Annotated in this window: 44 protein-coding genes and 1 rRNA gene; 32 read left to right on the forward strand and 13 right to left on the reverse strand. The window is 37.7% G+C overall.

Going from position 1 to position 57,671, the window contains the following annotated elements; all coding sequences use genetic code 11:
* From rrf to NDQ75_RS15315, 16 genes are all read left to right on the forward strand, one after another.
* A 5S ribosomal RNA gene (rrf, locus tag NDQ75_RS15240) occupies positions 1-81 on the forward strand; the annotation flags it as partial.
* A 646-nt stretch (positions 82-727) separates the two neighbouring features.
* On the forward strand, positions 728-2,086 hold the full coding sequence (locus NDQ75_RS15245) for a sulfatase family protein (protein ID WP_202029663.1): 1,359 nt from the start codon (positions 728-730) through the stop codon (positions 2,084-2,086).
* Positions 2,083-4,458 (forward strand): hypothetical protein, encoded by a 2,376-nt coding sequence (locus tag NDQ75_RS15250; RefSeq protein ID WP_202029664.1) that lies wholly within the window; start codon positions 2,083-2,085, stop codon positions 4,456-4,458. The genes NDQ75_RS15245 and NDQ75_RS15250 overlap by 4 nt, the downstream gene beginning before the upstream one ends.
* A gap of 79 nt (positions 4,459-4,537) precedes the next feature.
* On the forward strand, positions 4,538-5,791 hold the full coding sequence (locus tag NDQ75_RS15255) for an alpha-L-fucosidase (protein ID WP_202029665.1): 1,254 nt from the start codon (positions 4,538-4,540) through the stop codon (positions 5,789-5,791).
* An 87-nt stretch (positions 5,792-5,878) separates the two neighbouring features.
* Positions 5,879-8,509: an outer membrane protein assembly factor BamB family protein gene (locus tag NDQ75_RS15260; protein ID WP_202029666.1), complete on the forward strand. Its 2,631-nt coding sequence runs from the start codon at positions 5,879-5,881 to the stop codon at positions 8,507-8,509.
* Positions 8,510-8,533: 24 nt separating this feature from the next.
* A complete protein-coding gene (locus NDQ75_RS15265) occupies positions 8,534-9,985 on the forward strand; it encodes a sulfatase family protein (protein ID WP_202029667.1) in 1,452 nt (483 codons plus the stop codon).
* 109 nt (positions 9,986-10,094) lie between these two features.
* Positions 10,095-11,639 carry an acyl CoA:acetate/3-ketoacid CoA transferase gene (locus tag NDQ75_RS15270; RefSeq protein WP_202029668.1) on the forward strand — a complete coding sequence of 515 codons (1,545 nt, stop codon included), beginning with the start codon at positions 10,095-10,097 and terminating at the stop codon, positions 11,637-11,639.
* 11 nt (positions 11,640-11,650) lie between these two features.
* Positions 11,651-12,358 (forward strand): enoyl-CoA hydratase/isomerase family protein, encoded by a 708-nt coding sequence (locus tag NDQ75_RS15275; RefSeq protein ID WP_202029669.1) that lies wholly within the window; start codon positions 11,651-11,653, stop codon positions 12,356-12,358.
* A gap of 15 nt (positions 12,359-12,373) precedes the next feature.
* Positions 12,374-13,723, forward strand: a complete 1,350-nt coding sequence (locus NDQ75_RS15280; RefSeq protein WP_202029670.1) for a glycoside hydrolase family 88 protein — start codon at positions 12,374-12,376, stop codon at positions 13,721-13,723.
* 30 nt (positions 13,724-13,753) lie between these two features.
* A complete protein-coding gene (locus NDQ75_RS15285; protein WP_202029671.1) occupies positions 13,754-14,746 on the forward strand; it encodes a LacI family DNA-binding transcriptional regulator in 993 nt (330 codons plus the stop codon).
* Between the two features lie 30 nt (positions 14,747-14,776).
* A complete protein-coding gene (locus tag NDQ75_RS15290; RefSeq protein WP_202029672.1) occupies positions 14,777-15,673 on the forward strand; it encodes a GRP family sugar transporter in 897 nt (298 codons plus the stop codon).
* A 17-nt stretch (positions 15,674-15,690) separates the two neighbouring features.
* Positions 15,691-17,184 (forward strand): aldehyde dehydrogenase family protein, encoded by a 1,494-nt coding sequence (locus NDQ75_RS15295; RefSeq protein ID WP_202029673.1) that lies wholly within the window; start codon positions 15,691-15,693, stop codon positions 17,182-17,184.
* 16 nt (positions 17,185-17,200) lie between these two features.
* Positions 17,201-18,445 (forward strand): NRAMP family divalent metal transporter, encoded by a 1,245-nt coding sequence (locus NDQ75_RS15300; RefSeq protein ID WP_202029674.1) that lies wholly within the window; start codon positions 17,201-17,203, stop codon positions 18,443-18,445.
* Positions 18,446-18,632: 187 nt separating this feature from the next.
* The gene (locus NDQ75_RS15305) at positions 18,633-21,287 is read left to right on the forward strand and encodes an MGH1-like glycoside hydrolase domain-containing protein (RefSeq protein WP_202029675.1); all 2,655 of its coding nucleotides are present in this window, start codon (positions 18,633-18,635) and stop codon (positions 21,285-21,287) included.
* Positions 21,288-21,449: 162 nt separating this feature from the next.
* On the forward strand, positions 21,450-22,178 hold the full coding sequence (locus NDQ75_RS15310; protein ID WP_202029676.1) for a ferritin-like domain-containing protein: 729 nt from the start codon (positions 21,450-21,452) through the stop codon (positions 22,176-22,178).
* 70 nt (positions 22,179-22,248) lie between these two features.
* Positions 22,249-23,079, forward strand: a complete 831-nt coding sequence (locus NDQ75_RS15315) for a ferritin-like domain-containing protein (RefSeq protein ID WP_202029677.1) — start codon at positions 22,249-22,251, stop codon at positions 23,077-23,079.
* Between the two features lie 379 nt (positions 23,080-23,458).
* Here NDQ75_RS15315 and NDQ75_RS15320 read toward each other — a convergent pair whose 3' ends face one another.
* On the reverse strand, positions 23,459-24,736 hold the full coding sequence (locus NDQ75_RS15320) for a UDP-N-acetylmuramoyl-tripeptide--D-alanyl-D-alanine ligase (protein ID WP_202029678.1): 1,278 nt from the start codon (positions 24,734-24,736) through the stop codon (positions 23,459-23,461).
* A 63-nt stretch (positions 24,737-24,799) separates the two neighbouring features.
* On the reverse strand, positions 24,800-26,443 hold the full coding sequence (gene gldJ, locus NDQ75_RS15325) for a gliding motility lipoprotein GldJ (protein ID WP_202029679.1): 1,644 nt from the start codon (positions 26,441-26,443) through the stop codon (positions 24,800-24,802).
* Between the two features lie 626 nt (positions 26,444-27,069).
* On the opposite strand from gldJ, the gene porV reads away from it, so the two are divergent.
* From porV to NDQ75_RS15395, 14 genes are all read left to right on the forward strand, one after another.
* A complete protein-coding gene (porV, locus tag NDQ75_RS15330; RefSeq protein ID WP_202029680.1) occupies positions 27,070-28,224 on the forward strand; it encodes a type IX secretion system outer membrane channel protein PorV in 1,155 nt (384 codons plus the stop codon).
* Positions 28,225-28,326: 102 nt separating this feature from the next.
* Positions 28,327-28,818 (forward strand): cytidine deaminase, encoded by a 492-nt coding sequence (cdd, locus tag NDQ75_RS15335; protein WP_202029681.1) that lies wholly within the window; start codon positions 28,327-28,329, stop codon positions 28,816-28,818.
* Between the two features lie 162 nt (positions 28,819-28,980).
* A complete protein-coding gene (gene pdhA, locus NDQ75_RS15340) occupies positions 28,981-29,979 on the forward strand; it encodes a pyruvate dehydrogenase (acetyl-transferring) E1 component subunit alpha (protein ID WP_202029682.1) in 999 nt (332 codons plus the stop codon).
* Positions 29,980-29,984: 5 nt separating this feature from the next.
* On the forward strand, positions 29,985-31,649 hold the full coding sequence (locus NDQ75_RS15345; protein WP_202029683.1) for a pyruvate dehydrogenase complex dihydrolipoamide acetyltransferase: 1,665 nt from the start codon (positions 29,985-29,987) through the stop codon (positions 31,647-31,649).
* A gap of 92 nt (positions 31,650-31,741) precedes the next feature.
* Positions 31,742-32,716, forward strand: a complete 975-nt coding sequence (locus tag NDQ75_RS15350; protein WP_202029684.1) for a M28 family metallopeptidase — start codon at positions 31,742-31,744, stop codon at positions 32,714-32,716.
* A gap of 9 nt (positions 32,717-32,725) precedes the next feature.
* Entirely contained in the window at positions 32,726-33,409 is a 684-nt protein-coding gene (locus tag NDQ75_RS15355) for an SDR family NAD(P)-dependent oxidoreductase (protein WP_202029685.1), read from the forward strand.
* A 10-nt stretch (positions 33,410-33,419) separates the two neighbouring features.
* On the forward strand, positions 33,420-34,016 hold the full coding sequence (locus NDQ75_RS15360) for a SprT-like domain-containing protein (protein WP_202029686.1): 597 nt from the start codon (positions 33,420-33,422) through the stop codon (positions 34,014-34,016).
* Between the two features lie 57 nt (positions 34,017-34,073).
* Positions 34,074-35,144 (forward strand): mannose-1-phosphate guanylyltransferase, encoded by a 1,071-nt coding sequence (locus tag NDQ75_RS15365; protein WP_202029687.1) that lies wholly within the window; start codon positions 34,074-34,076, stop codon positions 35,142-35,144.
* A 93-nt stretch (positions 35,145-35,237) separates the two neighbouring features.
* Positions 35,238-36,695 (forward strand): DUF389 domain-containing protein, encoded by a 1,458-nt coding sequence (locus tag NDQ75_RS15370; protein ID WP_202029778.1) that lies wholly within the window; start codon positions 35,238-35,240, stop codon positions 36,693-36,695.
* Between the two features lie 136 nt (positions 36,696-36,831).
* Complete coding sequence (locus NDQ75_RS15375; protein WP_202029688.1) at positions 36,832-37,026, forward strand: MbcA/ParS/Xre antitoxin family protein; 195 nt, start codon at positions 36,832-36,834, stop codon at positions 37,024-37,026.
* Positions 37,027-37,171: 145 nt separating this feature from the next.
* Positions 37,172-37,942 carry a membrane metalloprotease gene (locus tag NDQ75_RS15380; RefSeq protein WP_242513726.1) on the forward strand — a complete coding sequence of 257 codons (771 nt, stop codon included), beginning with the start codon at positions 37,172-37,174 and terminating at the stop codon, positions 37,940-37,942.
* Between the two features lie 62 nt (positions 37,943-38,004).
* A complete protein-coding gene (locus NDQ75_RS15385; protein ID WP_202029689.1) occupies positions 38,005-39,363 on the forward strand; it encodes an MATE family efflux transporter in 1,359 nt (452 codons plus the stop codon).
* 147 nt (positions 39,364-39,510) lie between these two features.
* A complete protein-coding gene (ffh, locus tag NDQ75_RS15390; protein ID WP_202029690.1) occupies positions 39,511-40,839 on the forward strand; it encodes a signal recognition particle protein in 1,329 nt (442 codons plus the stop codon).
* A 102-nt stretch (positions 40,840-40,941) separates the two neighbouring features.
* A complete protein-coding gene (locus NDQ75_RS15395; RefSeq protein ID WP_202029691.1) occupies positions 40,942-41,832 on the forward strand; it encodes a bifunctional 5,10-methylenetetrahydrofolate dehydrogenase/5,10-methenyltetrahydrofolate cyclohydrolase in 891 nt (296 codons plus the stop codon).
* 137 nt (positions 41,833-41,969) lie between these two features.
* Here NDQ75_RS15395 and NDQ75_RS15400 read toward each other — a convergent pair whose 3' ends face one another.
* The 10 genes from NDQ75_RS15400 to NDQ75_RS15445 all read right to left on the reverse strand — a co-directional run bounded on the left by NDQ75_RS15400 (position 41,970) and on the right by NDQ75_RS15445 (position 52,610).
* On the reverse strand, positions 41,970-43,019 hold the full coding sequence (locus tag NDQ75_RS15400) for an AI-2E family transporter (protein ID WP_202029692.1): 1,050 nt from the start codon (positions 43,017-43,019) through the stop codon (positions 41,970-41,972).
* Positions 43,020-43,131: 112 nt separating this feature from the next.
* The gene (locus NDQ75_RS15405; RefSeq protein WP_202029693.1) at positions 43,132-43,596 is read right to left on the reverse strand and encodes an RNA methyltransferase; all 465 of its coding nucleotides are present in this window, start codon (positions 43,594-43,596) and stop codon (positions 43,132-43,134) included.
* A 10-nt stretch (positions 43,597-43,606) separates the two neighbouring features.
* Positions 43,607-45,019 (reverse strand): TolC family protein, encoded by a 1,413-nt coding sequence (locus tag NDQ75_RS15410; protein ID WP_202029694.1) that lies wholly within the window; start codon positions 45,017-45,019, stop codon positions 43,607-43,609.
* 5 nt (positions 45,020-45,024) lie between these two features.
* Positions 45,025-46,368, reverse strand: coding sequence for an HlyD family secretion protein (locus NDQ75_RS15415; protein WP_202029695.1), 1,344 nt, complete (start codon positions 46,366-46,368; stop codon positions 45,025-45,027).
* Between the two features lie 2 nt (positions 46,369-46,370).
* The gene (locus NDQ75_RS15420; RefSeq protein ID WP_202029696.1) at positions 46,371-48,038 is read right to left on the reverse strand and encodes a peptidase domain-containing ABC transporter; all 1,668 of its coding nucleotides are present in this window, start codon (positions 48,036-48,038) and stop codon (positions 46,371-46,373) included.
* A gap of 3 nt (positions 48,039-48,041) precedes the next feature.
* Positions 48,042-48,716 carry a TetR/AcrR family transcriptional regulator gene (locus tag NDQ75_RS15425; protein ID WP_202029697.1) on the reverse strand — a complete coding sequence of 225 codons (675 nt, stop codon included), beginning with the start codon at positions 48,714-48,716 and terminating at the stop codon, positions 48,042-48,044.
* A 193-nt stretch (positions 48,717-48,909) separates the two neighbouring features.
* On the reverse strand, positions 48,910-49,722 hold the full coding sequence (locus tag NDQ75_RS15430) for an anti-sigma factor (RefSeq protein ID WP_202029698.1): 813 nt from the start codon (positions 49,720-49,722) through the stop codon (positions 48,910-48,912).
* A 4-nt stretch (positions 49,723-49,726) separates the two neighbouring features.
* Positions 49,727-50,293: an RNA polymerase sigma factor gene (locus NDQ75_RS15435; RefSeq protein ID WP_202029699.1), complete on the reverse strand. Its 567-nt coding sequence runs from the start codon at positions 50,291-50,293 to the stop codon at positions 49,727-49,729.
* Between the two features lie 111 nt (positions 50,294-50,404).
* Positions 50,405-51,427 (reverse strand): UDP-N-acetylmuramate dehydrogenase, encoded by a 1,023-nt coding sequence (murB, locus tag NDQ75_RS15440; protein WP_202029700.1) that lies wholly within the window; start codon positions 51,425-51,427, stop codon positions 50,405-50,407.
* Positions 51,420-52,610, reverse strand: coding sequence for a pyridoxal phosphate-dependent aminotransferase (locus tag NDQ75_RS15445; RefSeq protein WP_202029701.1), 1,191 nt, complete (start codon positions 52,608-52,610; stop codon positions 51,420-51,422). Before NDQ75_RS15445 ends, murB begins: the two co-directional genes overlap by 8 nt.
* Before the next feature lie 154 nt (positions 52,611-52,764).
* Between NDQ75_RS15445 and NDQ75_RS15450 the strand changes: the two genes are divergently transcribed.
* A complete protein-coding gene (locus NDQ75_RS15450; RefSeq protein WP_202029702.1) occupies positions 52,765-54,102 on the forward strand; it encodes a PDZ domain-containing protein in 1,338 nt (445 codons plus the stop codon).
* A gap of 78 nt (positions 54,103-54,180) precedes the next feature.
* On the opposite strand, the gene NDQ75_RS15455 is transcribed toward NDQ75_RS15450, so the two are convergent.
* Positions 54,181-54,570, reverse strand: coding sequence for a DUF1573 domain-containing protein (locus NDQ75_RS15455; protein WP_202029703.1), 390 nt, complete (start codon positions 54,568-54,570; stop codon positions 54,181-54,183).
* 363 nt (positions 54,571-54,933) lie between these two features.
* On the opposite strand from NDQ75_RS15455, the gene NDQ75_RS15460 reads away from it, so the two are divergent.
* Entirely contained in the window at positions 54,934-57,582 is a 2,649-nt protein-coding gene (locus NDQ75_RS15460) for a valine--tRNA ligase (protein ID WP_202029704.1), read from the forward strand.
* Positions 57,583-57,671: the final 89 nt, after the last annotated feature.

The raw sequence follows: 57,671 nt of genomic DNA on the forward strand, positions 1-57,671 counted from the left end.
CTTCCCATTCCGAACAGAGCAGTTAAGCCCGCCAGCGCCGATGGTACTACATCCTTGTGGGAGAGTAGGTCGCCGCCTTCTTTTAGGATCCCGACTTCCATTTGGAACGTCGGGATTTTTTTTTGCTTTTTTTTTACCGTATGCGTTAGGGACAGAGCGGCATGTTTGAGCTCTCCGGGCAACCGCACGGAAGCGAGTAGCGAAGGCCCGGCCCCGAAGGGGAACGCCCTAGTGAAAATGATGATCTTCAGATAAATTATTTATTTTTAGAAAAGTCTCTGTAGGGATGCATATCTATGCCCGATGTACAGAAATCAGCTTCTACCTTGAATTGAATGGACCACGGATACACAAATATTTTTTGTTACACTTTTCACTAGTTCCATATCTGAAGGATTAAATGCATTCTTTCTAGGCTTCCTTATTTAGATTATCAATTGGAGGCTTCAATTTTAATCCGTTTCTATGTTTAAAAGAAATTTTCCAAAGCGATATGTAAGCAATTAGGTTGTTTGAATTTTTTTCCATCCATTCTTGTTAATTCAGTAATAAATTACATAAGGATTTGTTATAGAAATAAATTATTAATAAAATTATTTAATTATTTCAGTTAAGTGTATAATTTTATACGTTTATTTGCGTTTTAAATATTACACGTGTAATAAATGAGCTGATTTATTTTTGGGTGAATTCAGCTCAAAAGTTTTTTCAGTTTAATCTAAGTGATATGATGCGTACAAGTTGTACTCAATTTTGTTTATTTTTTTTATTGATTATTTTTTCTTTTCAGCTTAACGGACAGCAAAAGAAAAAGCCGAATATACTGTTAATAACGGCTGACGATCTTGGTTTACAAGTGGGCGCTTATGGTGATACTATCGCTAGAACCCCAAATATCGATAAACTTGCTAGAGAAGGGGTTCGGTTTACCAATGGTTATGTCACCCAAGCTTCTTGTAGTTCTTCAAGAAGTAGTATCCTAACTGGACTATACCCTCATCAAAATGGGCAATTAGGTCTTTCTCATATGGGCTTTTCTATGTATGATAGCATTTTAACACTGCCACAGATTCTTCATCAGCAAGGTTATAAAACCGGTATTATCGGAAAGCTGCATGTAGAGCCTGTTGATAAGTTTCCTTTTGATTTTGAATATGCTAAAAACAATTCTTCATTAACGAGAAATGTTAGAGCAGTGGCAAATAAGGCCGCGAATTTCATTAAGGAAACTGAGGAATCTCCATTTTTCTTAATGGTAAATTACCTAGATCCCCACTTTAAATTTATACCGCAAGTAGAAGGATTGCCTAAAAATCCCTACAATGCTAATGAAATAGAGCCCTTTCCTTTTCAATTAATAGATACTGAAGCGCAAAAAAGACGTATAGCAAATTTTTACTCATGTATTGCCAGATTGGATGATGGTATCGGAATGTTGATGGAAGAGCTTGTTGCTACGGGAAAGGCAGAAAATACGCTTATTATATTTGTGGGAGATCATGGAGCTCCATTCAACAGAGGTAAAACATCATGTTATGAAGCGGGAGTTAAAATCCCTTATATTATCCAATTATTAAAAGAGATGTCGACTAGTAAAGAGGTTGATGCCTTGGTTTCTACGGTAGATATTATGCCTACTATTTTGGAAGTTGCAAACATTGAAGTTGAGCATACAATAGAAGGAAAGTCTTTGTTGCCAATTATAGATGGGGATGAGGATGAATGGCGAACCCATTTATATTCAGAATTTTTTTATCACGGTCCAAAAACGTATTATCCACGTTACGCTGTGAGGAACAACCGATACAAACTTATTTATAACGTAAAAGATACCATTAACCCTATACTCTCTATAGATTCCGACAATTCTTATAAATTTTCACAGGAAGGTCGCTTTGATGGTACCTTGGCTCGGCAAATCTTCAATAGGTTTGCAAATCCTCCAAAATTTGAGTTGTACGACCTGTATGAAGACCCAAACGAGCTATACAATTTGTCTGATGATGAGGAGAAAGTAAAAATTCTTTCTGAATTAAAATCGAATCTTCAGCAGTGGATGATAAAAACGAATGCCTCTCAATCATGAATCGAAGAAATTTTTTAGGATATACTGCGGCAGCTACAGGATTTTCTTTTATGGAAAACCCTTTTTTGAATTTTGGTGAATTAGAGGAGATTCAACTTGGCACACAACATACCATACTGCAAAAGCATAGGCAATATAATGAAGTTTGCTACGGTCCTGTTTTAAATAAAAAACAGAATCGTTCTGATGTTGTCTTTATAAGATACGAAAATGGAAGAGAATGGTTAATGCATCAAGTTTCTGAAGAGGCACTTCCTACCAAAATCACCGAAGCCAAATATTTATACACACCTACTTTCTACGGTGACCATATTTTATGGATTGAGGGAGACGGAAAAAACTGGAATATTAAAAAAACATCATTAGCTGAGAATAATACTGAAAACCTCCTTGAAGACTACTGGGGGCGTCCTCATTCGCTTTATTTGGCTGAAGGACGTACTAATGAAATCAATTATTTAGTTTGGGAAGAAAGACAAGGAATGTCTACCAAGATTTTCGCTGGATTAATGCAAAATGGATTTTTGAAGGATAAAGTTCAAGTGGGTGATGCAGCTTACAATTCTTATGATCCTGTTATAACTATTGATGAAGAAAACATATTGCATATTGTTTATTGCGCGTTTATAAACGGAAATTATAGGATAATGCATCAGGTAGGCGATGCCGACTTACAAAATCTAAAAAGTCCAAAATGTGTTAGTGACAGTTCCAGTCCTTGTTTAAGACCTTCCGTGTGGCCACGCAAAAAAGGCGGGGTATGGATTTCCTATACAGATATGGTGCTAACACCCGACTTTGCCCATTTCGATTTTCCTTACGTGCAACACCACAGAAGGAGAAAACAGCACGAATTTTTTAGAAGCAAAGGACTTTTAATGGTTAGGGCATGGATGAATGGGGAAGTTTACGCTCCCTATGCATCCCCAAACGGCAGTAGGAATGGGTTTACCGCTAGCGGAATTGTGTTCGGTTCTGATTTTAGTAAACTAGGTCAAGTTTTTGAAAGTGAAAATGGAGAATTAGGGATAGTTTATAGAAGGCATCAACAATACAGCAATGCTGGTGCAATAGAAAAAGATTTTATTTCTAATGCAGATAAGCATATTCGTACAGCCCTAAACACACGATCGGATTTAGTTGTGAGTTTTTTAGGGGAAAAGGGTTGGACAGCCCCTAAAACTTTGGTGCTTAGAGCACATTATGAGTTGCCTATTTCTATAAAGGTTGAAAAAGAGGCGCTGGAATTGGCATTTGTTGCTGATGGTCGTTCTACTGGATGGAGCGAAAAAGGAGAGTGTTTCGACAAGGAAAGCGAAATTGCTTTAGGAAAACTCAATATTCTGAAAGAAAAATTGCAAGCCCCAAAGTATGAAATGTCTCAATTGTACTTAAAACCCAATATGGAAGGAAATATGGAAGAGCCAATAAGCAAACAATCTGGAAAAACCCAGACTGTTTACGGGCAGACTCACCTCCATACCACCGATTCTATATGTACTCGTGCCTACGATCAAGGACACCATTCTAATTACCGGTTTATGCAGGATGTCCAAAAATGCAGATTTGCGGGTATTACAGATCATTCTTATAATATGGGTCCGCTGGAGCAGCATAAAATGAGAGAAATAGCAAATTACTATTATTTCCCTGGTGAATTTGTTGCCTTACAAGCTTATGAATGGACTTCAAAAGAAGGTCACGTAAACCCTTTATCATTTGAGGAAGAAGAAGATTTGCAAGTCTACAACCCAAATGATGAGGGTGCAGTTGGGAGTACGTTTAAAAGCTTGTGGGAGGTATATGAAAACAAAAAAGTAGTGGCGCCACCACACCACGTAGCAGATTATAACCTTCCGTTTGAATGGAAACATTACAAGGAAAATCTCATGCCCGTGGTAGAAATTTTTCAAGACCGAAGGGGATCGGGAGAGCAGCCTCATTGCACAGGAATTACCAACTACGCTAAACAACCAAATGGGTACTGGATTGTAGATGAAGTTAAGAAGGGAAAAAAAATAGGCTTTATAGCGGGAGGAGATCATTCAGGTTTGGCATTGGCGGCACTAAATGTTTTAGAACTCACTAGGACCGAATTGTACAAAGCGTTTCAGTCAAGATCTTGTTTTGCGACTACGGGGCATCAATTAAAACTATCATTTATCAAAGGGGCAGATCTTCAACTCAGCGTGGAAGCCAATGAAAATATAGATTTTGTTGAGATTGTTCATCAAGGGAGTACTGTGGAAAATATATCCGTTAAGGTAAAGAATTTTAAGCATAAATGGGGGAAGAAACCTGGCTTTTGGTATTGTAGGATTGTACAGGAAAACGGAGATGTCTGTTGGGCGTCACCAATTTGGATTTCTTAAAATGAATTGAATAGAGTTTTCAAGAATAAAAATGGATAATAAAAAATATACATATCGCTTTCAATGTATTTGTTGCTTGATGACGATACTATTTTCGGTTTCCGTTGCTTGGGCACAAAATTACAGTCCTTCCAAGGAAAATTTAGAAAAACGGGAGTGGTTTAATGATGCCCGATTTGGAATTATGATTCATTGGGGGCTATATTCAATGTTGGCTGGAGGAGGAGAAAATGCTCCTTCTGAATGGATTTTACGCAATAAAAACATCCCACCTAAAGCATACAGAAAATTGATGGATTTCTTTAATCCTTCCCAATTTTCTGCTAGTGAATGGGTAGATGTAGTAAAAAATTCTGGCGCTGGTTATCTTAATTTTGTTGTAAAACATGGGGATGGATTTTTACTTTACAACAGCAATACATCCAACTTTAAGGTTACTAATACTCCTTATGGAAAGGATGTTCTTGAGGAAATAAAAAAAGCATGCAATGCCAAAGGAGTTAAGTTAATCTTACATTATTATCAAATGGACTTAGCCGATGAAAACTACCTTGCAGCTAAGGTAGATGTAAAATTCAAAGATGAGCAATGGCAAAACTATTTAGAGACCCAAAATAAACAAGTAAATGAGCTTATGTCGAACTACGGACCAATAGATGGTTTATGGTTTAACGGTTGGTGGGATATTGGTAATAAGAGGGATTGGCAACTTGAAAAAACATATGATATTGTTCACAACAATCAAAGCAGTACTTTAATAACTAATAATCATCATATATCCCTTCAAGACGGGGAGGATTATGAATTGTATTATAAGAAATTTCCAATTGATAAAGTTTCTAAAAGACCGAGGGAAACCTTTTTTTCCATTAGCAGTTCGTGGGGCTATAATTTAGTCGCCGACGACTACCTTACTTCCGAAGAAATTATTACTTCCATAATCAAAGCGGCAGCCCACAATAGTAATTTCACCCTCAATATCGGACCTATGCCAAATGGTCGTATTGCACCTGAAATTGTTAAAACTCTAAAAGAGGTGGGTGCTTGGATGGAGAAGTATGGAAGTATTATTAAAGGTTCAAGAGCTGTAGATTGGCCCTCCAATGAGTTTCTATCTTTTGTAATGAACCATGGAAAGGTGTATATGTTTGTTTCAAAAGATTTTCAACAAGAGATTACTTTACCAACAGGAGTTCCTGTTCAGAAAATTAAAAGTGCGATGCGATTCGGTGAAGATATAAAATTAGCTATACAAAAGCGCGGTAAATCGTGGGTTTTTAAAGATACTGAACCGATTAGAAAAGGAACTATTTATGAAATTAACATCCAATAAATGAAATATCCAAGATTAATTCTTGAACACCCAAAGGATTATTGTATGGATGTTCCATGCGATATTTAAAACGATAAATATAAATATATGAAACTAAGATTTCTCATTTTGCTAACTTCATTTGGTTTGTATCAAGCTATGCTTTTTGGGCAGGAAAGTAATAGGGTAGCCGAGTTTCTTCCAACTGCTCATTTTGAAATAGATTCTACTAGAAAAGAGGTTAAGAGAACACCTACAACATTAGAAAATTTCAGTTACCGACTAAATATTTTAGATAGTTGGGCAAGATTAATGGCTTTTGCAGGAGCAGACCTTGGAGCATTGGAAGGCTATTTTTACTTAAACAAACAAGCTAAAAAGATATCGGAAAAAGAATATTATCAAGCAATTGATAAGACTTTCTTCGGAATGGAACGTATGTATGCCAATTTTATGACGACTCCAGAGGGAAAAGAATTTAATCCTAGAGCACAATTTGAAAGGAATACAAAAGAATGGCCGCTTTTTCATGGTTCGGAAAAACAAACTCGCACGACTGAAGATCCTGGCCCAGTAAAAGGAGATTTGGCATGGAAGTTTCCTACAGGACGACCTTGGTACTCTAGACCTGCTGTGGAAGATGGAAAAGTATATGTTAGCTCACCCGGAATGACCACAATCTTGTACCGTTTAAATGAAAAAGATGGAAAAGTAGAATGGAAAGCACGTCAACGTGGTAGCGGACACCAATACGGAACGGCTAGAATGAATTCATCGGTGTTGCTCTTGAAAGACGCAGCCATTGTACGGGAAGTAGGAAGCGGAGGAGAAAAAGGACACCAGAAGCACTTTGTATATGTAAATAAAAAAACTGGGAAAGTAATAAAAGAAGAATATGCAGGGCATATAGATTATCGCGTAGGGAATGCTCCCTTAGCTGGGAATGATGACTTCTTGTTCTATCCACATGGGGTACAATCCATTCATTGGGCGAAGGAACGTACAATTACTACTTTTGATAGTTTAATGTGTAAAAATCCGAAGACAGGTGAACTACTTTGGAAACAATATATTGGAGAATATTGGACAGAACCTCTTTTACAAAATAACAAGGTTTATGTTGGATCGGTTAGTGGTACGGTATCAGCTTTTGATGCTAGAAAAGGTGGGCAAGGTGCATTATGGAAGTTTCAAGTAGACGCTTCGGTAAATGCAAAATTAGCTGCTAATGAAAAAATAGTAATAGCTGCAGCCGAAAATGGAAAGGTATATGGATTAGATCCCAATTCTGGTGCAAAATTATGGGAGTATAATGTGGATTATATTGAAACCAAAGCTTTCCAACAATTTTCACAAGCTGAAATTTCCGGAGACAAGGTTTTTATTGGAGGGGCAAACAAAAATTTGTACTGCTTAGATATAACTTCAGGTAATTTGCTTTGGAAAAGAAACCTCGACGATTGGGTACGCGCTAAACCTCTTTTCAACAAAGGAAAAATATATGTTGCTACCCTAAGTGGAAAACTTTATAAACTTACTGAAAAAGGTGATGTAGTTTGGATTCGGCAGCCCACGGGCCATCAAGTATTTGCTGATTTAGTGATGGGAGAATATTCACTTTTGCTCAATTCTTCAGACCTTTATCTTCATAGTATTGATATTGAAACCGGTAAGGAAAATTGGCGACATAGCTTAATGGAGGCCGTTTATTCTCATAATGATAGGATTTGGGCAGATTTCGATGGAGGTGGCGGCGATTTTCAAGCCTCACCAATGGTTGCTGAGGGTATGGTAATAGCTGCTGGTCCAGATCGTTTTGTACATGCTTTAGACCATCATACGGGAAAAGAAATTTGGCGCTTTGAAGTACGTGGACAAATTCCGGCAGCACCAATCTTTTACGGAGGAAAAATTTATTTTGGGCAACAAGGTGGGACAGGATACTATTACTGTATAAATGCTTTTACGGGAGAATTGGAATGGAAGAAGGAACTTGGTTGGGGTTGGGCATCCGCAAATGCTTCCGAAGGAAAAATTTATGTTCCAACTGTTAGTGGATGGATTTACTGTCTCAATGCTGAAACAGGGGATGTTATTTGGGAATACAATACTGAAAATGGTACCTATCCCGCTCCCGCAATAGAGGAAAATGTAGTGGTTTTTGGATCGTGGAATGATAAATACTATGGTTTTGACAAGGAAACAGGGAAAAAACTTTGGGAAAAGAGTATTGGCGGTAATCCAGATTCTGGCGCTGCACTGACTTACGACGGGAAGGCATATTTGCAAGGACTTGCTTCGGATTATTTCTTCTGTGTAGATGTAAAAACAGGAAAAGAGCTATGGAAATTTCCATTACCCGATGGTTATGAATGTAATATGTCCCCATCTATAAATAACGATAAACTTTTCTTTAGCATTTTTAAAAACGGACAAGTTTGTCAACAGGCCATACCCAGTATTACGTATGCCCTAAATGCTCAAACAGGAGAGAAGATTTGGGAGCTAAGCGGTGGCGGTGGACTTACGGGAACGGCAAATGCCAATGGAAACGTCTTTTTTGGTTCTTCCGTAGACCCGTATATCTGGTCGGTTTCTGAAGATGGAAATGGGGATGGAAGCACTAAAGTGAATTGGAAATTTAAAATGAATGGTAGGGCAGAAGAATCTTGTATTACCATTGCCTACGGTAAAGCATATATTTTGGCTACAGATGGCTATATATATGCTATTGAATAAACTATGTAAAAACCAAATAGAACAATGGTAGCTTTAGTTAATGGTAAAACAGTATCATGTTTAATAGTTTTTATTCTTTTGAATATTTACGGTACATACGGTTTGCAAAAAGATGAATCAATTCCAAATGTGGTTCTTATTTTATGTGATGATTTGGGGTATGGTGACCTTGGTGTGTATGGGAATAAATTGAATAAAACCCCTGCGATAGATAAGTTGGCTAAGGAAGGTATAATGTTTACAGACTTTTATTCGGCTAGTTCGCTTTGTACTCCCGCACGTGCTGCTTTATTAACAGGTACTTATCCATTGAGAAACGGCATGGCCAAAAATTTTAGAGGGGAGTGTGTGATTTTTCCAGTAGATGAAATGGGTTTGCATCCAAATGAAATAACCATACCCGAAATGCTAAAACAAAAAGATTATAAAACAGCACTAATAGGAAAGTGGCATTTGGGTGATCAAAAGGAGTTTTTGCCTACGCGTCATGGATTTGATTATTTTTACGGATTACCGTATAGTAACGATACGCCGCCTGGTTATAAATATAGAAAGGAAAAAAAATTATACGAACATCCTGAAATTCCACTTCTTAAAAATGAAGAGGTTATAGAAAGTCCTGTAGTTCAAGAAACATTAACAAAACGATATACTGAGGAATCGGTAAAATTCATAAAAGACAATAGGGATAAAGCTTTCTTTTTAATGTTATCTCATACCATGCCACATGGACCATTGCACGCAAGCAAAAGATTTCAGGGGAAATCTAAAAATGGACTATTTGGGGATGTAGTTGAAGAAATTGATTGGTCTACGGGAGAAATAATCCAGACTTTGGAAGATTTAGGATTAAGGGAAAATACCATTGTAATTTTTACTTCAGATAATGGAGCGCCCAATAAACCCGCGAATCGCTCCAATTTTCCACTTTCAGGTTATAAAGGAACAGTAGCCGAGGGAGGTATGCGTGTCCCAATGATATTTTCTTGGCCAGGACACTTCCCTAAGGGAAAGAAATGCAATGAGTTGACCACAATGATTGACATATACCCAACCTTGGCTAGTATAACAGGCTGCGATATGCCTAGTTCAATGGTAATTGACGGTAAGGATATACAATATTTGCTTCATAATCCGGAGAAAGAATTGACTTCATCTCCCTACTTTGCCTATTATCTATTGGATCAACTTCAGGCAATTAGGGCTGGAAAATGGAAACTGTACCTTCCGTTAAAACAAAAGAAGGATATGTGGAACCGTAATTTTAAAGAAGCACATTTAGAGCTTTATAATTTAGAAGAAGATATATCCGAAACAAAAAATGTGGCCTCAGAATACAAGGAAGTCGTAAGTAAACTTTCTGTTTATGCCACTATAGCTAGAAATTGGATTGGTGATGAAGGTTATGTAACACCCAATTCTAGACCTGCTGGTTATGTTCCAAACCCACAACCATTAAAAATAATTAGGGATTAGAAAAAGAAGGCATTATCAAACAAACATGACTTGAACAATGAGAAAAAATTTTATTACACGTGTAATAGTATGTATTTTAGCAGAAGATTAAAAAATAAGAAGAGAAACTATGTTTAAGATAGTCGATGCAAAAACTGCAGCGGAAAAGATAAATGACGGTGATACGCTTGCTATAGGTGGTGCTGGAGCAGGTCATGCCGTTCCAGACACATTATTAAGAGCTTTAGGCGAACGGTTTAAAACAACAGGTCATCCTAAAAAAATCACGAGTGTGCACCCTTGCGGTGTTGGCGATAACGATCAAAGAGGACTTAACCATATTGCTTTAGAAGGACTTATTGATACTGATTTTGGGGGTTTTTGGGGAAACGCGCCTAAGATGGTTCAACTTGCCAGAGAAAATAAAATTAAAGGCTATAATTTCCCACAAGGGATTTTGAGCCATTTAATGAGGGCTTCAGCATCTAAAAAACCTGGGGTAATTAGTAAAGTTGGGTTGAATACATTCGTAGATCCGCGTATTGAAGGAGGAAAAATAAATCAGGTTACAAAAAAAGATCACGTCCAAGTGATGGCGATTGATGACGAGGAATATTTGTTTTATAAATCCTTTAAAATAGATGTTGCTTTTATTCGTGGAACTTCCATAGATAGCGAAGGAAATATTACCATGGAAGAAGAAGTAGGTTCTTTTGCCATGTTTTCCATTGCACAGGCAGCCAAAACCAACGGAGGGATTGTGATTGCACAAGTTAAAAATGTTGTTGATGGCAATTGTGATCCCGGACGCGTTAAAATTCCCGGTTTTCTTGTGGATTATGTGGTAGTTGAACCAAACCAAGAAATGACCTTTCTCTCTAAATTTGATCCTGCATTGGTGAAACGGGATGCGCCGTACACTCCCGAAGAATTACCGTTGGAAGGTCCTAAAAGAATTATTATGAGACGGGCCGCCTTAGAACTAAAAAAGGGAGCTTTCGTAAATTTAGGCTACGGAATGTCGGACGGGGTTCCTATTATTGCACAACAAGAGAATATCTTGGATGAATTAACTTTTATGATTGAACAAGGTGCCAGTGCCGGGATTCCTACTACCGGATTGAATTTTGGTGCGATGTACAATCCTTCTTCTATTGTTGATGATGGTTACCAATTTGATTTCTTTCAAGGTGGCGGACTCGATATTGCTTATCTGGGTTTTGCACAGATTGATAAGAATGGAAATGTAAACTCCAGTCGCTTTGGAAATGTTTTAACTGGTTGCGGCGGATTTATAGATATTTCGCAGAATGCTAAAAAAGTTGTTTTTACAGGAACTTTTGCTGTAAAATCTACCCAAAATATATCTGAAAAGGGTGTAGAGATCACTCATCCAGGGAAATTTAAAAAGTTTGTTGATGCTGTGGAGCAGATTACTTTTTCTGGGAGATTTGCCATGGAAAAAGGGCAAGAGGTCTTTTACGTTACCGAAAGAGCTGTTTTTAAATTAACAAAAGGAGGGCTGGAACTTATCGAATTGGCTCCATTGGTAGATTTACAAAAGGATGTGCTGGATATGATGGATTTTGAACCCTTGATATCAAAAGAGCTGAAATCAATTGATTCCCGAATTTACAAGAATGAATATTTAAATCTTAAAGAAACCTTTTCCTAATTATGGCTGAGATGATTCAAACAGATCTTAACGATGGTGTGTTTACCATAGTTTTAAATAATCCTTCAAAAATGAACTGTATCGGGTTCGAGATGCTGTACGCTTTACAAGCGGCTCTCAACACTGCGGAAGAGGATGAAAATATTCAAGTAGTTGTATTACGGGGAGCAGGCGAAAAAGCTTTTTCGTCAGGAGCGAACACTAAGGAGTTTGGCGCATTAACTGGTAAGGATGTTGAAAAATGGATACGACTCGGAAATGATATCTTTAATCAGCTTGAAAACTTATCAAAGCCCACCGTAGCCTTTCTTAATGGATACGTTATGGGTGGCGGCTTTGAAATGGCCTTGGCATGCGATTTTAGATTGGCAAATACTTCTGTGGTTATTTCCAATCCAGAGGTTGGCAATGGTTGGCTTCCAGGTTGGGGCGGGATGGCTCGGTTACTGCGTTTGGTTGGAGAAGCGCACGCAAAACAAATTGTATTGTTAAGCGAGAAACTCGACTCAACAGAGGCTTTTCGGATGGGATTAATAACTGAAGTTTTTGAAACAGAAAATGCTGAAAAAGAACTTTTAAATTTTACGGCAAAACTGAAAAACATTCAGCCTAAAATATATTCCGTAGCCAAAAGGACCCTAATGGATTCCGGGCGTACTACCTACGGTTCAGACGTCGATTTTGATGTGTTGGCTGTTCAACTGGCTCAAAATAAATAAAACAAAAAGTACACAATGAAGATCAATACAACGATAAAATTTACAGACTTTTCAAACGACCTTAATGATTTTTGGAAGCTAGTAACCAAAAAGGTGTGGGCGTTGCATAAAAATTATGATGAAAGCCAAGGCAGTCCGGTTTTCACTGTTGAAGGAAAATACACTACCCGTGGTTGGACGGAATGGACACAGGGGTTTCAGTTCGGAATTCCTTTGCTGGCTTTTGATGCCACAGGTGATAAAGAATTGCTTGCACTAGGAAAACAAGGTACGATGAATAAAATGACGCATCATTTAAGTCATTTTGGCGTTCACGATCATGGTTTTAATAATGTAAGTACCTACGGAAACCTTCTGCGACTTGCCAATGAAGAGCGATACAAAGGGAGTGATTTTGAGAAAGACTATTATAAATTAGCATTAAAAATGTCTGGTTCTGTACAGGCCAAACGTTGGACAGAAATACCGGATGGGGGGTATTTATATTCTTTTAACGGTCCGCATTCCCTCTTTATAGATACAGTTCGTACTTGCAGGATATTGTTGGCAGCACATAAATTGGAACACCGAATGTTGGAAGAGCACGATGAAGAGATTGATTTACTTCAAAGAGCCATTACCCACGGACTAACTACCGCAAAATATGCGGTTTTCTATGGCGAAGGGAGAGATAGTTATGACGAGTGGGGGCGTGTAGCTCATGAATCTATTTTCAATCTAAACGATGGTGCATATCGTTGTCCGAATTCCCAACAAGGATTTTCTGGTTTCACTACATGGACCCGCGGACTTGCATGGGCAATGGTTGGATTTCCCGAATTTATTGAATACTTGGATTTCGTGGGAGGGTATGAAAAGGAACGAGAAATATTCTTGAAGGCGGCCCGAGCAAGTTGTGACTTTTTTATAGACAATACTTCTTCAGATGGAATTCCTTATTGGGATGCAGGCGCGCCCAATCTTCATAAATTAGGAAATTATCAAGAAAAAGAAGCCGATCCCTATAACGATTACGAGCCGGTGGATAGTTCTGCAGCGGCTATTGGTGCACAAGGGCTTTTGCGTTTAGGGCAAATTTTAAAAGAAGAAGACCCGTCAGCAGCAAAAAAATATCAGCAGGCAGGTTTAACAACTTTACAAACTTTGTTAAAAGATGTATATTTAGCAAAGAATGAAGGGCATCAAGGGATATTAAAACATTCAGTTTATCACCATCCAAATGGATGGGATCATATACCTGAAGGGCGAAAAGTGCCCGCTGACGAATCGAGTATGTGGGGCGATTATCACATGGTAGAACTTTGCTTGTATGCCCAGCGATTGTCGGAAGGCAAAAATTATCGCTTTTTCGATGGAATAGTTTAAACAAGTTAAATTAAGGGAGTAGTTTATTAAATGGCCAAAATTAGTCAAAAAGATATAGCAGAGGCGTTACAAATTTCAAGAGTAACGGTAACCAAGGCTTTGCAAGAACATCCAGACATTGCTTTAAAAACGCGGGAAGCCGTGAAGAAGAAAGCGGCAGAGATGGGCTATTATCCTAATTTTATCGGGCGTAACCTTTCCCAAGGACAAACATTTACTATTGGCATAATTTTGCCTAAAATAGCGCATTCCTTTTTTGCCCAAGCAGTGGAAAATTTTTACGAACATGCACATTCTAAAGGGTATAACATTATCCCGATGATTTCTTTTGAAGATCCAAAAAAGGAGAAGAAGAATATTGAGACCTTGCTTTCCATGCGTGTGGATGGAATTGTAATAGACGTATCCGGAAAAAGCGTGGATGATGATAATTATGAGCTTATAAAAAGGTCTGGGGCGAAATTTATTTTTTTCGACAGGGCTCCCGTAAATTCCAAAGAAAGTGCCGTATTGCTCAACGATAGGGAGTTGAGTTTCGAAATCACCCAGTTACTTCTAGACAAAGGATACAAAAAAATATGCCATTTTACGGGTCCGGAAGGAATTAGTATTTCTACGGAAAGGAAAAAAGGATATGAAAATGCTATGGCTGAAGCCGGATTGAAGACCCATTTGAGAAGCACAAACATGGGAACCAATGATGGCTATAAAATACTTAAAGAGATGGCAACTGAAAATGAATTGCCAGAAGCTGTCTTTGCAATCAACGATTCTGTGGCGCATGGAATATACAAAGCGGCAGAAGAGTTACATTTAAAAATACCGGATGATATAGCTGTTGTTGGCTTTGGAGATATAGACACTTCAAAATTATTAAATCCACCGCTTACAACTGTAAAGGTTCCTTTAAATGATATGACAGCATTTGCCATTGACGAATTGATAGACATGATACAAAAAGATACTTCACCAAAACGCAAAACAATTTTTAGCGGAGCCATAATACGAAGAGGTTCCATATAATTTTTTTAACCAACTTAGAACACGTGTAATATGAATTCAACCGGAATAATTTATGCTTTAATAACGGTGTTAGCTTGGGGAACTTGGCTGGCGCCATCGCAAAAAGTACCTCTTAAAAGTCAGCATACCAGAACATTTTATGTCACCCTGGCCGCTATGGCGTTATCAATTATTGCGAGCTTTTTTGTGGGAGTGGAAGGTTTGAATGCCACAACATTTATATTTCCCTTTGTTGGAGGTTTAATTTGGGCAATTAGTGGTTGGAGTGCTTTTATAGGAGCAAGCCGATTGGGGATGGCAAAGGCTTTTGGTATCTGGGCTCCTATGAACATTGTGGTTTCCATCTTTTGGGGTGTAATACTCTTTGGAGAATTTTTAGATGCGAGCAGTAGAACGTTGGGAATAGCCGCATTAGGATTTCTAATAATCATTGTTGGTATTCTCTTGATTGTCTTTTCGGATGGAACCGGAGGAAAGAAAACCGATTTAAAAGGACTTTTGGGAGCTATGGGAGCTGGCGTTGGTTTTGCTACCTATTTTATACCCATTCAATTAGGTACAGCAAATCATCCCGAGTTTACGATGTGGATAGGAACGCTTCCATTGTCAATAGGAATGTTTACGGGAAGTCTTCTATTATTATTCTTTACCAAAGCGCCTGCTAAACTAGAAAAAAATAACCGTTATTTTTTGTTAATGACCTCTGGTTTGCTGTGGGCAATTGGAAATTATGGAGCGCTGGCAATGATGGAACAAATAGGTACGGGAAGGGGCTTCACGATTGCGCAACTTTGTGTAGTGGTCAATGCGCTGGTTGGCGTGTTTTTATTTAAAGAACCTTCCCCAAAATCAAAAGCAGGAAAGCTAGTGCTAGTTGGGGTTGTTTTGGCAACCATTGGAGGTATTATTTTAGGAAATGTAAATTAAAAAAATATAAAATAGACATGAATAAAGAACACTTTTCAGTACCAAACAAACCATTTTCATATAAATTATTTATCGATGGGGAATGGGTACACGCAAAAAAAGGAAAAACTTTTTCAAGGGAAAGTCCTGCGCACAATACCACAGTAGGGATTTATGAAATGGCCGATGCAGAAGATACGGAGTTGGCTATTGAAGCTGCCCATAAAGCATTGGAAGAAGGTCCTTGGTCTAAAATGTCTGGAGCCGAACGTTCCAAAATCCTCATTAAAGTTGCTGATTTAATCAGAGAAAATGCAAAAGAACTGGCTTTAATCGAAACACTGGAAAGCGGGAAGCCTATTACCCAAGCCAATGATGAAATGGAATGGGCTGCAGGTAATTGGGATTATGCCGCAACCTTGGGAAGGCATACCAAAGGGGAGTCCTACAATTCGCTGGGCGAAGATATGTTAGCAATGACCGTGCGGGAACCTATCGGAGTGGTAAGTATGATTACTCCATGGAATTTTCCATTGCTCATTGTGAGTCAGAAATTACCGTTAGCGCTAGCGGTTGGCTGTACAGCAGTTATCAAACCGAGTGAATTCACACCGGGAACCACCTTAAAATTGGGTGAATTGCTCACTAAAGCTGGTGTTCCTTCTGGGGTGGTGAATATTATTTCTGGATATGGAGACCCAGTAGGCGTTACCATGACCAATCACCCTAAAGTGAGCATGGTTTCTTTCACCGGTTCTACCAAAGTAGGAAAGCTTATAGCTGCAAGTGCTGGTGAAAAACTTAAAAAGGTTGGATTGGAACTTGGTGGAAAGAACCCGCAGATCATTTTTCCTGATGTGAATCTTGAAGAAGTAGTAGATGCCGTGGTATTTGGTGTTTATTTTAATATGGGGGAATGTTGCAATAGCGGAAGTAGAATTCTCGTACACGATGATATTGCCGATGAATTGATTCAAAAGGTAAAAGAAAAGTCACAACAAGTGCAAACGGGCGACCCACTAGACCCAGAAGTGAAAGTCGGACCTATTATTCATTCAGAACAGAAAGATAAAATCTGTAGTTATATGGATTTAGCTACTTCGGAAGGTGCCGAGCTGGTGCTAGGAGGGAATTCGGATGAAAATGAAGCGTATGTTTATCCAACCATTTATGACAAAGTAACACCGAATATGACCATTGCAAAGGAAGAGGTATTTGGTCCCGTACTTTCCATAATTCGTTTTAGCACTTTGGAAGAAGCCATTGCCATTGCAAACGATACGCTGTACGGTTTGTCTGCCAGTATTTGGACAAAAGATATCGACAGGGCGATGGTATTTTCGCGAAAGGTAAAAGCTGGAACGGTTTGGGTTAATACGTTTATGAGTGGCTATGCTGAACTTCCCTTCGGTGGATATAAAGAAAGCGGTCTAGGTCGGGAAATGGGTGCATATGCCATTGATGAATTTACTGAATTAAAAACTATTCAGGTGCATATAGGTGAAAAAACAAACTGGTGGCTAAATAAATAGTAATTAATAGCAATTTGTGAAATTGTTCGATAAAATAAAAAGTTTCTTAGCTTCCATAGCTCCCGGTTTCTTTATGATTGGGTACGTAATTGGCACGGGCAGTGTTACCACTATGGCCGTGTCTGGCGCGCGCTACGGGATGTCTTTGACTTGGGCGTTGCTGCTCTCATGTTTTTTCACAACTTTTCTATTAATAGCTATCAGTAGGGTAACTATTGTTTCGGGGCACACCTTAATTTATAATATAAAGAAACACCTTCATCCTGCGTTGGCCATTTTTATAATTTTCGGATTAATGGTTACGGTGATTTCTTCCATCGTTGGGGTGACGGGAATTGTTGCTGAAGTTTATCAAGAATGGTCCAAAACCATTTTCAAGAAAGAGGAGGGTGTGCCTCCACTGGTTACATCCAGCATTTTGTTGATGGTTTTATACGGACTCTTTTGGCAGGGGAAGCATAAAACTTTTATCAATACGCTTTCCGTTTTAGTTGCTTTTATGGCACTTTGTTTCGTTGGAACAATGTTTTTAGTCATGCCGCCTTCCGCAGAAATTTTAAACGGATTGTTACCCAGCGTACCAGAAACGGGAAGCCCCTATTTGGTGATAGGGGGTATGGTAGGCACCACGATGGCATCGGTATGTTTGGTTTCTAGAAGTACTTTGGTAAAGGAGCAAGGTTGGAAAATAGAGCACTTAGCGATTGATAAACGGGATGCCATTATTTCTATGACATTGACATTTTTTATCAGTGCTTCGATTATTGCGGCAGCTGCTGGGACATTGCATGTAAAGGAAATTCAAGTAGATAATGCAGTGGAGATGTTGTACACTTTAGAGCCACTAGTAGGGAAGTTTGCCGTATCGGTTTTTGCGATTGGTATTCTTTGTGCTGGATTTTCTTCTATTTTTCCCAATATGGTTCTTTTTCCTTGGTTGTTGAACGATTACCAAGGGAAAAACAAACCTATGAATAGTTTGTTTTTTAGAATTTTGGTTTTGCTGATAACCCTAAGCGGACTCATAATCCCTATTTTTGGAGGAAAACCAGTTTTATTAATGATTGCCTCCCAAGCTGTTAGTCCGTTGATGCTTCCCATGATTATAGGAATTCTAATCTACCTGCTCAACAAAAATGAAGTGATGGGAACCTACCGTTTAAATCGCCTGTTTCAGGTAATATTATATGTTACCTTGTTCTTCTCAATTTGTATGTCTGTAATTTCTTTCAAAGGTTTTTTGGAACTGTTTGCTTTTTAAGAGGATTAATTTGTTCAGAAAAAGGAAATCGCATATTCCACAGCGCTTTTATTGTTGTTTTCAAGATTATAGCGCTCAATTTTAAATTTTTATTAAAAATGCGGCTTTTATACAGTTAAATCACTTCTGTTGTGGTTTACTGTATTCAATAATCCATAAATTTAATCAGCTATTTAAATTCGTAGACATGAAGGTGACAACGCGAGAGCATACCCGATTAAAGGAAAATTATTCAGGAGAAAAAGATTGGTTAAAATTTGGGCCTTATTTAAGTGAAAGGCAATGGGGAACCGTGCGCGAGGATTATAGTGAGAATGGCGATGCTTGGGGGTATTTCACCCACGACCATGCTAGAAGTCGTGCTTATCGCTGGGGAGAAGACGGGATTGCAGGAATAAGCGACCGTTATAGTAATATTTGCTTTGCCGTTGCCATGTGGAATGGAAAAGACCCTATTATAAAAGAACGGTTGTTTGGTTTAACAGGGCCAGAAGGAAATCATGGGGAAGACGTAAAAGAGCTATACTATTACTTAGAAAATACGCCTTCGCATTCTTATATGAAACACCTCTATAAATATCCTCAAGAGGAATTTCCGTATAAAAAGATAGTGGATGAAAACAGGAAAAGAGGATTAGACGATTTAGAGTATAAATTATTGGATACGGGCTTGTTCGACAATGATAATTATTTCAATATTGAGACGGAATATGTTAAAGCCGATACGCAAGACCTTTTAATAAAAATTACTGTAACCAATGTTTCCGAAAACAAAGCTTCATTACATCTTTTACCAACATTGTGGATGCGAAATCAGTGGAATTTCAGCGGAATAAAAGAGAAGCCTTTTATAAAAAAGCAGCATAAAAATGGCAATACTTATGTCAATGCCAAACATATTTATGTTGGGGCATACAATTTGTATTTCGACGAGGCAGATCATCTTTTCTTTACGGAAAATGAAACAAATGAGGCTTTGCTTTACAATAGAAAAAATGATCATCCGTACAAAAAGGATTTATTTCATGATGCCCTCGTAAACGGTGACTTTTCTCTACCAACTTCGAGGGAAGAAGGAACAAAGTTTGCTCCGGTTTATCAGTTGAAATTGGCTTCAAAAGAATCAAAAGTGATTAAGTTGCGCTTTTCTTCGGAAGAAATTGATGCTCCTTTCAATGAAGATTTCGAGCATGTTTTTCAGCAGCGAATAACCGAGAACAATGAATTCTATAATGCGATTTGTAAAGGGAATACCGAGGAACGAAAATCTATTCAGAAACAAGCCTACGCCGGATTATTATGGACAAAACAATATTATAATTATGATGTAGAAACATGGCTCAAAGGCGATTCGGAGGTGTCTATTCCCCCAGCAAAACGGCTTTCGGGGCGAAATAGCAACTGGAAAACGTTGAGAAACCACGATATTATGTCCATGCCAGATAAATGGGAATATCCTTGGTATGCATCTTGGGACTCTGCCTTTCATTGTATATCATTTGCAAAAGTGGACCCTGAATTTGCTAAAAATCAATTGCTTCTCTTTACGAAAGAGTGGTATATGGCACCAAACGGACAAATACCAGCTTACGAATGGTCTTTTAGTGATGTGAATCCACCCGTACAAGCTTGGGCTGCCAGTAAAGTATACGAAATAGAGAAAGAACAAACCGGCAAAGGAGATATTGCTTTTTTAAAAAGGATATTGAACAAATTGGCCTTGAATTTTACATGGTGGGTGAATCGACTCGATGTAAACAACAACAATATTTTTGAAGGTGGCTTTCTTGGGCTGGATAATATTGGAGTATTTGATAGAAGCTATGGTGTGCCTGGGAATGGTACATTGGAACAAGTAGATGGCACTTCTTGGATGGCTCTGTACTGTTTAAGTATGCTGAAAATTAGTTTGGAAGTTTCCATAGAAGATGATGCTTACGAAGACATGGCAGTAAAATATTTTGGGCATTTTGTTTTTATAGCAGAAGCGCTTAACAAAATTAGCATCGACCAAAAAGGAACGTGGGACGAAAACGAAGGTTTCTTTTATGATAAATTGACATTGCCTAGCGGTGAATCTACTCTCATAAAAGTAAGATCTATTGCGGGTTTACTTTCTTTGGCGGCCGTATTGAATATTAAAAAAGAGGTGTTGCAAAAACTGCCTAGGTTCGAACAAAGTGTTCGCTGGTTTCAAAACCATAGAAGAAAATCTTTGAAATATCCCGTAATACAAGCGTTCGTAGAAGGAGAAGACCTTTTGCTGTCTTTAGTGCCCAGAAACCGAATATTGGTAATGATGAAGAGTTTCTTAGATGAAAATGAATTTTTAAGTCCATACGGCATTCGGTCACTTTCAAAAATACATTCAGAACCTTATCATATAAAAATTCAAAATATTTATTACAGTATTAGCTATGAGCCTGGAGAGTCTACCGTGCATTTGTTTGGGGGGAATTCCAATTGGCGCGGCCCCATTTGGATGCCTATTAATTATCTTTTTATTCAAGCCATGAAGGAATACGATAGTTACAACCACCGCACTATTTATTTGGAGTATCCTACAGGAAGCGGTAATAAGGTAAGTCTAAAAGAAATTATTGAGGACCTTTCCAAGCGATTGATTAATATGTTTGAAAAAGACGGGAATGGTAATCGTCCCATCAATGCGCAGCATACAAATCGCTATCAAGACCCAATGTTTGAAGATTTAATTCTTTTTTACGAGTATTTCAATGGAGATAATGGTCGTGGATTGGGTGCCGCTCATCAAACAGGGTGGACGAGTTTGGTGGCAAATCTCATTGACGATATTGGAAAATCAGAAGTTTCTTCAGAATAAATAAATTATCTAAATGCTTTAAAAAGTGAGGATTATAGGGGCGTTGAGCCCCTTTTTTTGTTGAAATAGCAAGAATTTTATTCAATTAACAAAACTTTATGAAAACCGCCTTTCCTTTTTCTTCGTTAATATGGGTGAAGATTAATCATAAAAATATCAATTATGAAAAAGGAAATAATAAAAGTTCATCAACCGAAACCGGCAAAGAACCGACGACAATTCTTAAAGTTAGGCGGACTAGCAATTGCTGGTACCGGATTATTGATGGCATGTAATAACGACGACGACCAAGGTTCTATGATGCCGCCAGAAGGTGGAGTATTCGATCTTGGTGAAGGTGATTTGGGAGTTCTCAACTACGCCTATGCGTTGGAACAGTTAGAAGCCGATTTCTACACCAAAGTTGTTAATTCTTTTTATGCTAACATTAGCGATGTAGAAAGACAAGTTTTAACCGATTTATACTATCACGAAGTAAACCATAGAGATTTCTTTAAAACAGCTATTACTGCAGCTGTAGAAGGAAATGTAGATTTAGTATTGCCAACATTGGAATTTGATTATGGTAACCTAGATTTTGGAAACCGTGACCAAGTTTTAGCAACTGCAAGAACGTTGGAAGATACTGGTGTTGCCGCTTACAATGGTGCTGGTAGACTTATCTCCAACCCAGATTATTTAGTACTTGCAGGTAAAATTGTTTCTGTAGAAGCAAGACATGCTTCCGCTATTAGAACATTAATTAATCCTGGATCAGCAGATTTTGCTGGAGATGATGTGGTAACAGTAGATACTGGATTGGATTTAGCTTTAGACCCATCAGATATTTTAGCAGCTGTTGCTGATACCGGATTTGTTAAAACTGAATTTACAGCGAACAGTTTACCATAACGCTGAAAGGAAATACTAATTAAATCATTTTCAGCTCGGTGAGCAGAAATAACATTAAAATTGAAACACTATGAATATTATAAATTTTTTAGATGATTTTACCACAAGCAATCTTTTGGAAGGTAAAACGTCACGTCGAGATATATTTGGAACTTTAGGGAATTTAGGTAAAAAAGCAGCCATAGCCGCTGTACCATTTGGATTAGCTACCATGCCTAAAAAGACCTTTGCTCAGTCGATGGATGCAGACCCTGTGGGCGCATTGCAGTTGGCCTTAACATTGGAGTATTTGGAGGATGAATTTTACGATTTGGCCCTTCAATCGGGAGTGCTCCCAACGGGACGTCCAGAGACAGTTTATATGCAGATTTCCCAGCACGAACAAGCGCACGTTGATTTCTTGATCGCTGGATTGGAAGGAGCTGGAGTAACGCCAGTTTCCAAACCAACATTCGATTTCACCGCTGGTGGAGCTTTTGATCCTTTTAACGAAAATGGAGTAGGGCAGGAGACGGCTTATGCTCAATTGTTAGCGCTTGCACAGGCTTTTGAAGATACAGGAGTAAGAGCCTATAAAGGGCAGGCAGGAAACTTATTAGGGTCTCCTTTCTTAACCGCTGCATTGCAAATACATTCCGTAGAGGCAAGACATGCTTCGGAAATTAGAAGATTGAGAGGCTTGAAAGGATGGATTACCAATAATGAAAGAGGTGCTGGAATGCCGGAAGCTACGCAAGCAGTGTATAACGGTGAAGAAAATGTTATGCAAGGAGGGCTTGATGTAACCACTTTAGGTTCTGGTGATGCTTTCGGAATGGCTGCTTCTACAGAGGCTTATGACGAGCCAATTTCTGGTGATGCCGCTGTTTCTATCGCTAGTTTATTTATAGTTGAAGAATAACACATAATATTTTTAATGGTTGGTTGTTGAGGCCATTTGGGATGAATTTTTGTCTCGAATGGCCTTTTTAGTGAGATCCAAATTTCAAAAACCGAAGGCGCATTGAAATTTGTCGAGCGAACTAATCCCGACCGGAAGCGTCTGGACCTAATGATACTTTTCAGATTTCTATTTCCAAATTTCAAAAGCCAAAGGCGAATTGAAATTTGTTGATCGAACTAATCCCGACGGCAAGTGTCGGGGTCACACTATTTTTTTCTACGATTTCTTGATTCAAATTTTAGGAGCGCAACAATATAGAAATTTATTTTTTCGGCTTGCTTGATTGGTTTCATTATAGAAGAATACAGATTGCTGAAAATTTATTGGTTAACGGATCTTACTTCAACAAATCCAAAGCCCGTTCCAAAGCCATTCCCCGGGAGCCTTTTATTAGGATGTTTTGTTCCTTGGGTTGTTCTTTTTTCAAATAAGTTTGAAGATCATTAAAATTCTTGAACTTAATTAACGTACTCTTGGTTTTAAAGAAGTTTTCCCCCACTAAGACTGCATTATCAAAATTCATTTCAGCAACCAAATCTGCAATGTATTGATGTTCGATTTCTGCATCAACGCCTAATTCAAACATATCACCTAAGATTACTAATTTCGAGTTACTCTGTAGGCGCTTAAAATTGTTTAAAGCGGCTTCCATACTGGAAGGGTTGGCATTATAAGCATCTAAAATAATGGTTCGATCTTCTTTTTTTATAATTTGAGATCTGTTATTGGATGGGGTGTAAGCTTCAATGGCCTCTTTAGTATCTTCATCTGGAACTTCAAAATGTTTGCCAATGAGGATAGCTGCGGCTATATTGGTAAAGTTATAATCGCCAATTAAATTTGAATTAATAGCTTTGTTTCCGTAGTAAATGCTAACATAAGAATTACTATCTTTTTGTTCGATCTTTAAATTACTTTCATTTTTCGTACTGAAGCCTATTTTGTTTTTATAACCATGCAGTTTTTCAGCTTGAATTTTATCATCTGCATTATAAAAAATGGTTTTTTGATGCTTGATTAAATGAGTATAAAGCTCACTTTTGCCTTTTATAACACCTTCCACGCCTCCAAAACCTTCTAGATGCGCTTTTCCAAAATTGGTAATAAAACCATAATCCGGTAGGGCTATGTTGCAAAGGCCTTCAATTTCTTTTTGATGATTCGCTCCCATTTCTACAATCCCTATTTCGGTGGTTTTATTCATGGAAAGTAATGTTAGCGGGACACCAATGTGGTTGTTCAGGTTGCCTTGAGTGGCTACCGTTCTGAATTTCTTGGAGAGTACAGCGTTTATCAATTCCTTGGTGGTCGTTTTTCCATTACTTCCCGTAAGCGAAACGATGGGGAGTTTTAAATATTCGCGATGGAATTTCGCCAATTTTTGAAGCGCTTTCAAGCAGTCATCCACCAAAATGATATTTTCTGAAGTATTGAATTTCGCTTCATCTACTACAGCATATTTTGCTCCCTTTTTCAATGCTTGTTCAGCAAACTCATTGCCATTAAAATTAGCTCCTTTCAATGAGAAGAAAATAGAATCTTTTTCAATTTTACGGGTGTCGGTTACGGCCCCTGTAGTTTCCAAAAAAATAGAGTGTATCGCTGCTGTTTTCATAAAATAAAAGTATAAAAAAAGCCCTGAATTTATCAGGGCTTTTCAATAATATTTATGGAGATTTTAATGTCTCGGTGTTTTCTTTTCTTTGGCTTTAGAACCTACTCTAGACATCGCACATCGGAAACCTATATAATCAGTTGCCATGTATTGTGGTAAATATCTTCTTTGCGCTGGATCCAACCAGTAAGCACGATCTTTCCAAGAACCTCCTTTGTATACTCGAACGTCGTCGTTGATTAAAGTTGTTCTAGTGTTGGAATCATCAATTTGTTTGATAAGGTTTCCTAAAGAGTCTCTTTGAACTTGGTTTTTAGGCGCGTTATACATACGTTTTCCATCTTCAATATTTTCTTCTTCACTGAACATATCGTAGTATCTTGTAGAACCTTTGTCTCCATCGCGATAGTTTCTGTTGTCACTCACATCGAAGTTGGTACGTAAATAGGTGTCATTCTGATCTACAGGCACCATGGCTATTTCGCCAGGTAAGTCACGTGCAACAATTTTACCGTTGGCCAAAGTATCGTATCTAATTCCTTCTCTGCCTACAACTTCCACTCTTCCATCTTCACCAATGGCAGTTTTCATATAAACGTTTCCACGGTAATAGTTAAAGTCGTTAGCTTCGTCATCAACTATCGGGCGGTAAACATCAGCAACCCATTCAGCAACGTTTCCGGCCATGTCATACAATCCCCAATCGTTTGGAGGGTATGATTTTACCTGAGCAGTAATATCTGCGCTATCGTCAGACCATCCAGCAATTCCACCGTAGTCACCTTTACCTTGCTTAAAGTTAGCCAATTGGTCACCACGTGTTTTACGTTTTCCAGAACGCGTGTATTCGCCTTCCCATGGGTATTTTTTTCTTCCTCTGTAGTTGTTGTACTCTCTGGTTCCTACCAAAGCTGCAGCAGCATATTCCCACTCTGTTTCTGTAGGAAGTCTGTAAGAAGGCATAATAACTCCACTTGATCTTTTAGCGAATACGTTGGTAGAATCTCTCTTGGCTTTACCTTGAAGCGAATCTATTTGTCCGCCGTAAATATTTTCTGGGCTGTTCAAATACGTTTCAGTACTGAAACCTCCTTCAGTTTCTCCATTTACTACAGCGTATTTACTGTTCTTTGCTAAATAACCTTCCCTCTCGAGCATAAGTTCATTAACACGATCGGTTCTCCATTCTGAGAACTGAACTGCTTGAACCCAGTTCACTCCAACTACTGGATATTCCGCATAGGCAGGATGTCTAAGGTAGTTGTTGGTCATTACTTCGTTGTACCCTAATCGGTTTCTCCATACCAAAGTATCTGGCAACGCTCCTTTATAAATATTAGCGTAAGCAGGATCATCTGGTGGATAAACGCTTTTTAGGTAATCGAGGTATTCCATGTACATTTTGTTGGTAACCTCGGTTTCATCCATGTAAAACGACTGAACGTGTTGTTGTGTAGGTGTATTGTTCCAGTCGTGCATTACATCATCTTGGACTTTACCTCGGGTAAAGGTTCCTCCTTCCAAAAATACAAGTCCGGGAGCAGTTTCTTGCTCCTTGAAGTTTGTATTGTACTGGAAACCACCTTCTTTCGAGTTGATTTGCCATCCGGTTGCTCTGGAAGTGTTTTTGTCTGAGTTTTTACAGCTAGTAAAACTCGCAAATGCAACCAAGCATAATACATATGGGTTAAAAAGATACTTCTTCATAGTTAAGATTTGAGTTGTCTTAAATAAGTGTGCAATATAGTGATTAAGTAATTTAATGCAATTTTTTTCATAGAAATTGTACGCATAATGTTGTCAAAGTTCGCTCCGTTGTTGTCAAAACGATTAAATGACAATTTTATTATAGGCCTAATTGTAATTATTTGTTTCCGAAGTAAAATTAGATATTATTTCACTTATAAGAACTGAAATTATAGGTGTAAGAATTTTCAAAATAAAGAAAGATGGAATAATGTACAGTGTATAAAAGTAGATATGGAAACCTAACTTTTTAATAGTTATTATCTACCTAAAAATGATATTTAAAAATTTAATTATTGTCTTAGTTGTTATTATTTCTTAAGTTCGGTGCAATATTTTTTGATAAATGAAAAAAATATAGGTGCTTATATAAGATTTTTGTTAATGGTTCGTTAATGCTAAAAGATACCTTTTGTTATTTTTGAAAGGGAACCGAAACTTAAACCATTATATTTGTATCAATAACCTAAACTTAAACCTATGGAGTCTTTTCGTCGTTGTTTGATGAATTTGCAAAAAGAATGATGAAAGGCGTCTTGTTGGTCTGCTAGTTTGCCGACCGACTTAAAAAAATCAAATACTAACAAATGAAACCAAAACTACTGCTCCTAAGCTTACTGCTTTCAACTTTTTTATTGAAAGCCCAAGAACAATCTAGAGTTATAACTACTGCTGTGCCGTTTTTAACTATTGCTGCCGATGCTAGGTCGGGAGGTATGGGTGAGTTGGGAGTAACTACTTCTACCGATGTTTTTTCCCAGCAATGGAACCCTGCGAAATATGCTTTTGCTGAAAGGCAGTATGGTGTTGGACTTAGTTACACTCCGTATTTGAGTCAGCTTGTGAATGATATAGCGCTTTTGAATGCTTCTTTTTATAATAAAATCAACGATAGAAGTGCTTGGGCAGCTAGTATTCGCTATTTCGGATTGGGGGATATTGAGTTTATTACTGAAGATGAAGCACAAATGGGAGCTCCAGCAACCATCGTTCGTCCGAACGAGTTGGCATTAGATGCCTCCTATTCATTAAAATTAAGTGAAACATTCTCCATGGCCGTTGCGGCAAGATTTATTCGTTCCGACCTTAAATTACAAGATGAGGTTACCGATGGTACCGCTGCGAGTTCTTTTGCTGTGGATATTGCCGGTTTTTACAAATCGCCAGAGATTGCTTACAATGCCTTTAATGGTGTTTGGCGCGGAGGTTTCAATATTGCGAATATCGGTCCGAAAATTAAATATGATGACGCCATCAGTAGGGAAAGTCCGTTGCCAACGAATTTAAAACTAGGAGCTGGTTTCGATTTTATATTTGATCCATTAAATGTACTTTCCGTAAATACCGAATTCAATAAATTACTTGTGCCAACGCCAAGCGACTCGAACGGTGATGGTGTTATTAATACTGAAGACGATTATTATAACGAAAGTTTTTTCACAGGAATGTTTTCCTCTTTTGGGGACGCTCCAGATGGATTTAGTGAGGAGCTAAGTGAAGTTACTTGGTCGTTGGGATTTGAATATATGTACAACGATGTCTTTGCGTTGCGAACAGGTTATTTCCATGAAAGTCCAGAGAAAGGGGCGCGCGAATTTTTTACCCTTGGAGCTGGATTCACATTTAAAGCGACGACTATAGATTTATCTTATTTGTTCTCAACTTCCAACGTAAGAAATCCGTTAGAAAATACCTTGCGTTTCTCACTTACTTTCAATTTAGGAGACGAGTTTTATAATTAATATTTCAAGAATGTTTTGCTAGGGAGTTTTATAAGTCTTATTTCTTATGCATATCCTTTAAAATATTGTATTTTGCTAAAGTAATTTTTACCGGAGCAAGGAATGAAAAAAATTGAAATAAAAGCATCTTTAACGGTTTACGATTCTTTAGATGAACTTTCTGAAGATGTTAAAGCGCTTATGGTTAAAGCAGTGGCTGCCAGAAAAAATGCCTATGCACCTTATTCAAAATTTAGAGTTGGAGCGGCCCTAAAGCTGAAGAATAACGAGATTGTTATTGGTAACAATCAAGAGAACGCGGTGTATCCTTCTGGTCTTTGTGCAGAGCGGGTAGCTATTTATCAAGCTGGGGCATTGTACCCGAATGTTGCCATTGAAACAATTGCTATTTCTGCATCTTCAGATGTTTTTAACGTACTTACTCCAACACCGCCATGCGGAGCTTGCCGGCAGTCTATTTTTGAGTATGAAGAAAACCAAAAATCGGCCATTGAAATCTATTTTATGGGGGAAACTGGGAAAGTTGTAAAAGCAGATTCAGTAAAAGATTTACTCCCTCTTACCTTCGGAAAAGCTACTTTGAACAATATTTAACAAAAATCTTTTATAAAAGCAGTTTTTCATTTTTACACTTTTATTGAAAACGCTACTTTTGTATTGCGTTTTAAAATCCCATGTAAACAGCGTAGGGATTTAATTTTTTTAGAACAAGACAATTGTTCGATGTCCAATTTTATGGCTTAAAGAATATTATAAATGAAAAAAGTTACAAAAGAAGTTTACTTGAAATGGTATGAAGACATGCTGTTTTGGAGAAAGTTTGAAGATAAGTTAGCGGCGGTTTATATCCAGCAAAAGGTTAGAGGGTTTCTTCACCTTTATAATGGGCAAGAAGCGGTTTTAGCAGGAACTTTACATGCAATCGATCCAAAGAAAGATAAGTTGATAACAGCATATCGTAACCACGTTCAGCCCATCGGTATGGGAGTGGATCCTAGAAGAGTGATGGCCGAGCTTTACGGAAAAGAAACAGGGACTTCCAAAGGTTTGGGTGGTTCCATGCACATTTTTTCCAAAGAGCACAACTTTTATGGTGGTCACGGTATTGTAGGGGGACAAATTCCTTTAGGTGCTGGATTAGCTTTTGCTGATAAGTATTTCAAGAGAGATGGTGTAACTTTATGTTATATGGGAGATGGTGCAGTGCGTCAAGGTTCTTTGCACGAAACCTTTAACTTAGCCATGCTTTGGAATTTACCGGTTGTTTTCATTTGTGAAAATAATGGATACGCTATGGGAACTTCCGTAGCAAGAACTTCCAAAGAGCAGGAAATCTGGAAATTAGGGCTTGGTTTTGATATGCCATGTGGGCCAGTAGATGGGATGAATCCTGTTAAGGTTGCTGAAGCTATCCACGAAGCAGTGGAAAGAGCACGTTCTGGTGGCGGACCAACTTTTTTGGAAATGAAAACGTATCGATACAGAGGTCACTCTATGTCGGATGCACAACATTACCGAACTAAAGAAGAGGTAGAAGAGTACAAGAAAATCGACCCGATTACACAAGTAAAAGATATCATTTTAGAGAAGAAGTACGCAAAAGAAGAAGATATTAAGAAAATCGACAAGCGCGTTAAGGATTTGGTGAAAGAATGTGAGCAATTCGCAGAAGAATCCAAGTTCCCAGACAAAAGCGTTATGTACGACGTTGTGTACGAACAAGAAGACTATCCATTTTTACAGCATAAACTTTAAAGATAATGGCAGAAATCATTAACATGCCTCGTTTGAGCGACACCATGGAAGAAGGTGTCGTGGCAAAGTGGTTAAAGCAAGTAGGAGATAAAGTAGAGGAAGGCGATATTTTAGCTGAAATCGAAACTGATAAAGCAACCATGGAGTTTGAATCTTTCCACGAAGGGACATTACTTCATATTGGTATTGAAGAAGGCGATGGAGCTCCTGTAGACTCTCTTTTGGCTATCATTGGAGAAGAAGGTGAGGATATTTCTGGATTGTTGAATGGAGGCGGAAGCACCAGCGACAAAAAGGAAGAAAAATCGGAGGATGCCAAAGCAGATGCTAAAGAGGATTCAAAAGAAGATGATTCTGAAGAGGAATCAGCAGCTGGAGGAGAAATTCCAGAAGGTGTAGAAGTTGTTACCATGCCTCGTTTAAGCGATACCATGGAAGAAGGTACAGTGGCTTCTTGGCTTAAAAATGTTGGTGATGATGTAGAGGAAGGCGATATTTTAGCTGAAATTGAAACCGATAAAGCAACGATGGAATTTGAATCGTTCTATTCTGGTAAATTGCTTCATATTGGTATCGAAGAAGGTCAGTCGGCTCCTGTAGACGATGTGTTGGCAATTATCGGTCCGGAAGGAACGGATGTCGATGCAGTTTTAGCAGCCGCAAAAGGCGGTGGAACTCCAAAGAAAAAAGAAACTTCTTCTGAAGAGAAAAAGACAGAATCTAAAACTTCTTCCGAAGATAAAAAAGAAGAAAAATCTACTTCTGAAAGTGCTTCTGGAGGAAGAATATTTGCTTCACCTTTAGCTAAGAAAATGGCTGAAGAAAAAGGAATCGATCTTGCAAAAGTGGATGGTTCTGGAGAAAACGGAAGAATTGTCAAAAAAGATATTGAGAATTATGAGAAACCAGCAGAAAGCAAACCAGAGGCAAAAGAAAGTGCTCCTGCTGCTACAGCTTCTTCAGCAATGCCTTTCGTACCAGCAGGTGAGGAAAGTAGAGAAGAGAAGAAAAATTCTCAAATGCGTAAAACCATTGCCAAACGTCTTTCAGAATCTAAATTCTCGGCACCTCATTATTACCTTACCATCGAGGCGGATATGACCAATGCGATGGCATCTCGTAAGCAGATAAATGAATTGCCAGATACCAAAGTTTCTTTTAATGATATGGTGGTGAAAGCTTGTGCAATGGCGCTTAAAAAGCACCCACAAGTAAATACTACTTGGAAAGATGATGTTACGGTTTACAATCACCACGTTCATATTGGGGTGGCAGTTGCCGTAGATGAAGGATTATTGGTTCCAGTGTTGAAGTTTGCAGACCAAATGAGCCTTACCCAAATAGGTGGTAAAGTAAAAGAATTGGCTGGAAAAGCAAGAAACAAAAAGATTCAACCAGCGGAAATGGAAGGAAGTACTTTTACGGTTTCCAATTTAGGAATGTTTGGTATTCAAGAATTTACTTCTATTATTAACCAACCTAACTCGGCAATTCTTTCGGTAGGTGGAATTGTTGAAAAACCAGTGGTTAAAAATGGTGAAATTGTAGTTGGCCATACCATGAAAGTTACTTTAGCATGTGATCACCGTACGGTAGATGGCGCTACTGGAGCTCAATTTTTACAAACATTACAGGCGTATTTAGAAAACCCTGTAACCATGTTGGCATAACAACTATTCTATAATAAAATGCAGAGATCCCGCTTTATGCGGGATTTTTGGTATTTTAAAAGCAGTCATATAAAAAGAGATAACAAACAGAGATGAATAAATATTTAATGATCTTGTCCTTATTGGTTTTTGCATGTAAAACCAAAACAGCTCCTGTCTCAGAGAGTACAGAGGCGCAAAAACAATCTGTAGTTAAAGCATATGTTTCAGCTTCAGAAGTAAAGAAAAATCTTTCTTTTCTAGCTTCAAATGAATTAAAAGGAAGGGAATCCGGTACGGAGGGCATAAATTCAGCTGCAAAGTACATTGAGAATATCTTTAAAAATAATGGAGTAAAACCATATTTTAAAACCTATTTCGATACGCTTACCAATTTTGAAAAGCCCACTTACAATGTGGTTGGTATGGTAGAGGGGAACGACCCTAATTTAAAAGATGAATTTATTGTCGTTGGAGCGCATTATGACCATATTGGTGAAGGAAAGCCTGTTGATGGTGATGCCATAGCAAATGGCGCTAATGATAATGCTTCTGGATCTGCTGCGGTGATAGAGTTTGCAAAATATTTCGGAAACCATAAAACGAACAAGCGAAGCATTTTGTTTGTTTTGTTTTCTGCGGAAGAAAAAGGACTTTTAGGATCTAAGCATTTAGCTGAAAAATTAAAGTCGGAAAACTTTAACCTTTACACCATGGTGAATTTTGAAATGATTGGCGTACCGATGCAGCGTGAGGAGTTGACGTATATTACGGGTTACAAGGAAAGCAACATGGCTGAAAAAATGAATGAATATGCGGGGGAAGAGGTTACTGGATTTCTTCCAAAAGCGAAAGAATACAATCTCTTTAAGAGATCAGACAATTATCCTTTTTACGAAGTGTTCAAAGTTCCTTCCCAAACCATCTGTACGTTCGACTTTACCAATTTTGAGTATTATCACCATGTAGATGATGAAACTGAAAAAATGGATTTCCAGCACATGGCCACCGTTATTAATAAGATGGTTCCCGTGCTAGAAAAAATGGCAAACTCCAGCGAGAAAGAAATTAAAATGAATACGCCCTAATTTTTTAGAATGTCAAAAAATATTATTGTTACTGGAACAAGTAGAGGAATTGGTTTTGAATTGGTAAAAATCTTAACGGAACAGGGACATCATGTTCTGGCACTTTCTAGAAACTGTGATCCAGTGAATGAGTTAAACCTGAAAAATGCAACCGCATTCAGCTGTGATATTTACAATGAAGAAAATCTGACGGAGGCTAAGGAATTCATCAAAAATAATTGGCAACGCGTGGATGCGCTTATCAATAATGCTGGTTTGTTGGTTAATAAGCCATTCGGTGAAATTACTATGGAAGATTTTGAAGCTGTGTATAGAACCAATGTTTTTGGAGTGGTTGCTTTAACGCAATTAGTAGTTCCTTTTATGTCTAAAAACGGTCATGTGGTAACGGTGAGCAGTATGGGGGGTGTTCAAGGAAGTGTGAAATTCCCAGGTTTATCGGCTTATAGTTCCTCCAAAAGTGCTGTGATTACTTTAACGGAATTACTAGCGGAAGAGTATAAAGAAACTGGTCCTTCATTTAATGTATTGGCATTAGGGGCCGTACAAACCGAAATGTTGGAAGAAGCTTTTCCAGGTCTGGAAGTACCAACAACGCCCGAAGAAATGGCTAAGTATATTGCTGAATTTGCTTTAAACGGACAAAAATTCTATAATGGTAAACTATTGCAAGTAAGTAATAGTACTCCCTAAATTTGGATGTATGCATGGAGTTTTATCAAAATATTTACCAGATGGAGCTGTAGTTCCCTGCGTTGAATTGATTAAACATAACCATGTACATTTAAAAATTGTGGATGAGCGGGTTACTAGGCATGGCGATTATCGTAATTTACAAGATGGAAGTCATCAAATTACCGTGAATGCCAATCTAAACAAGTATCGTTTTCTTATTACTTTGGTGCATGAAATTGCCCATTTAGTAGCATTTGAAAAATATGGAAGGAAAATAAAGCCACATGGAGTTGAGTGGAAATATACTTTTCAGCAATTAATGTTGCCTTTTATAAGACCGGAAATTTTTCCATCCAAACTGTTGCCCGTTCTGGCAAGGCATTTTAAAAACCCCAAAGCGAGTAGCGATACCGACGCACATTTATCGGTGGCCTTGAAAGAATTTGATCCTCAGAACAATAAAAATTATATATTTGAAATACCCTTGGGAACTACTTTTAAAATTTATAACGGTAAAGTATTTAAAAAGGGAAACCGCCGTGTGAAGCGCTATGAATGTGTAGAAGTGTCATCTGGAAGAGTGTATCTTTTTCAGCCAAATGCAGAAGTGGAAGTTATCGGCTGAAATCACTTTTAGTATAGCGACTTAAAAGAAAAACGGTAGTAAATTAATCCATGATTGATGAACAAAGATTATTACGCAATTTTAATGGCAGGTGGAATTGGTTCACGGTTTTGGCCCGTTAGCACGCCACAATTGCCAAAACAATTTCACGATATCCTAGGTGCAGGGGAAACGCTTATACAAAAAACCTTCAGTAGATTAAATAAGCTTATACCTAAAGAAAACATTTTTATCTTAACAAATGAAGAATATGAAGAGCTGGTGTTGGAACAGCTGCCAGAGGTAAATGAAGAGCAATTGGTTTTGGAACCGGCAATGCGCAATACAGCACCTTGTATTTTGTATGCGTCTTTAAAAATTAAAAAACAAAATCCGAATGCACTTTTGGTAGTCGCTCCCAGTGATCATTGGATTGAAAATGAGGAAGCCTTCAATAATAACTTAGAGACCAGTTTTCAGTATTGCAAAAGTAATAAGGTGTTAATGACACTGGGTATAAAACCTACCTTTCCTAATACTGGGTATGGGTATATTCAGTATAAAAAGGACAAGGATTTACAAGTAAAGGAAGTTGCACAATTTTGCGAAAAACCTGATTACAAAACGGCTAAAAAGTTTTTAAAGGAGGGTACTTTTCTTTGGAATGCAGGTATCTTTATTTGGAGTGTGAAAAGCATTTTAGATGCATTTGAAAATTTTCAACCAAAGATGCTGAAGGAACTTCAAAACGGGCAAGATTATTTTAATACTGAAGCAGAAAAAGAATTTATAGACAAAACTTATCCAGATTTGGAAAAGATATCCATTGATTATGCCATAATGGAGCCTTCCAAAAACATTTACGTGTTACCAGCCACTTTCGACTGGAACGATTTGGGAACTTGGGGTGCACTTTATGACGAACTCCCGAAAGACGAAAACAAGAATGTAGTGGTGAATGCTAAAAGTCTTTTGGAAAATAGTAAAGGTAATGTTATTCACACCGCGAAAAATAAAACGGTGGTTATAGGCGGGTTGAAGAATTACATAATTATCGATGAAAAAGATAAATTATTAATTTACCCAAGAAAAAAAGAACAAGAAATAAAAGATTTAGTAGCTAAACTGGACGAAAAATACGGGCATTAATACCTATTTACCATGGAAGACGACAACAAAAAAAAGGGGCTTGGCCAAGACAATGTTACTCCTACAGATAATAGTAATGGTGATAAAGATCAGATGGAGGGAAAGTTAGGGCAGGATAACGTTACCCCTACAGACAATTCTAGTGAAGAAAGAGTGAAGCGCGATTTTTCCGGCTTTTTAGGGAGCTTGCGCCAGTTTTTTGAAGAGTTGCTGGATATAAGAAATAATACGGATCAAGAGGCTACCAAAACTAGTATTATAAACGATATACCGTTTAAAGGCCATACTTCATGGATTTTGGTCTGCTCCATATTTATCGCTTCCATTGGTTTAAATGCCAATTCTACAGCCGTAGTTATTGGAGCCATGTTAATTTCTCCGCTAATGGGTCCTATTTTGGGGATTGGGATGTCGCTCGCGATTAATGATATCGACACGCTGCGCAGGTCTTTAAAGAATTTTGCGGTAATGGTAATTCTTAGTATTCTCACTGCATTCTTATTCTTCAAATTGTTTCCGCTGCGCGACGAATCGTCTGAGTTATTGGCGCGAACCGCACCTGATATTCGTGACGTGTTGATTGCCTTTTTTGGTGGAACAGCGCTCGTAATAGCGAGAGCCAAAAAAGGTACCATTGCCAGTGTGATTTTTGGTGTGGCCATTGCAACCGCTTTAATGCCACCACTTTGTACGGTAGGTTTTGGGTTGTCTAAAGGTAATATAGATTATGCTTTGGGTGCTCTATACCTATTTACCATTAACACCATATTTATAGCGCTAGCTACTTTCTTGGTGCTTAAAATTCTAAAATTCCCAATGGTAAAATACGCCAATTCCAAGAAGCGTAAGCGTATTTCCCAATTGGCATCTGTATTTGCGATACTGGTTATGATACCGGCCGGAAAAACATTTTATGAAGTTTTGCAGGAATCCAATTTTAGAAACCAGGCAAATACTTTTATAAATGAAGACGTAAAAACCTATCAATTTGCTGGTGACGGTTTTCTTCTGGATAAATATTCTATGGTGGAGTATAACAAAGGTGAAGATCCGGTAATTGAATTGGTGTTTATGGGCGATGAGGCTATTCCGAAGAACATACAGGAAACTTGGCGTTCTAAAATGCAGTCGTATTCCAAACTGAAAGATGCTAAGTTGATTATTATGGGAGGCGAGAACAGCGAATCAGAAGATAAATTCAACTACGTTAGTGAGCTTTACGAAGCAAAAAAACAGGAGATTGTCTCCAAAGATCAACAAATAGACGTCTTGGAGCAGGAAATCCAGCGTTTAAGCAAGTTTGCTTATAATGAAGTGCCCTTTGATGAAATTAGTAAAGAGGTGAAAATTAATTATAACGAAATAGAGGAATTGGGATTTGGAAATGAAATTAAAACTAACTTCCAAAAAACCGATACGATTCCTACTTTTTTGGTAAAGTGGAATAAAAATCTCAATACTTCAGAAAGACAAAAAACTACCAAAAAACTTCAGGATTGGTTACAAGTACGTTTGAAAAATGAAAAAGTAGAAGTGAAGTTGTATCAATAGATGGGAAAATAAATTCTGTGCTTCATTCTTGTTTCAAAAAAATGCTGTAAATATTTTATAATTCTAAATTTATAGTATTTTTATAGCAACCAATTATACATATTTCCACCAGGAAATAATCTAAACTAACTTTGTAATGAAACAAGAATTGAACGATTTCTACGAATACGGCTATAAAGTATTCGGAGATAAAACAAAATTTCATCTTTGGCTAGAAACCAAAAGTCCTGCACTTGGAGATAAAACGCCGGCTTCATATTTTATCAGAACAAATGGTTTTCATATACTTCGGCAAACCTTGCAGCGCTTGGAAAATAATGGAGACGATTAATTTTTGTTGATTTATTTTCGTTTTGGGAATCTTGTTTAGTTTCTTTTCGGAAGTTTTCAAATGTTCTATTGGTGTTGAGACTTCATAAATTATCAGGTAATACTCATTGATATTTAATATATTGCATCCTTAAAAAAACAAACCCATGTCTAAACTGCTTAAATTTTCGTTCCTAATCCTACTTATTGCTTTTGTTGCGTGTTCCGAAGAAGATGATTCTGAAGGAGCCGGAAATCCCATCGCCGGTAACCGTTTGAGTACTGGAGATTCTGCAAGGGACTTCTTGTCCGATGAAACTTTTGATGAATTGATTGTAGAGGTGGTCTATGTGGAAGGTTTTCGACCAACGGATGCTTCCTTGAACAATTTATTGGCTTTTATTGAAGAACGTTGCCATAAACCTGGAGGTGTAGAATTGAATGTGCGCTCCTTTCCTAGTCCGAATATTGAACAATTTAATATTCAACAAGTGGATAGTATAGAAAAAGTGATGCGTTCCCAGTATAACCTTGGCAATAAAATGGCTTTGTATGTTTCTTTTTTAGACGGACAGTTTGAAGATGATTCAGACGATTCAGTAGTTCTTGGTGCTGCGTATAGAAATACTTCATTCGTAATTTTCGAGGAAACTCTTCATCGTTTTAGCGATGGCGTAAATGAGCCTGATCGGTTTTTGCTGGAAAGTACAGTTTTCAGGCACGAATTTGCGCATCTGCTTGGTTTGGTAGATCTAGGTACCGAAATGCAAACAGATCATTTAGATTCTGAGAATGGGAATCACTGTAATGTAGAGTCTTGTTTGATGAATTATAAAATAGAATCTGGAATTAATATTCCTGGAATGGCTTCAGAAGAAAATATTCCAGTTTTAGACAGTCAATGTTTGGCCGATCTTCGGGCCAACGGAGGAAAGTAACTTTCGCCTTATAGCCTTCCCTCGAACTTTAATGAGTATTTTTGCTGGGCAATTAGTGACTAATGACCAAAGGAAACAAATTAACAGAGGGAAGAATTTTAAATGCGCTATTGGGGTTGGCGTTTCCTATAATTATGGCCAACGTCCTACAGACCATGTATCAGTTAATAGATACTTTTTGGCTTGGGCGATTGGGAGCCAATGCGGTAGCTAGCGTAAGTTTAAGTTTTCCAATTCTTTTTTTGGTGCTATCGCTCGGCGGCGGATTAACCCTGGCGGGAACGGTTTTAGTTTCTCAGCACAAAGGAGCCGGAGACCAAAAAATGGTAAACTATGCCGCGTCCCAAACAGTAATGGTTGTGTTCGTGGTTTCTATTTTTTTAGCCGCGGTTGGATATTTTTCTGCTTCGCCATTGATGCAATTGGTGGGTGCTGCCCCAGAAATTCTAAACGACTCGGTTACCTATTTTAAAGTTTCTTCTTGGGGCTTCATTTTTCTATTTATGTTTTTTGTGTACCAATCGCTAATGCGAGGTATTGGGAATGTGCTGATACCAATGTATATTGTTTTTGGGACGGTTTTGCTGAACCTTATATTGGACCCGCTTTTTATTTTTGGCTATGGAAGTATTCCCGGGTATGGGGTAGCGGGAGCTGCTATTGCCAGTATCATTACCCAAGGCGTTTCTGCGGTTGCAGGAATGCTCATTCTTTTCAAAGGAAAAAGAGGTATAAAAGTCCGATTTTCTTATATGAAATTGGATTGGGAATGGATAAAAAACCTATTCGTTCTTGGTATTCCTTCCAGTCTAGACCAGTCGAGTAGAGCGATGGCAATGACTGCCATGATAATGTTGGTAACAGCTTTTAATAGTGAAATTGTAGCTGCTTATGGTATTGGTGCACGTATTTTAAGTTTAGTAATTGTACCTGCTTTAGGCCTTTCCATAGCTACCACCAGTTTGGTAGGGCAAAATATAGGAGCAGGTAGAATAGACCGTGCTGAAAAAGTAGGGGAGTTAAGCGCACTTATCGCAGCAATCGGACTCACATTTTTGGGGATGTTGCTTTTTATTTTTGCTGAACCTTTAACACGATTTTTTGTTCCAGATGATGAAAATGTAATTAAAATTGGTGCAAAATTTATTCAAATTATGGCACCAAGCTTCGGATTGTTGGGAGTGCAACAAGTTTTAAACGGTGTGTTTAACGGTGCTGGATTAACCACTGCATCCATGCTGTTGTCGGTTTGTGTACTTTGGGTAATCCGTTTTCCTCTGGCTTTTATTCTTACTCATAAAACCTCACTTAGTTACGAAGGGATTTGGTGGGCATTCCCTGTTTCAAATGCATTGGCGGCACTTATCGCTTTTGTGTATTTTAAAAGAGGAACTTGGAAATACAAAGGAGTACAAGTGTAATTGAGATTTTTTTATTCTGAAGGAAATAAAATCCTTTGTCCTCCATCAATTAATTGATTAAGAAGTCTTAAATAAGCTTCCAACTTCCCAATCTAATTCTTAAATTTGCACTTCCTGTAAAAAGGGTGTAAAAAGAAGCAAAACACTATGTTTGATAATTTAAGCGAAAAGTTAGATAAAGCGTTTCATGTTTTAAAAGGACATGGGCAAATTACGGAGGTTAATGTGGCCGAAACACTTAAAGAAGTGAGACGGGCTTTGTTGGATGCCGATGTTAATTTTAAAACTGCCAAAGAATTTACCAATACCGTTAAGGAAAAGGCATTGGGCCAAAACGTATTAACCACGTTGCAGCCAGGTCAGTTAATGGTTAAGTTAGTGAAAGATGAGCTTACCGAGTTGATGGGTGGTGAGGCAGCTGGAGTGGATTTATCGGGCAATCCTTCTGTGATTCTCATGGCAGGTTTACAAGGTTCGGGTAAAACTACTTTCTCGGGGAAGCTTGCTAACTTTCTAAAAAATAAAAAGACTAAGAAGCCACTTCTGGTAGCCTGTGATGTGTATCGACCAGCGGCAATCGATCAGTTGCACGTGGTAGGGGATCAAATTGGTGTTGAGGTGTTTTCAGATAAAGGGAATTCAGATCCTGTGGCAATTGCCAATGCTGGTATTGCCCACGCCAAGGCCAATGGACATAATGTGGTGATTGTCGATACTGCAGGTCGTTTGGCGGTAGATCAGGAGATGATGACCGAAATTTCCAATATTCACAATGCTATAAAACCAAACGAAACGCTCTTCGTGGTAGACTCCATGACTGGTCAGGATGCGGTAAATACGGCCAAGGCGTTTAACGATGTATTGGATTTTAACGGAGTAATTCTTACTAAATTAGATGGTGATACCCGTGGAGGTGCTGCGTTGTCGATAAAATCGGTGGTTGATAAACCTATCAAGTTTATCGGTACGGGAGAAAAAATGGATGCGATTGACGTTTTCTATCCATCGCGTATGGCAGACCGTATTCTTGGAATGGGAGATGTGGTTTCCCTTGTTGAAAGAGCACAAGAGCAATATGACGAAGAGGAAGCGAGAAAGCTTCATAAGAAAATAGCAAAGAACCAATTTGGTTTTGATGATTTCTTGAGTCAGATTCAGCAGATAAAGAAAATGGGAAGCATGAAGGATTTACTGGGAATGATTCCCGGTGCCGGAAAAGCTTTAAAAGGAATGGATATAGATGATGATGCTTTTAAGGGAGTAGAAGCAATAATTCATTCCATGACACCTGAAGAACGTTCCAATCCTTCTGTTCTTAACGGAAGTAGAAAAAAACGAATTGCAAAAGGTAGCGGAACTTCTGTACAGGAAGTAAACCAGTTATTGAAGCAATTCAACCAAATGAGCAAGATGATGAAGATGATGCAAGGCGGTGGAGGCCGAAAGATGATGCAAATGATGCAGGGAATGAAATAGACAAGGTCCCAGATCTGTAGAGTTTTAGATAGAAATTAGATTAGGGAGAAAGAATTTAAACTTTGAATTTTTGAACCTTGAACCCAGAACCAAAATTATATAATGGAAATATTAGACGGTAAAAAAATATCCAACCAAATAAAAGACGAAATCACCGTTGAGGTAGATAAAATGAAAAAGAAGGGGGAGAAAGTTCCTCATCTAGCGGCAGTTTTAGTTGGAAACGATGGTGCTAGTTTAACATATGTTGGCAGTAAAGTAAAATCGTGCGAACGTGTAGGTTTTGAATCTACTTTAGTAAAATTGCCTAGTACGACCAGTGAGTTAGAGTTGCTTAACAAAATTGAAGAGTTAAACAAAGATGAAAATATTGATGGATTTATCGTTCAATTGCCATTACCAGAGCAAATAAACGAGCAGAAAGTATTGATGGCGATCGATCCCGATAAAGATGTAGATGGTTTTCACCCAACCAATTTTGGAAAAATGGCGTTGGATATGAGTACGTTTATTCCGGCAACGCCTTTTGGTATTTTAGAGTTGTTGGAGCGTTATAATGTGGAAACCAAAGGGAAGCATACCGTTGTAATCGGTAGGTCGCACATCGTGGGGCGCCCAATGAGTATTTTAATGGGAAGAAAAGGGTTTCCAGGGAATTCTACGGTAACCTTAACACATAGTCATACTAAAAATATAACCCAAATAACTTCACAAGCTGATATTATAATCACTGCGTTGGGGCAGCCAAATTATTTAAAGGCTGAAATGGTAAAAGACGATGTCGTTGTAATTGACGTTGGTATTACGCGCGTTCCCGACGAAGATGCGCCACGTGGCTATAAAATCACAGGAGATGTAGATTTTGAAAATGTAAGTAAAAAGGCTAGTTATATTACACCAGTTCCAGGTGGAGTAGGCCCTATGACAATTGCGATGTTGCTGAAAAATACGTTATTGGCAAGAGAAAGACATAGAGCTAGAAACGGTCAGTAGTGATAAATTTTACTAACGATTAGGGAAAAGCGAAGAGGAAATAGGGGTTTGTAGTTTTTTTTAAATGCGAAACACCAACTTTTGAGCAACTATTGCAATCGCATTCAAAAATCATAATTCGTAAATTCTATAAATGACTAAAGCTTCGGTTCTTTGCCGGAGCTTTCTTTATTTGTATGCTTTCCGTATTCGTTTTTATAAATTTTCACCAAAAGTAGAAATAGACTAACCAAAAGCGGTCCGAATATCAAACCTATAAATCCGAAAAGCGGTACACCAACTACAACACCAATCAAAGTAATAAGCGGATGTAAATTAGCAAGTCGGTTTTGTACGATAATTCTAAAAACATTATCGGTAGATCCTACCACTACCGCCCCGTAAATAAGCAACCCGATAGCCTGCCAGTTTTGTCCTTGCGAAAAGAGCAAAATAACAACCGGAACAATACCGAGCGCTGTACCGACAAAGGGAATCATGGAGCCAATTACAGTAACAACAAACCAGAAAAGCGGGTCGTTTACACCAAAAATATAATATCCAATTAGCGCCACAATACCTTGCATAACGGCAACTAAAGGTATTCCGATAGCGTTGGATTTTACTATTTCGTTACTTTCTTTGGAAATAGTCTTGATGTTGCTGTCACTAAGAGGAATATAAGCCAATATTTTCTCCTGAAGTTTTTCAGTATTTATAAGCATGAAATACAAAATAAAATACATGATAGTAATTGCAATGGCCGTATCAAAAGTTGTGCCTGCCAATCCTTGGATTTGATCTGAAACCCAACCGGTAATATCTTTGGTGTTAATTTGAGAAAGGAAATCTATGCCGATATAATCTTCTAAACAGCCTAATTTCGATTTCACAACGGTGGTCAGTTCTTCAGAATTTTTAACCGCCTTTTGTATTTTGGAAGATAATAAAAGGATTATCAAAGAAATTGGGATTACAATAATAAATATGGACAGAAGGATAATAATTGTCGCAGCCAGCCATGGTTTCAAACCCTTATTAAGCAGTTTAACCATGAATTTTTTGAACAATACAAAAATGGTGATAGCTCCAAGGATTCCTGAAAGATAGGGTGCCATTTCCTTCGAAATGAGATATCCAAGTGCTACAATTATAGCGAGAATTGTTAATTGTCTAATTAAAGAAGGGCTTAATCGATCTGTGCTCATAAATTGGTTGAAGTTGTTCATTAAAAATAAGCAAAACTACTTCAAGGATTGTTAATTCTCCTCTAAACTTTAACACGATCGATGATTTTTTTTAAGCAGTTGTAAAAAAAGATCAATATATTTCCGTTCCTTTCACTGAGCGATCGTACATAACAATGCTTCCAGCAACAGCAACATTTAAGCTTAATGTAGATTGAAATTTAATAAGCTTATGCGATTTTTCAATAGCCTCGTTGCTCAGCCCATGATCTTCAGCTCCAAGGAGATACACGGCCCGACGTGGATGTTTGAAGTCTTGCAGTAATTCTGCCGACTCGGTCAATTCCACACCAATTAAAAGTGCACTTTTAGGTAAGTGTTTATAGAAATCCTCAAAAGTGTCATAATGAAAATAGGGCATGGCTCCAACAGCTTTATGAGTGTCGCACGCCTGTTTATGGTATCGGTTTCCAATGGTAAATATAAAACTAGCACCGAGGTTTTGGGCAGAACGCCATAAAACACCTAAGTTTTCCGGTGTTTTACCGTTTTGTATTCCAATTCCAAAATAGCCTTGCTCTAAATTATCTACTTGCATTGGTTGTTTTTTACAGATTTGTGCCCATAGTGTAGAAAAGTTCAGCTTTCGATTCTAAGAATTTTATATTAAGCTCATTTTGTTTTAATTCGGCATCAATTAAGCTTTTTTCCCTGGAATTAATCAAAAATAAAGAACTTTCCCCAACTGAAAATTTCCGTTCTTCAGCATTGATCAAGGTTTTATAATTTTCTACCATTTCGCGGGTAATTCCTTTTTGGGTTTCCAAAGAGTTGATTGTATTCTGAATGGCCGTAATTTTATTTTGAATACTTACTGCTTCGGAAGTACGTTCGAATTCCGTTTCAGCAATTTTAATTTTTGCCAGTTTCAGGTCTCCACGTTCTTTCCGCAGGAAAAGAGGGAGTGAAAAATTAACACCCGCTTTATAATTGGAGGTCATGTAATTATCAAAATCATCAAATTCGGTATTCAAAAAATTATATTCCAAATCTAGTTTCGGCAAGAGTTTGTTTGCTTTTAGGGCACGATCAACATTTAAAACGTTAAGTTTAGCATCCAAAGCTCTCAATTTTGGGTGACTATCGAGTAATTCATTATTGTTGTACATGTCTTCCGCAAGGAGAGAGGACTCTAAAATTTCATCGGTTGGATTTTCAGGGATGATATCATCTTTTAATTCAACCGGAACATCATTAATCCAAATGAAATTACTAGCCTTTAATGCAGCTTTTCGGGTGTTTAGCATTGCATTTTCAAGACCCAAAAGTCTGCTTTGTAATATGATTTTTGCTTCCGTAGAATCAATAGGGGCAAGGTCTCCCACTTCAATGCTACGCTTTATCGCCTGTAATCTAAAATCTGCATTTTCTATGAAGGAAGCATATATTTTTTGCTCATTATAGGCTTCAATCCAATTAAAATAGGCCAAACTGGCTTCATACAGCAAGGTGTTTATCATTAAATCTCTTTCCGCGGTAGTTTGATCAACAAAATGCTTTGCTTTCTTTAGGGTGGCCATTCTGTCGTTCATTAAAAAACCTTGCAGTACGGAAAATGAAACCCCAGCACTGTATAATCCATCTTCGGGAACGGTTAAACTTGGATTTAAAAAGGCACCTGTGTTGTTTTCGTAATTCGCTTTAAATTCAATCCCGTACCAAGTAGGGATTTTGAATGTGGTATTTAAAATATCGTAATATTCGGTCTCTTTAAATTTTTTGCGGTCGTAGTCCACACTAATTTTCGGATCAAAACCTCCTCTTGACTTTAGTAGGTTTGCTTCACCAAGGCTCAGCTTTAAATTGGCCTGCTTCACCAAAGGATGATGTGCTTTTAGGTAACCCATAAATTCTTCATAACTCAGGGTATTGGTAGGGATGCTGTCTTGAGCATTTACCATAACAACACCGAATGAGCTAAGTAGGAACAAGAAGTAATATTTTATTAATTGATACTTCATAAAAATTACTTTTTGGATTCTTCAGTGGTTGGTACATAATAATCTGGAGGGAAACCATTAAGGCGTCGCCACAGTTCGTACCAAATAGGAACATCGTTAAGTAAAGCAAGTGTTCTAGCACCTGAACCTACGCGAATATTTTCTGGCCAATCATGGTCTTCTTTATCCGGAGCAATTAAAATACGGTATTTTCCATTTGGACTTATAAAACGTTCAATCGCCACTACTTCGCCGCCATAGGTTCCAAAAGAAGCGTTGGGCCATCCACTAAAAACGATGGCTGGCCAACCATCAAATTGTATTCTTATTTTTTCACCCTGATGCATTAAAGGCAAGTCAATTGCATCAACAAACGTTTCAACAGCCAAATCGTACCTAGAAGGCATGATGCCAACAAGCCTTTCGCCTTCTTTAAATGTTTCTCCAATACCGGATTTAATAGCTTTGTTTATGTAGCCACTTTGCGGAGCAGTTACATAGTGAAAAGCCTCCCGAAGTCTATAATTGGCCGTTTGGTTATCTAATTTAGATACTTGAGCTTCTGTATCGAATTGCTGGGAGGTAGTTGTGAATTGATCACTTTTAATTTTTGATATTTTTTCTGCGTACTCCGCTTGAATTCGGTTTCTTTCAATAGAGGCATTTATAACTTCATTTTTGCTGGCCATCCATTTGTTTTCCTGAGCAATTTGTTTAGCCTGCATTTCTTGAAGCTTCAGCTTTTTGTCTTCCACATCTGAAGCAGATTTAAGACCTTCCTCATTCAAAGTGTTTATACGCTCGTATTGTCTTTCTGCAATTGTAAGGTTGGTGTTTACCGCAATCAGGTCAATACTGTCACTTTTCGCTTTTAACTGCGATTGAGTCAGTTTATTTTCAGCTTGTAACAGTTTAAGTTTTTGTTCCTGTTGCAGCGCTTGGATTTGTTGATTTAGAGCATTTATTTTTTCTTTATAAGACTCAACAGCATTGCTTTTGGCATTTCGTTGTTGTATGGTTCTTTCCAGTAATTGCGGATCTTGATATTCATTTTTTATTTCTGAAATATACAAGATAGTATCTCCTTTTTCCACATAATCACCTTCTACAACATACCATTTCTCAATTCGCCCTGGAATAGGTGATTGTATGGTTTGCGGTCGTTGTTCGGGGGTTAATGTGGTAACATAACCTTTGCCGAAAACGGTTTGTGTCCAAGGTAGAAATAGAATAATAAAAGCGATAATGGCAAACCCTCCCAAAAAGCGATTAAAATACTTATAATGTCTTGTGTGGGTAGCCTTTTTGTAAGCCGAATATTGTTCGAGGCTTACTTTTTTATTCAACTTAATATGCGATATATTTAGCATTCTTATAGCTTTTTAGCGGTTATAGTACCATCGTTTAAACTGATTTCTCGATCACAATATTTAGTCCAAATAGGATTTTGACTGGAAACAATAAGGGTCCATGGTCTTTCTGGGCTTGCTAAAAAGGCCATTAATTGTTCAGCCTCTTCTTTTTCAAAATTATCGAATACATCTTTCAGTATAAGAAGTTTGGGATTGTGGATGATGGCTCTTGCTATTAATATCTTTTTGGAAATCGTTTGGGAAATCTGTTTTCCTTCCGGATGCATTAGCGTTTCCAAACCTTTCGGTTGTTTTTTAATAAATTCCTGTAAGCCAAGGTTCGCTAATATTTTTTGTAGATATTGATGTGAAACATTGGTGCTTCCCAAAGTTATATTTTCTAAAATGGTCCCTTCAAAAGGAGTTTGTTCAGGAAGAACTTGTCCAATTTGAGCCCTATATCTGTTTGGCCATACACCTTTCATTGAAATATTGTTCACGAAAATGGAACCTTCGGTAGGTTTTATTAATCCAGAAATAATTTTTAAAAGGGTGGTTTTTCCGGAACCGGCTTTTCCTCTTAAAAATATTTTTTCTTTGAATAAGATTTTTAAACTGACCTCTTTTAGGATGGTGTAGTTTTCTGGTGTTTTGTACCAAACATTCTCCAGATCAATATCCAAGTCGTCACGCTCTTCAAATGGATCCATTCCTTCTTGAGGCTCTAGTTTTTTATCGACCACTTGTCCTATTTTTTCAAGTGATGTAAGAATATCGTAGAAGCCTTCCAGTCCGTAAATCATTTTTTCTACGGAATTAATCACAAGTAATATGATGATTTCCGCGGCCACAAACTGCCCGATATTCATCTGTTGGTTAAGAACCAGTAAACCTCCAATAACTAAAAGTCCTGCGGTTACCAGCACCTTAAACCCAATCATTTGGATGAATTGAAGTTTTAAAATTTTAAAGTGCCCTTCTCTTTCTTCCAAATAAAGAGAAGTGAGGTCATCATTTTTTCGCATGGCCATGCTGGTGTCTCCAGATAGTTTAAAGCTAATAAGGCAACGTGCCACTTCCTGCAGCCAATGTGCCACTTTATATTTGGCTTTAGATTCATTTAAACTGGTAGCGAGACCTTGGGAAAACGTAATCTTAAATACAATGTATATCATTATTATAAGTAAGATTCCATAAAAAATAAAGAATGGATGATAGAATGACAGGAGTATAAGTCCGAAAATAATTTGTAAAAAAGCCGCTGGAAAATCCAATAGTAATTTCGCTACATTTTTCTGTACCGTAATGGTATCAAAAAAGCGGTTGGCAAGTTCTGGCGGATAATAATTTCTTAGCTTTTCCGTCTTTATTTTTGGAATTCGGTAAGAAAACTCAAAGGAAGAACGCATAAAAATTTTCTGCTGAATGTTCTCCAAAATACGTATTTGCATAATCTGTAGCGTTCCCTGAAAGGCAACTCCTAATGTAACTAAAACCACCAAAATTATCCAAGAGGTACTTACTTGGGCACCTTGAATTAAATTGATAATAGCTTGAATTCCCAGGGGTAGGGTTAAGGAAACCAAACCGGCAAAAACGGCGTAATAGATAACCTGTCTAACATCCCTTTTGTCCATTTTTAAAAGATCAACAAGGCGTTTCCAGGGGGTGAGTATCATTTTGTCCATAGATTACTTTTTAAGGGCGTAATTTACTACTTGAGTTAAAAAATGAGTGGTTGTTTCCGGCTTGTCGCAAGTGGTGATGGTTGGGAAGTGTTCCCTTAAAAAATGCTGATGAAGAGTAGATTCTAAAAGTGTACTTGCTAAACTTTTTGAATATTCATAATCTTCATTTACTTCATTTATTATTTTTTCTAAGCGGTTAACCAGTCTTTTATAGATTTGAAAATAACCTTCTTTATTATCTCTATCTACTTCTTTGGTTAAAAAAGATTTAGAGAATTCATTTATTACAATTTTATTGAGGATTACTTCGTTTACATGCGAATAGTTAGAGTCTTCCTCTGTAGTGCGAGTAACAATTTCTATAGCTTTGTTAAGTCTTTCATGCGGATCTTTAAGACTGTAAGTGGCAAAGACCAATTGATATTCCAGCCAAGCCCAGTACCAAGAACTCAAATAAAGCAAAAGCTTGTGCTTATTTTCAAAATAGCGGTAAACCGAACTTTCAGTTGAATTGATTTGAGTTGCCAACTTTTTAAACGTAAAAGCTTCAAAACCAATTTCGTTAATTAAAATAATGCTTTGCTCTATAATCCTTCTGCCTAAATCGGTAGATTCTGGGTCTTTAAGAAATGTCTTCTCATTCCCCCTTATTCTTAGATTCTCCAATAATTGATCCATAACTCGCATGTAATTCGTACAAATATAGTAGTATTACTATTGAATCAAAATAGTTTTACATTTATTTAAGAGTGTAGGAGCTTTTATAACATTAATTTAATGGTCTAATACCCGTAATGTGACGAATTGTTAAGGTATAAAAAAAACCTCAAACATACGCTTGAGGTTTCAATAATTTATAGGATGAAGTATTTTACTCTTCGTTTTCTTCTTTAATAAGCTCCAGATCAATATTGGCTACTTCGCTGTCTATTGCGGCAAAGCTGTCGTTTCCTTTAGCACCGATAGTAATTTTGTATTTAGAAGCATTATCTTGAAAAGGGAGCGACATCAATTTTCTATCTGCTTTTTCAAGAACTCCAAGACTTACCATTTCACCGTTAACTTCAGCCCACATTTTAAACTCTTTGTCTTCCGGTAAATCCGGCATAGAAACAATATTGATAGCTGTCATCCTTTCTTTAGGATTAATGTAGGCCACCGATTTTAAGTTTTTTGCTCTTTCATTTCCCGTAATTACGTATTTACGAGTTTCTGGATCATTCAAAACAGCATATTTGCTTTTGATATTTTCCAGCTTTGAATTGGTAGAAAGGATATCTTTTTTCAGGTTTTCAATCTGACTGGCAACTGTATTCTTTTCATTGGAAAGCAGTTTGTTTTGCTTCCATAAAGTAATGGTAGTGGCTCCAAACAAAAAAGTGGTAACACAAGCGGCCACAAAGTACCACGGAATACTTTTCTTAGCGGAAGATGCCATCGTAACCTCTGTGTTTTCTTCAGAAATTGCTTTCAGAATATCAGATTTTACACTTTTCGGTGCTTCAACGGCGTATGCTTTCGCATAGAATTCTAAATTATCTTGCAGTTCTTTGTAAACGGTTTGCACTTCGATTTCAGTATCTAGAAAATGCTCAACCCGTATCTCTTCTTCATAACTTGTTTCGCCAATTAAATAGCGCTCTAACAAGTCACTTTCTAAAAATATTTTAACTTCTTTTCTCATGGCTTTACTGAATTATCAAATAAAATAATATTGACAATGTAGCAGGATCGTATATGCGTCTTAGTTCTCTTAGTCCTATTTTCAATCGGGATTTGATAGTGCCAAGAGGAATGTCTAACGCTTCGCTAGCCTCTTGCTGGGTCATACCTTTGAAGAATAAGGCCTCCATTACAATTTGATACTTATCATCAAGTGAATCTAGATGTTTCCTAATATCAAGATGCTCTGGATTTACACTTTCAACTCCTAAATTATATACGTCTGAAACCTCGATTTGGATTTCCTGATCGCTTTTTAAATTGGCACTTCTTATTTTATCGATGGCAGTATTGCGGGTAATGCGGAACATCCAAGTAAAAAGTTTCGACTTTTTATCGTCGTAAGTGCCTATTTTCTTCCAAATCTTCATTAAGCTTATTTGGAGTACATCCTTGGCCAAATCTTCATCCTTGGTAATTTTTAAAGCAACCCCAAAGAGTGTATCCCCATAATGGTCGTAAAGTAAAGACATGCCTTTTTCGTCTTTATCTTTTAATAATGAAATAATATTTTTTTCCAGAAGTTGACTCATATAATAACGTACTAATAACTTGAAGTAGGTGGTGCCAAGGTAGTTTTTTATGAAATGTTCAAATTTATTAATTAAAACGATAAAAAGTACGTGTGCGTATACTTTTGTAAATTAATACACATTTACCTCTGGTTCAATCTCTATTTGAAACGTTTCTTTTACTTTTTGCTGAATGCGAAGCGCTAAATCCCAAATTTCTTCTCCGGTAGCATTTCCGTAGTTGACCAAAACCAATGCTTGGTTTTTATGCACGCCGGCATCCCCAAAACGTTTTCCTTTGAAGCCGCATTGCTCGATAAGCCAACCAGCGGGAACTTTAACTTCTTCATTAGAAACTATGTAATGTGGAATAGTTGGATGCTTTTCCTGAAGCTTTTCAAACTCTTGAACTCCGATAACCGGATTTTTAAAAAAACTACCGCTATTACCCAAGACTTTTGGGTCTGGTAATTTACTTTGCCTGATTGCAATTACCGCATTGGATACGTCTTTAATGCCAGGGTTTTCTATTTCTTTTTTGGAAAGTTCTGCTTCAATCGCGCCGTAGGAAATATTAAGTGTATGAGGTGCTTTTGATAATTTAAAAGTTACGGAAGTAATTATATACTGGCCTTTATTTCTTTTAAAATAAGAATCCCTGTACCCGAATTTACAATCTTCTTTGGTAAAGGTAGCTGTTTCCAATGTTTGAATATCGATGGCTTCACAACTGTAAAAGACATCTTTAAGTTCCACACCATAGGCGCCAATGTTTTGTATAGGTGCCGTGCCCACATTTCCTGGAATTAGGGAAAGATTTTCCAAGCCTCCAAATCCCTGTTCCAATGACCAAAGCACAAACTCATGCCAATTTTCACCAGCTTGGGCTTTTACTAAAACGTGATCGTTGGTTTCTTCAATAATCTCTTTTTTGGTAAGATTTAAATGAATCACCAAACCGTCCACATTTTTGGTGAGCAACATATTACTTCCCCCGCCAAGAATAAACTTGTGGGGGAATTTTTTTAATTGCAGTACATTTTTTAATTCTTCAACAGAAACGACTGATACGAAATTTGCAGCCTTTACATCAATACCGAAAGTGTTGTAAGGCTTCAGTGAAACATTTTGTTGAATGGAAGGCTTTTTATCCATTGTAAACTTTTAAAGCCTCTTTAAGGATGTTAACCGCTTTTACTAAGTTTTCTTTTTTCAAAACATAAGCGATTCTTACTTGATCTAAGCCAATGCCTGGCGTGGAATAAAATCCTGCTGCGGGAGCAACCATAACAGTTTCTCCATCAACATCGAAGCTTTCCAGTAGCCATTGTGCGAAATCATCGGTGTTTTTTACTGGAAGTTTAACAATACAGTAGAACGCTCCCTGAGGTTTAGCTACGGTAACGCCTTCAATTTTGTTTAGTTCAGTAATCAAAAGATCTCTTCTTTCAACATACTCTTCAATAACTTCATCAAAATAACTTTGAGGAGTGTCCAAGGCTGCTTCACTGGCAATAAGTGCAAATGCAGGTGGGGAAAGTCTGGCTTGAGCAAATTTTAAGGCAGTATTTATCACCTCTCTATTTCTTGAGATCATACAGCCAATTCTAGCACCGCACATGCTATATCTTTTGGAAACCGAGTCCACAACAATGGCATTATCTTCAAGTCCTTCTTCCTGAAGGATAGAATAATGCTCTGCGCCATCGTATGCAAATTCGCGGTACACTTCATCCGCAACCAAAAACAAATTGTGTTTTTTTACAATTTCAGCAAGTTTTTTTATTTCTTCTTTTGAATAAAGATAACCGGTAGGATTACCTGGATTGCAAATTAGAATTGCCTTTGTTTTTGGCGTGATAAGCTTCTCAAAATCCTCAATAGGAGGTAATGCAAAGTTGTTGTCTATTTTAGAAACTACTGGAACCACTTTAACCCCAGAAGCAGTTGCAAAACCATTATAATTGGCATAAAATGGTTCTGGAATAATAATTTCATCGTCGGTATCCATTATGGAGCCCATGGTAAACATTAAAGCTTCTGATCCACCAGTAGTAATGATGATTTCTTTTGGGTCAACTTCAATGTCCCTTTTGCCGTAATACGCGGCAAGTTTCGTTCGGTATTCTTCAGATCCCTCACTTCTGCTATACTCTAAAATTTCGAGCGTGTTGTTCTTCACTGCATCCAAGGCAACTTTTGGAGTGTTAATATCCGGTTGCCCGATGTTTAAATGAATAACATTAATTCCTCTTTTTTTGGCATCTTCCGCATACGGAACTAATTTACGTATAGGCGATTGGGGCATTTGTAGCCCTTTCTCAGAAATTGTCGGCATATCTCAAATTTTATATCGTGCAAATTTGCAAAATATATTTTATAATTCGTTACAAATGTCACGTTCTTCTGGCGTGGAATGCATGTTAAAAACCAAATTAAATCCAATAATTTTTAGTATCTTTAAGAGGTTTGGGGCTTTAACTCCCAAAATTATGGCAACTTTTAAAAAAAATATCTGCATTTTTTTTGGGTTCGCTATTTGCTTTTTGACGTTTGGACAGGGTGGGTTTAGTATTATAGATGATGATAAGTTTGAGAAAATCCGTTTTGACTTTGTAAACAACCTCATTGTTCTTCCCGTTGAAGTAAATGGCGCAAAGTTGTCATTTATTTTAGATACTGGCGTTAACACTCCTATTCTTTTTAATATTACTGAAAGTGATTCCGTAAACGTGCATAATACCCGTGAAATCTATATTCGGGGTTTAGGGGATGGCGAGCCTATAAAAGCAATTCATTCAGAAGGCAACGTTTTTAAATTAGGAAATGTTGTCAATTATCAACAAGATTTTTATTTAATTACCGACAGCGATATAAATTTTTCGCCTCGGATAGGCTATAAAGTTCATGGTATTATTGGTTATGATTTGCTGAAGGATTTTGTGGTAGATATAGATTACGGTGCCGAGCGCTTGAAATTATATGACCCTGATCAATATGATTATGACAGTTGTAGAAAATGTGAAACCTTACCGCTAACTCTGGAAGGTAGTAAAGCTTATGTACATGCCAATATTAAACAGTACACCGCGATTGAAGAAGTGAAAGTTAAACTTTTGTTAGATAGTGGAAGCTGCGATGCTTTGTGGCTTTTTGAAAATAATGAGCATGAAATCACAGGGCCAATGAAGTTTTTTGATGACTTTCTCGGTTTTGGTCTAAGTGGAAAAATACATGGTAAAAGAGCTCGAGTACAGCGCTTTTCACTTGCAGGATTTGAATTGCCGGAAGCTAAAGTAGCCTACCCCAACGAGGAAGCGCTGCAATTCATAGATGTTATGCAGGACAGAAATGGATCTTTGGGTTCTGAAATTCTACGTCGTTTCGATTTGGTGATTGATTATCCCAATCAAAAAATAACCTTTAAAAAGAACCGCAACTTTAAAGATCCTTTTAAATATAATATGAGTGGGATAGAGTTACAGCATAATGGTTTGCGTTTGGTGAAAGCGTTAATGAGTGATTACAAAGGATTGGCGAGTAACGCTAATTTTAATCAAAGTACCAAGATTTATCTCCAAAAGCAATTTGATTTTGAGTTACATCCCGCTTTGGAAATAGCCGAAGTGCGGGAGGGAAGTCCAGCATCAGAAGTTGGTTTGCGCCCCGGGGACGTTATCTTAAAAGTTAATAATCGATATATTCACAAATACTCTTTGCAAGAAGTAAGTGAAATGATAAATGAAAAAGAAGGGAAATTGGTTCGCCTTTTAGTGGATAGAAAAGGGTCGGAATTAAAATTTGCTTTTGAACTACAAAAAATGCTTTAGAAGAAAAAAGAAGAATTAAAAAATGTCACCCTGAGCTTGCCTGCCATGGGCAGGCAGGCTCAGCATGACAAATAGAATTTATTTTCCAGCGCTATCAGCTAGCACTGTTCCTTTAATTTTTATGGCCACTGTTGGCGTATCTGCGTTAGATTGTACCGTAATGGTTTTTCGGATTGGCCCAACACGATTCGTGTCATATTTAACTTCAATTACACCGGTTTTTCCAGGTGCTACAGGGTCTTCCGGTTTTTTAGGAATAGTACACCCACAACTAGAGCGTACATTAGAAATTACCAAAGGAGCATCTCCCGTATTTCTAAATTCAAATACACGCACACCATCACTTCCTTTAGCGATTTCACCGTAGTCAATCACGTCTTTTTTAAACTCTATTTTTGCTGTTTTGTCCTGAGCTGTGGCAGTAAAGCCAATAACCCCAACAAATAAAAGCATTAGTAATTTTTTCATCGTTTTTAGATTTAAGTGAATATCAAATTTAATTACTTTTCGCCAACCCACAAAACTTAATTAGTGAAACCCGCATTTCAAAAGCCATGGGCGCATTGAGATGGGCTGGTTGAACTAATCCCGACCGGTAGAGTCGGGATCTCATTTCGTTTTCTGTCTTTTCCCGCATTTCAAAAGCCATAGGTGCATTGCAATGGGCTGGAAAATCTTATCAATTCTTAATGCAATATAGAACAAGCCCATCCTTGACTAAATTATTAAGTCCTTCAGCAGTAAATAACCACAAAAAGCTTAAACGAGTTCTTTTATAATCCTGTGGATATAGCTACTTTTGCAGTCTTAATCCAAAAAGTGTTCCAAAAGATGAATATTCCATCAAAATACGATGCAAAATCGGTTGAAAACAAGTGGTATGATTACTGGACAAAGCATGATTATTTTCATTCTGAGCCAGATGAAAGAGAACCCTATACCATTGTAATTCCGCCGCCAAACGTAACAGGAGTATTGCATATGGGGCACATGTTAAACAACACTATTCAAGATGTGCTCATAAGAAAAGCACGTTTAAAAGGATTGAATGCTTGTTGGGTGCCTGGTACCGACCATGCTTCCATTGCTACGGAAGCAAAAGTAGTGGCGAAATTAAAAGCTCAAGGAATCAATAAAGCCGATTTAACACGTGAAGAATTTTTAGAACACGCATGGGAGTGGACACATGAGTATGGCGGGGTGATTTTAGATCAACTAAAGAAGTTAGGATGTTCCTGTGATTGGAACCGTACTAAATTCACCATGGATGAAGATATGTCTGCTTCTGTAATCAAGGTATTTGTTGATTTATACGAAAAAGGGCTTATTTACCGCGGTTACCGAATGGTGAATTGGGATCCAGAAGCAAAAACAACACTTTCCGACGAAGAGGTAATTTATGAAGAGCGTCAAGGACAACTTTTTTATATTAAATATTTAATTGCCAATGAAGACGGAACTTCTTCAGAAGAGGAAGCTGTTACCATTGCAACTACACGTCCAGAAACCATTTTGGGGGATACTGCTATTTGCATCAATCCAAATGATGAGCGTTACCAGCATCTAAAAGGTAAAAAAGCTATTGTTCCGTTGGCAAATAGAGTTATTCCAATTATTGAAGATGAATATGTCGATTTAGAGTTTGGTACCGGTTGTTTAAAAGTAACACCTGCGCACGACGAGAACGATAAAAATCTTGGCGATAAACATCAGTTGGAAGTTATTGATATTTTTAATGCTGATGCTACCTTGAATAGTAACGGACTGCATTACGAAGGAAAAGATCGATTTGTAGTTCGTAAGGAGATTACCAAAGAATTGGAGGAGAAAGGATTTTTGGTAAAGACGGAAAACCACATGAATAAAGTAGGAACTTCCGAACGTACCAAAGCAGTTATCGAACCTCGCTTATCCGATCAATGGTTCTTGAAAATGGAAGATTTGGCAAAACCTGCATTGGATGCCGTATTGACCGAAAAAGAGATTAAGCTTTTTCCTTCTAAGTTTGAAAATACTTATCGTCATTGGTTGGAAAATATACGTGATTGGAACATTTCCCGCCAACTTTGGTGGGGTCACCAAATTCCGGCATACTATTATGGAGATGGAGAAAATGACTTTGTAGTAGCCGAAAATATAGAAGAAGCACTGGCAAAATCCAAAACTAAATCGGGGAACAATAGTTTAACGCTGACCGATTTAAAGCAAGATGAAGATTCATTAGATACTTGGTTTTCTTCTTGGTTATGGCCAATTAGTGTTTTTAACGGTATTAATGAGCCTGAAAATAAGGAAATACAATATTATTACCCTACCAACGACTTGGTAACGGGACCAGATATTCTTTTCTTCTGGGTAGCGCGAATGATTTTCGCCGGATATGAATTCCGTGATCAAAAGCCGTTTAATAATGTATATTTAACTGGTTTGGTACGTGATAAGCAACGCCGAAAAATGTCCAAATCCCTCGGAAATTCCCCTGATGCACTAAAATTAATTGAAGAGTTTGGTGCAGATGGTGTTCGAGTGGGATTATTATTGAGTTCCGCTGCAGGAAACGACCTTTTATTTGATGAAGCGCTTTGTCAACAAGGAAAGAATTTTGCCAATAAAATTTGGAATGCCTTCCGTTTGGTGAAAGGATGGGAAGTTGCCGATATCGAGCAGCCAGATTATGCTTCAACAGCTATTCACTGGTATAAAAATAAGTTTCAGCAGACACTTGCCAATATTGAAGATCAGTTTTCGAAATACCGAATTTCAGATGCTTTGATGGCAACGTATAAATTGGTTTGGGACGATTTCTGTTCATGGTTATTAGAGATGGTAAAGCCGGCTTATCAGCAGCCTATCGATAAAAAGACGTATGAAGAAATTATTGCCTTGTTTGAAGCAAACTTAAAATTACTTCATCCATTTATGCCTTTCCTAACGGAAGAAATTTGGCAATTAATGGCGGAAAGAACACCAGAAGAAGCGCTTATTGTTGCTAAATGGCCTGAGCTCACCAAATCAGACGAAAAAATAATTGCTGAATTTGATTTTGCTGCGGAAGTAATTTCGGGAATTAGAACCATCCGTAAAGAGAAAAACATTGCTTTTAAGAATGAAATTGCTCTTTCTGTGATGAACAACGATAAGGTTTCAAACACCTTTGATAGTATCATCAAAAAGCTCGGAAATATCGATGAGCTCGCGTACGTGGATGAAAAAGTAGATGGAGCGATAGCTTTCCGTGTAAAATCCAACGAATACTTTATTCCTGTTGGAGGAGCTATTGATGTAGAGGAGGAAATAAAGAAGATAGAAGAAGAGTTGAAATATACCGAGGGATTTTTAAAATCCGTTCAAAAGAAATTATCCAACGAACGCTTTGTTAATAATGCTCCTGAAAAAGTAGTAGCCATTGAAAAACAGAAGGAAGCAGACGCACTTTCAAAAATAGAAACGCTAAAGGAAAGTTTGGCGAGTTTGAAATAATTTTTTGGCTGGACGCTAGATGCTTAAGGCTGGAAGGTCGATTGCTTTTAGAACAACAATATAATAAGGTGAAATTAAAAAGCGGATTT

Origin of the sequence: Galbibacter mesophilus (assembly GCF_023721415.1) — a bacterium.
GTDB classification, from domain to species: domain Bacteria; phylum Bacteroidota; class Bacteroidia; order Flavobacteriales; family Flavobacteriaceae; genus Galbibacter; species Galbibacter mesophilus.

What these genes read in the sequence shown, in the direction of transcription:
- pdhA (WP_202029682.1), top strand. Translation starts at nt 28,981, where the DNA reads ATGAAAAAAGTTACAAAAGAAGTTTACTTGAAATGGTATGAAGACATG.
- NDQ75_RS15345 (WP_202029683.1), top strand. Translation starts at nt 29,985, where the DNA reads ATGGCAGAAATCATTAACATGCCTCGTTTGAGCGACACCATGGAAGAA.
- NDQ75_RS15415 (WP_202029695.1), bottom strand. Translation starts at nt 46,368, where the DNA reads ATGCTAAATATATCGCATATTAAGTTGAATAAAAAAGTAAGCCTCGAA.
- NDQ75_RS15350 (WP_202029684.1), top strand. Translation starts at nt 31,742, where the DNA reads ATGAATAAATATTTAATGATCTTGTCCTTATTGGTTTTTGCATGTAAA.
- cdd (WP_202029681.1), top strand. Translation starts at nt 28,327, where the DNA reads ATGAAAAAAATTGAAATAAAAGCATCTTTAACGGTTTACGATTCTTTA.
- NDQ75_RS15355 (WP_202029685.1), top strand. Translation starts at nt 32,726, where the DNA reads ATGTCAAAAAATATTATTGTTACTGGAACAAGTAGAGGAATTGGTTTT.
- NDQ75_RS15295 (WP_202029673.1), top strand. Translation starts at nt 15,691, where the DNA reads ATGAATAAAGAACACTTTTCAGTACCAAACAAACCATTTTCATATAAA.
- murB (WP_202029700.1), bottom strand. Translation starts at nt 51,427, where the DNA reads ATGGATAAAAAGCCTTCCATTCAACAAAATGTTTCACTGAAGCCTTAC.
- NDQ75_RS15265 (WP_202029667.1), top strand. Translation starts at nt 8,534, where the DNA reads ATGGTAGCTTTAGTTAATGGTAAAACAGTATCATGTTTAATAGTTTTT.
- NDQ75_RS15410 (WP_202029694.1), bottom strand. Translation starts at nt 45,019, where the DNA reads ATGAAGTATCAATTAATAAAATATTACTTCTTGTTCCTACTTAGCTCA.
- NDQ75_RS15455 (WP_202029703.1), bottom strand. Translation starts at nt 54,570, where the DNA reads ATGAAAAAATTACTAATGCTTTTATTTGTTGGGGTTATTGGCTTTACT.
- NDQ75_RS15315 (WP_202029677.1), top strand. Translation starts at nt 22,249, where the DNA reads ATGAATATTATAAATTTTTTAGATGATTTTACCACAAGCAATCTTTTG.
- NDQ75_RS15250 (WP_202029664.1), top strand. Translation starts at nt 2,083, where the DNA reads ATGAATCGAAGAAATTTTTTAGGATATACTGCGGCAGCTACAGGATTT.
- NDQ75_RS15275 (WP_202029669.1), top strand. Translation starts at nt 11,651, where the DNA reads ATGATTCAAACAGATCTTAACGATGGTGTGTTTACCATAGTTTTAAAT.
- NDQ75_RS15370 (WP_202029778.1), top strand. Translation starts at nt 35,238, where the DNA reads ATGGAGGGAAAGTTAGGGCAGGATAACGTTACCCCTACAGACAATTCT.
- NDQ75_RS15245 (WP_202029663.1), top strand. Translation starts at nt 728, where the DNA reads ATGATGCGTACAAGTTGTACTCAATTTTGTTTATTTTTTTTATTGATT.
- porV (WP_202029680.1), top strand. Translation starts at nt 27,070, where the DNA reads ATGAAACCAAAACTACTGCTCCTAAGCTTACTGCTTTCAACTTTTTTA.
- NDQ75_RS15395 (WP_202029691.1), top strand. Translation starts at nt 40,942, where the DNA reads ATGGAAATATTAGACGGTAAAAAAATATCCAACCAAATAAAAGACGAA.
- NDQ75_RS15445 (WP_202029701.1), bottom strand. Translation starts at nt 52,610, where the DNA reads ATGCCGACAATTTCTGAGAAAGGGCTACAAATGCCCCAATCGCCTATA.
- NDQ75_RS15420 (WP_202029696.1), bottom strand. Translation starts at nt 48,038, where the DNA reads ATGGACAAAATGATACTCACCCCCTGGAAACGCCTTGTTGATCTTTTA.
- NDQ75_RS15375 (WP_202029688.1), top strand. Translation starts at nt 36,832, where the DNA reads ATGAAACAAGAATTGAACGATTTCTACGAATACGGCTATAAAGTATTC.
- NDQ75_RS15425 (WP_202029697.1), bottom strand. Translation starts at nt 48,716, where the DNA reads ATGGATCAATTATTGGAGAATCTAAGAATAAGGGGGAATGAGAAGACA.
- NDQ75_RS15305 (WP_202029675.1), top strand. Translation starts at nt 18,633, where the DNA reads ATGAAGGTGACAACGCGAGAGCATACCCGATTAAAGGAAAATTATTCA.
- NDQ75_RS15380 (WP_242513726.1), top strand. Translation starts at nt 37,172, where the DNA reads ATGTCTAAACTGCTTAAATTTTCGTTCCTAATCCTACTTATTGCTTTT.
- NDQ75_RS15385 (WP_202029689.1), top strand. Translation starts at nt 38,005, where the DNA reads ATGACCAAAGGAAACAAATTAACAGAGGGAAGAATTTTAAATGCGCTA.
- NDQ75_RS15320 (WP_202029678.1), bottom strand. Translation starts at nt 24,736, where the DNA reads ATGAAAACAGCAGCGATACACTCTATTTTTTTGGAAACTACAGGGGCC.
- NDQ75_RS15430 (WP_202029698.1), bottom strand. Translation starts at nt 49,722, where the DNA reads ATGAGAAAAGAAGTTAAAATATTTTTAGAAAGTGACTTGTTAGAGCGC.
- NDQ75_RS15400 (WP_202029692.1), bottom strand. Translation starts at nt 43,019, where the DNA reads ATGAGCACAGATCGATTAAGCCCTTCTTTAATTAGACAATTAACAATT.
- NDQ75_RS15310 (WP_202029676.1), top strand. Translation starts at nt 21,450, where the DNA reads ATGAAAAAGGAAATAATAAAAGTTCATCAACCGAAACCGGCAAAGAAC.
- NDQ75_RS15290 (WP_202029672.1), top strand. Translation starts at nt 14,777, where the DNA reads ATGAATTCAACCGGAATAATTTATGCTTTAATAACGGTGTTAGCTTGG.
- NDQ75_RS15360 (WP_202029686.1), top strand. Translation starts at nt 33,420, where the DNA reads ATGCATGGAGTTTTATCAAAATATTTACCAGATGGAGCTGTAGTTCCC.
- NDQ75_RS15260 (WP_202029666.1), top strand. Translation starts at nt 5,879, where the DNA reads ATGAAACTAAGATTTCTCATTTTGCTAACTTCATTTGGTTTGTATCAA.
- NDQ75_RS15285 (WP_202029671.1), top strand. Translation starts at nt 13,754, where the DNA reads ATGGCCAAAATTAGTCAAAAAGATATAGCAGAGGCGTTACAAATTTCA.
- ffh (WP_202029690.1), top strand. Translation starts at nt 39,511, where the DNA reads ATGTTTGATAATTTAAGCGAAAAGTTAGATAAAGCGTTTCATGTTTTA.
- NDQ75_RS15405 (WP_202029693.1), bottom strand. Translation starts at nt 43,596, where the DNA reads ATGCAAGTAGATAATTTAGAGCAAGGCTATTTTGGAATTGGAATACAA.
- NDQ75_RS15450 (WP_202029702.1), top strand. Translation starts at nt 52,765, where the DNA reads ATGGCAACTTTTAAAAAAAATATCTGCATTTTTTTTGGGTTCGCTATT.
- NDQ75_RS15255 (WP_202029665.1), top strand. Translation starts at nt 4,538, where the DNA reads ATGACGATACTATTTTCGGTTTCCGTTGCTTGGGCACAAAATTACAGT.
- NDQ75_RS15435 (WP_202029699.1), bottom strand. Translation starts at nt 50,293, where the DNA reads ATGAGTCAACTTCTGGAAAAAAATATTATTTCATTATTAAAAGATAAA.
- NDQ75_RS15270 (WP_202029668.1), top strand. Translation starts at nt 10,095, where the DNA reads ATGTTTAAGATAGTCGATGCAAAAACTGCAGCGGAAAAGATAAATGAC.
- NDQ75_RS15365 (WP_202029687.1), top strand. Translation starts at nt 34,074, where the DNA reads ATGAACAAAGATTATTACGCAATTTTAATGGCAGGTGGAATTGGTTCA.
- NDQ75_RS15280 (WP_202029670.1), top strand. Translation starts at nt 12,374, where the DNA reads ATGAAGATCAATACAACGATAAAATTTACAGACTTTTCAAACGACCTT.
- gldJ (WP_202029679.1), bottom strand. Translation starts at nt 26,443, where the DNA reads ATGAAGAAGTATCTTTTTAACCCATATGTATTATGCTTGGTTGCATTT.
- NDQ75_RS15460 (WP_202029704.1), top strand. Translation starts at nt 54,934, where the DNA reads ATGAATATTCCATCAAAATACGATGCAAAATCGGTTGAAAACAAGTGG.